This window comes from Actinomycetota bacterium, from assembly GCA_030684515.1.
GTDB lineage: Bacteria > Actinomycetota > Actinomycetes > S36-B12 > S36-B12 > UBA11398.
Genome location: JAUXVJ010000024.1, coordinates 1 through 57,320 on the forward strand (window position 1 = coordinate 1; position 57,320 = coordinate 57,320).

The 57,320-nt window shown below is 58.5% G+C and carries 60 protein-coding genes, 1 pseudogene and 1 riboswitch (1 of these 62 running past the window's edge); of the genes and pseudogenes, 42 read left to right on the forward strand and 19 right to left on the reverse strand.

What is annotated here, in order from left to right; genetic code table 11:
- Positions 1-43 precede the first annotated feature (43 nt).
- A complete protein-coding gene (locus tag Q8M73_08715; protein ID MDP2288628.1) occupies positions 44-694 on the reverse strand; it encodes an MBL fold metallo-hydrolase in 651 nt (216 codons plus the stop codon).
- A 61-nt stretch (positions 695-755) separates the two neighbouring features.
- Between Q8M73_08715 and uvrA the strand changes: the two genes are divergently transcribed.
- The 11 genes from uvrA to Q8M73_08770 all read left to right on the forward strand — a co-directional run bounded on the left by uvrA (position 756) and on the right by Q8M73_08770 (position 12,614).
- A complete protein-coding gene (gene uvrA / locus Q8M73_08720; protein MDP2288629.1) occupies positions 756-3,626 on the forward strand; it encodes an excinuclease ABC subunit UvrA in 2,871 nt (956 codons plus the stop codon).
- A gap of 22 nt (positions 3,627-3,648) precedes the next feature.
- Complete coding sequence (locus Q8M73_08725; GenBank protein MDP2288630.1) at positions 3,649-4,098, forward strand: Rieske (2Fe-2S) protein; 450 nt, start codon at positions 3,649-3,651, stop codon at positions 4,096-4,098.
- Positions 4,099-4,106: 8 nt separating this feature from the next.
- Positions 4,107-5,981, forward strand: a complete 1,875-nt coding sequence (gene uvrC, locus Q8M73_08730; protein MDP2288631.1) for an excinuclease ABC subunit UvrC — start codon at positions 4,107-4,109, stop codon at positions 5,979-5,981.
- Positions 5,978-6,847, forward strand: a complete 870-nt coding sequence (gene rapZ, locus Q8M73_08735) for an RNase adapter RapZ (GenBank protein MDP2288632.1) — start codon at positions 5,978-5,980, stop codon at positions 6,845-6,847. Before uvrC ends, rapZ begins: the two co-directional genes overlap by 4 nt.
- Positions 6,844-7,830, forward strand: coding sequence for a uridine diphosphate-N-acetylglucosamine-binding protein YvcK (gene yvcK, locus Q8M73_08740; protein MDP2288633.1), 987 nt, complete (start codon positions 6,844-6,846; stop codon positions 7,828-7,830). The genes rapZ and yvcK overlap by 4 nt, the downstream gene beginning before the upstream one ends.
- Before the next feature lie 40 nt (positions 7,831-7,870).
- Positions 7,871-8,848, forward strand: a complete 978-nt coding sequence (gene whiA, locus Q8M73_08745) for a DNA-binding protein WhiA (GenBank protein ID MDP2288634.1) — start codon at positions 7,871-7,873, stop codon at positions 8,846-8,848.
- Between the two features lie 81 nt (positions 8,849-8,929).
- The gene (gap, locus tag Q8M73_08750; protein MDP2288635.1) at positions 8,930-9,934 is read left to right on the forward strand and encodes a type I glyceraldehyde-3-phosphate dehydrogenase; all 1,005 of its coding nucleotides are present in this window, start codon (positions 8,930-8,932) and stop codon (positions 9,932-9,934) included.
- Positions 9,935-9,942: 8 nt separating this feature from the next.
- Positions 9,943-11,157, forward strand: coding sequence for a phosphoglycerate kinase (locus tag Q8M73_08755; GenBank protein ID MDP2288636.1), 1,215 nt, complete (start codon positions 9,943-9,945; stop codon positions 11,155-11,157).
- Between the two features lies 1 nt (position 11,158).
- Positions 11,159-11,959, forward strand: coding sequence for a triose-phosphate isomerase (tpiA, locus tag Q8M73_08760; GenBank protein ID MDP2288637.1), 801 nt, complete (start codon positions 11,159-11,161; stop codon positions 11,957-11,959).
- 37 nt (positions 11,960-11,996) lie between these two features.
- On the forward strand, positions 11,997-12,245 hold the full coding sequence (gene secG, locus Q8M73_08765; GenBank protein ID MDP2288638.1) for a preprotein translocase subunit SecG: 249 nt from the start codon (positions 11,997-11,999) through the stop codon (positions 12,243-12,245).
- Between the two features lie 30 nt (positions 12,246-12,275).
- Entirely contained in the window at positions 12,276-12,614 is a 339-nt protein-coding gene (locus Q8M73_08770; GenBank protein ID MDP2288639.1) for an RNA polymerase-binding protein RbpA, read from the forward strand.
- Here the strand turns inward: Q8M73_08770 and pgl are convergent.
- Genes pgl through tkt form a run of 5 tightly spaced genes read right to left on the reverse strand, consistent with a single transcriptional unit; the run spans position 12,611 to position 18,990 of the window.
- Positions 12,611-13,372 (reverse strand): 6-phosphogluconolactonase, encoded by a 762-nt coding sequence (gene pgl, locus Q8M73_08775; protein MDP2288640.1) that lies wholly within the window; start codon positions 13,370-13,372, stop codon positions 12,611-12,613. The genes Q8M73_08770 and pgl overlap by 4 nt on opposite strands.
- Entirely contained in the window at positions 13,369-14,268 is a 900-nt protein-coding gene (locus tag Q8M73_08780; GenBank protein MDP2288641.1) for a glucose-6-phosphate dehydrogenase assembly protein OpcA, read from the reverse strand. Before Q8M73_08780 ends, pgl begins: the two co-directional genes overlap by 4 nt.
- Positions 14,265-15,785, reverse strand: a complete 1,521-nt coding sequence (gene zwf / locus Q8M73_08785) for a glucose-6-phosphate dehydrogenase (protein ID MDP2288642.1) — start codon at positions 15,783-15,785, stop codon at positions 14,265-14,267. The genes Q8M73_08780 and zwf overlap by 4 nt, the downstream gene beginning before the upstream one ends.
- Before the next feature lie 17 nt (positions 15,786-15,802).
- Positions 15,803-16,915: a transaldolase gene (gene tal, locus Q8M73_08790; protein ID MDP2288643.1), complete on the reverse strand. Its 1,113-nt coding sequence runs from the start codon at positions 16,913-16,915 to the stop codon at positions 15,803-15,805.
- Between the two features lie 20 nt (positions 16,916-16,935).
- Entirely contained in the window at positions 16,936-18,990 is a 2,055-nt protein-coding gene (gene tkt / locus Q8M73_08795; GenBank protein ID MDP2288644.1) for a transketolase, read from the reverse strand.
- Between the two features lie 69 nt (positions 18,991-19,059).
- On the opposite strand from tkt, the gene Q8M73_08800 reads away from it, so the two are divergent.
- Positions 19,060-19,968, forward strand: a complete 909-nt coding sequence (locus Q8M73_08800; protein MDP2288645.1) for a heme o synthase — start codon at positions 19,060-19,062, stop codon at positions 19,966-19,968.
- On the opposite strand, the gene Q8M73_08805 is transcribed toward Q8M73_08800, so the two are convergent.
- The 3 genes from Q8M73_08805 to Q8M73_08815 are packed head-to-tail and all read right to left on the reverse strand — an operon-like array spanning position 19,965 to position 22,533.
- Positions 19,965-20,906, reverse strand: coding sequence for a COX15/CtaA family protein (locus Q8M73_08805; protein MDP2288646.1), 942 nt, complete (start codon positions 20,904-20,906; stop codon positions 19,965-19,967). The two genes, Q8M73_08800 and Q8M73_08805, sit on opposite strands and share 4 nt — an antisense overlap.
- Positions 20,903-21,634, reverse strand: coding sequence for an ABC transporter permease (locus tag Q8M73_08810; GenBank protein ID MDP2288647.1), 732 nt, complete (start codon positions 21,632-21,634; stop codon positions 20,903-20,905). The genes Q8M73_08805 and Q8M73_08810 overlap by 4 nt, the downstream gene beginning before the upstream one ends.
- Positions 21,631-22,533 (reverse strand): ABC transporter ATP-binding protein, encoded by a 903-nt coding sequence (locus Q8M73_08815; protein ID MDP2288648.1) that lies wholly within the window; start codon positions 22,531-22,533, stop codon positions 21,631-21,633. Before Q8M73_08815 ends, Q8M73_08810 begins: the two co-directional genes overlap by 4 nt.
- Positions 22,534-22,611: 78 nt before the next feature.
- On the opposite strand from Q8M73_08815, the gene Q8M73_08820 reads away from it, so the two are divergent.
- The 10 genes from Q8M73_08820 to Q8M73_08865 are packed head-to-tail and all read left to right on the forward strand — an operon-like array spanning position 22,612 to position 32,460.
- Positions 22,612-23,274: a transcriptional regulator gene (locus tag Q8M73_08820; GenBank protein MDP2288649.1), complete on the forward strand. Its 663-nt coding sequence runs from the start codon at positions 22,612-22,614 to the stop codon at positions 23,272-23,274.
- Positions 23,271-24,683 (forward strand): Fe-S cluster assembly protein SufB, encoded by a 1,413-nt coding sequence (gene sufB, locus Q8M73_08825; protein ID MDP2288650.1) that lies wholly within the window; start codon positions 23,271-23,273, stop codon positions 24,681-24,683. Before Q8M73_08820 ends, sufB begins: the two co-directional genes overlap by 4 nt.
- Positions 24,680-25,816, forward strand: coding sequence for a SufD family Fe-S cluster assembly protein (locus Q8M73_08830; protein ID MDP2288651.1), 1,137 nt, complete (start codon positions 24,680-24,682; stop codon positions 25,814-25,816). Before sufB ends, Q8M73_08830 begins: the two co-directional genes overlap by 4 nt.
- Entirely contained in the window at positions 25,809-26,168 is a 360-nt protein-coding gene (locus tag Q8M73_08835) for a non-heme iron oxygenase ferredoxin subunit (protein ID MDP2288652.1), read from the forward strand. Before Q8M73_08830 ends, Q8M73_08835 begins: the two co-directional genes overlap by 8 nt.
- Positions 26,165-26,929 (forward strand): Fe-S cluster assembly ATPase SufC, encoded by a 765-nt coding sequence (sufC, locus tag Q8M73_08840; protein MDP2288653.1) that lies wholly within the window; start codon positions 26,165-26,167, stop codon positions 26,927-26,929. The genes Q8M73_08835 and sufC overlap by 4 nt, the downstream gene beginning before the upstream one ends.
- Entirely contained in the window at positions 26,889-28,208 is a 1,320-nt protein-coding gene (locus tag Q8M73_08845; protein MDP2288654.1) for a cysteine desulfurase, read from the forward strand. The genes sufC and Q8M73_08845 overlap by 41 nt, the downstream gene beginning before the upstream one ends.
- Complete coding sequence (locus Q8M73_08850) at positions 28,208-28,663, forward strand: SUF system NifU family Fe-S cluster assembly protein (protein ID MDP2288655.1); 456 nt, start codon at positions 28,208-28,210, stop codon at positions 28,661-28,663. The genes Q8M73_08845 and Q8M73_08850 overlap by 1 nt, the downstream gene beginning before the upstream one ends.
- Complete coding sequence (locus Q8M73_08855) at positions 28,660-28,974, forward strand: metal-sulfur cluster assembly factor (protein MDP2288656.1); 315 nt, start codon at positions 28,660-28,662, stop codon at positions 28,972-28,974. Before Q8M73_08850 ends, Q8M73_08855 begins: the two co-directional genes overlap by 4 nt.
- Before the next feature lie 4 nt (positions 28,975-28,978).
- On the forward strand, positions 28,979-30,577 hold the full coding sequence (locus Q8M73_08860) for an ABC-F family ATP-binding cassette domain-containing protein (protein ID MDP2288657.1): 1,599 nt from the start codon (positions 28,979-28,981) through the stop codon (positions 30,575-30,577).
- Between the two features lie 35 nt (positions 30,578-30,612).
- Positions 30,613-32,460, forward strand: a complete 1,848-nt coding sequence (locus Q8M73_08865; protein ID MDP2288658.1) for an ABC transporter ATP-binding protein — start codon at positions 30,613-30,615, stop codon at positions 32,458-32,460.
- Here Q8M73_08865 and Q8M73_08870 read toward each other — a convergent pair.
- Positions 32,444-33,175 (reverse strand): SURF1 family protein, encoded by a 732-nt coding sequence (locus tag Q8M73_08870; GenBank protein ID MDP2288659.1) that lies wholly within the window; start codon positions 33,173-33,175, stop codon positions 32,444-32,446. The two genes, Q8M73_08865 and Q8M73_08870, sit on opposite strands and share 17 nt — an antisense overlap.
- 6 nt (positions 33,176-33,181) lie before the next feature.
- A complete protein-coding gene (locus tag Q8M73_08875; protein ID MDP2288660.1) occupies positions 33,182-33,544 on the reverse strand; it encodes a DUF3099 domain-containing protein in 363 nt (120 codons plus the stop codon).
- A gap of 46 nt (positions 33,545-33,590) precedes the next feature.
- Between Q8M73_08875 and Q8M73_08880 the strand changes: the two genes are divergently transcribed.
- From Q8M73_08880 to Q8M73_08895, 4 genes are read left to right on the forward strand one after another with little or no spacing between them, the layout of a single operon-like run.
- Entirely contained in the window at positions 33,591-33,809 is a 219-nt protein-coding gene (locus tag Q8M73_08880; GenBank protein MDP2288661.1) for a dodecin family protein, read from the forward strand.
- Between the two features lie 18 nt (positions 33,810-33,827).
- Positions 33,828-34,532: a 3-oxoacyl-ACP reductase FabG gene (gene fabG, locus Q8M73_08885; protein MDP2288662.1), complete on the forward strand. Its 705-nt coding sequence runs from the start codon at positions 33,828-33,830 to the stop codon at positions 34,530-34,532.
- A gap of 20 nt (positions 34,533-34,552) precedes the next feature.
- The gene (gene fabI, locus Q8M73_08890) at positions 34,553-35,320 is read left to right on the forward strand and encodes an enoyl-ACP reductase FabI (protein ID MDP2288663.1); all 768 of its coding nucleotides are present in this window, start codon (positions 34,553-34,555) and stop codon (positions 35,318-35,320) included.
- Between the two features lie 26 nt (positions 35,321-35,346).
- On the forward strand, positions 35,347-35,835 hold the full coding sequence (locus Q8M73_08895; GenBank protein MDP2288664.1) for a histidine phosphatase family protein: 489 nt from the start codon (positions 35,347-35,349) through the stop codon (positions 35,833-35,835).
- Here the strand turns inward: Q8M73_08895 and serB are convergent.
- A complete protein-coding gene (serB, locus tag Q8M73_08900; GenBank protein ID MDP2288665.1) occupies positions 35,832-37,040 on the reverse strand; it encodes a phosphoserine phosphatase SerB in 1,209 nt (402 codons plus the stop codon). The genes Q8M73_08895 and serB overlap by 4 nt on opposite strands.
- Before the next feature lie 58 nt (positions 37,041-37,098).
- Here serB and Q8M73_08905 point away from each other — a divergent pair, with 58 nt between their 5' ends.
- The 11 genes and pseudogenes from Q8M73_08905 to Q8M73_08955 all read left to right on the forward strand — a co-directional run bounded on the left by Q8M73_08905 (position 37,099) and on the right by Q8M73_08955 (position 46,373).
- Positions 37,099-37,884: an ABC transporter ATP-binding protein gene (locus tag Q8M73_08905; GenBank protein ID MDP2288666.1), complete on the forward strand. Its 786-nt coding sequence runs from the start codon at positions 37,099-37,101 to the stop codon at positions 37,882-37,884.
- Positions 37,877-38,401 (forward strand): annotated as a pseudogene (locus Q8M73_08910) (CDP-alcohol phosphatidyltransferase family protein). The gene Q8M73_08905 and the pseudogene Q8M73_08910 overlap by 8 nt, the downstream one beginning before the upstream one ends.
- Before the next feature lie 87 nt (positions 38,402-38,488).
- A complete protein-coding gene (gene gcvH, locus Q8M73_08915) occupies positions 38,489-38,863 on the forward strand; it encodes a glycine cleavage system protein GcvH (GenBank protein MDP2288667.1) in 375 nt (124 codons plus the stop codon).
- Positions 38,864-38,898: 35 nt separating this feature from the next.
- Positions 38,899-39,399: an FHA domain-containing protein gene (locus Q8M73_08920; protein ID MDP2288668.1), complete on the forward strand. Its 501-nt coding sequence runs from the start codon at positions 38,899-38,901 to the stop codon at positions 39,397-39,399.
- Entirely contained in the window at positions 39,396-40,094 is a 699-nt protein-coding gene (locus tag Q8M73_08925; GenBank protein MDP2288669.1) for a MerR family transcriptional regulator, read from the forward strand. Before Q8M73_08920 ends, Q8M73_08925 begins: the two co-directional genes overlap by 4 nt.
- A gap of 15 nt (positions 40,095-40,109) precedes the next feature.
- Positions 40,110-40,580 (forward strand): bifunctional nuclease family protein, encoded by a 471-nt coding sequence (locus Q8M73_08930; protein ID MDP2288670.1) that lies wholly within the window; start codon positions 40,110-40,112, stop codon positions 40,578-40,580.
- Between the two features lie 133 nt (positions 40,581-40,713).
- Positions 40,714-41,280 carry a MerR family transcriptional regulator gene (locus tag Q8M73_08935; GenBank protein ID MDP2288671.1) on the forward strand — a complete coding sequence of 189 codons (567 nt, stop codon included), beginning with the start codon at positions 40,714-40,716 and terminating at the stop codon, positions 41,278-41,280.
- Positions 41,281-41,310: 30 nt separating this feature from the next.
- Positions 41,311-41,412, forward strand: a riboswitch (glycine riboswitch).
- Between the two features lie 137 nt (positions 41,413-41,549).
- Positions 41,550-44,420 (forward strand): aminomethyl-transferring glycine dehydrogenase, encoded by a 2,871-nt coding sequence (gcvP, locus tag Q8M73_08940; protein MDP2288672.1) that lies wholly within the window; start codon positions 41,550-41,552, stop codon positions 44,418-44,420.
- Positions 44,417-44,719 carry a hypothetical protein gene (locus tag Q8M73_08945; GenBank protein MDP2288673.1) on the forward strand — a complete coding sequence of 101 codons (303 nt, stop codon included), beginning with the start codon at positions 44,417-44,419 and terminating at the stop codon, positions 44,717-44,719. Before gcvP ends, Q8M73_08945 begins: the two co-directional genes overlap by 4 nt.
- Positions 44,720-44,787: 68 nt before the next feature.
- Positions 44,788-45,570 (forward strand): hypothetical protein, encoded by a 783-nt coding sequence (locus Q8M73_08950; GenBank protein ID MDP2288674.1) that lies wholly within the window; start codon positions 44,788-44,790, stop codon positions 45,568-45,570.
- A complete protein-coding gene (locus Q8M73_08955) occupies positions 45,567-46,373 on the forward strand; it encodes a maleylpyruvate isomerase family mycothiol-dependent enzyme (GenBank protein MDP2288675.1) in 807 nt (268 codons plus the stop codon). The genes Q8M73_08950 and Q8M73_08955 overlap by 4 nt, the downstream gene beginning before the upstream one ends.
- Positions 46,374-46,458: 85 nt before the next feature.
- Here the strand turns inward: Q8M73_08955 and Q8M73_08960 are convergent, their stop codons facing one another.
- A complete protein-coding gene (locus tag Q8M73_08960) occupies positions 46,459-47,355 on the reverse strand; it encodes a hypothetical protein (GenBank protein MDP2288676.1) in 897 nt (298 codons plus the stop codon).
- Between the two features lie 165 nt (positions 47,356-47,520).
- On the opposite strand from Q8M73_08960, the gene Q8M73_08965 reads away from it, so the two are divergent.
- The 4 genes from Q8M73_08965 to Q8M73_08980 all read left to right on the forward strand — a co-directional run bounded on the left by Q8M73_08965 (position 47,521) and on the right by Q8M73_08980 (position 51,772).
- A complete protein-coding gene (locus Q8M73_08965) occupies positions 47,521-48,162 on the forward strand; it encodes a TetR/AcrR family transcriptional regulator (protein MDP2288677.1) in 642 nt (213 codons plus the stop codon).
- Positions 48,159-49,775 carry an MDR family MFS transporter gene (locus Q8M73_08970; protein MDP2288678.1) on the forward strand — a complete coding sequence of 539 codons (1,617 nt, stop codon included), beginning with the start codon at positions 48,159-48,161 and terminating at the stop codon, positions 49,773-49,775. Before Q8M73_08965 ends, Q8M73_08970 begins: the two co-directional genes overlap by 4 nt.
- The gene (locus Q8M73_08975; protein MDP2288679.1) at positions 49,772-50,365 is read left to right on the forward strand and encodes a TetR family transcriptional regulator; all 594 of its coding nucleotides are present in this window, start codon (positions 49,772-49,774) and stop codon (positions 50,363-50,365) included. Before Q8M73_08970 ends, Q8M73_08975 begins: the two co-directional genes overlap by 4 nt.
- A 165-nt stretch (positions 50,366-50,530) precedes the next feature.
- Positions 50,531-51,772, forward strand: a complete 1,242-nt coding sequence (locus Q8M73_08980) for an MFS transporter (protein MDP2288680.1) — start codon at positions 50,531-50,533, stop codon at positions 51,770-51,772.
- Between the two features lie 717 nt (positions 51,773-52,489).
- On the opposite strand, the gene Q8M73_08985 is transcribed toward Q8M73_08980, so the two are convergent.
- The 4 genes from Q8M73_08985 to Q8M73_09000 all read right to left on the reverse strand — a co-directional run bounded on the left by Q8M73_08985 (position 52,490) and on the right by Q8M73_09000 (position 54,253).
- Positions 52,490-52,957, reverse strand: coding sequence for a hypothetical protein (locus Q8M73_08985; GenBank protein ID MDP2288681.1), 468 nt, complete (start codon positions 52,955-52,957; stop codon positions 52,490-52,492).
- 35 nt (positions 52,958-52,992) lie between these two features.
- A complete protein-coding gene (locus Q8M73_08990) occupies positions 52,993-53,223 on the reverse strand; it encodes a DUF2188 domain-containing protein (protein ID MDP2288682.1) in 231 nt (76 codons plus the stop codon).
- Between the two features lie 91 nt (positions 53,224-53,314).
- Positions 53,315-53,785, reverse strand: a complete 471-nt coding sequence (locus Q8M73_08995) for a hypothetical protein (protein MDP2288683.1) — start codon at positions 53,783-53,785, stop codon at positions 53,315-53,317.
- Positions 53,786-53,848: 63 nt separating this feature from the next.
- On the reverse strand, positions 53,849-54,253 hold the full coding sequence (locus Q8M73_09000) for a zinc ribbon domain-containing protein (protein MDP2288684.1): 405 nt from the start codon (positions 54,251-54,253) through the stop codon (positions 53,849-53,851).
- Positions 54,254-54,376: 123 nt separating this feature from the next.
- Between Q8M73_09000 and Q8M73_09005 the strand changes: the two genes are divergently transcribed.
- Complete coding sequence (locus Q8M73_09005) at positions 54,377-54,565, forward strand: helix-turn-helix transcriptional regulator (GenBank protein MDP2288685.1); 189 nt, start codon at positions 54,377-54,379, stop codon at positions 54,563-54,565.
- Between the two features lie 1,093 nt (positions 54,566-55,658).
- On the opposite strand, the gene Q8M73_09010 is transcribed toward Q8M73_09005, so the two are convergent.
- Complete coding sequence (locus tag Q8M73_09010; GenBank protein ID MDP2288686.1) at positions 55,659-56,111, reverse strand: nucleotide-binding protein; 453 nt, start codon at positions 56,109-56,111, stop codon at positions 55,659-55,661.
- Positions 56,112-56,924: 813 nt separating this feature from the next.
- Positions 56,925-57,320 carry the 3' end of a DUF4097 family beta strand repeat-containing protein gene (locus Q8M73_09015; protein MDP2288687.1) on the reverse strand. It continues 459 nt past the right edge of the window, so 396 of the gene's 855 nt are visible here — the last part of the coding sequence; the start codon falls outside the window, past its right edge; the stop codon is at positions 56,925-56,927.

Below are 57,320 nucleotides of genomic sequence, written 5' to 3' on the forward strand. Positions count from 1 at the left end.
TCACGACGACTAGCTCACGAAGGCCGACGAGCCCTTCACCAGTTCACCACTGACGCGCGCGCCATTCGGCCAGATGTGGTCGTTCGGTGCCCAAGGTTGTGTCATGCCCGTGTCCCGGGTAGACCCACGTCTCATCGGGCAGTTCGCCGAACAGTTTGCTCTCTACTCCATCAAGCAGGCTCTGGAAGCGCGCCGGGTCTCCCCAGGTGTTGCCCACGCCACCGGGGAAGAGGCAGTCGCCGGTGAACAGGTGTGGGGGGCCTTCGGGATCGTCGTAGACGAAGGCGATCGAACCGTCAGTGTGCCCAATCAGGTGGATCACCCGCAGGCGCACTTTGCCGACCTGAAGCACGCTTCCCTCTTCAAGCATCACGTCGGTGGGAACAGGAATGCCGGGAGCGTCGATCGGATGAGCCATCGTGGTGGCTCCGGTGGCGGCCACTACTTCGGCAAGAGCATTCCAGTGGTCCTGGTGCTGGTGCGTGGTGATCACAGTCTGGAGAGATTCGCCAGTCAGTGCGATGAGCCGATCAGGCTCGGCGGCAGCATCGATCAGGGCCTGCTCACCGGTGTCCCGGCAGCGCAGGAGATAGGCGTTGTTGTCGTAGTCGCCCACCGCCAGTTTGCTGATGATCAACTGCGGCAGTTCGCGGACATCACCCGGACCGCCCACTGTCACAGAGCCGGTATACATTGACTCGATCCTCCTGCTGGTCGGGATTGAGGGACAAAACGCCCAAGTGAAATGAGGTTCCGTGGCAGACCGATTGGTCGTTCGCGGCGCCCGCGAGCACAACCTTAAGGATGTCTCGCTGGATTTGCCTCGTGATGCGCTGATCGTGTTCACCGGGCTCTCCGGCTCCGGCAAGTCCAGTCTGGCCTTCGACACGATCTTCGCTGAAGGTCAGCGCCGCTATGTCGAGAGCCTGTCGGCCTATGCCCGGCAGTTCCTTGGTCAGATGGACAAGCCCGATGTGGACTTCATTGAGGGCCTTTCTCCTGCTGTCTCCATCGACCAGAAATCGACCTCGCGCAACCCTCGATCAACGGTCGGCACGATCACCGAGGTGTACGACTACTTGCGACTGCTGTACGCCCGCATTGGCAAGCCTCATTGCCCAGTCTGTGGCAAGGACATCGCCAGGCAGAGCCCCCAGCAGATCGTCGATCAGGTCCTTGAGCTTGCTCCCGACTCTCGCTTCCAGGTACTGGCACCTGTGATCCGTGAGCGCAAGGGCGAATATCAGGACCTGTTTCGCCAACTGCAGACCCAGGGCTATTCACGCATTCGCGTCGATGGGGTGGTCTACGGCGTAGATGAACTCCCCACCCTGAAGAAGCAGGAGAAGCACACCATCGAAGTTGTGGTGGATCGCCTCACGGTGAAGACCGAATCACGCCGACGACTGACGGATTCTGTCGAAACAGCCCTCAAGCTGGCCAGCGGACTTGTCGTGCTGGACTTTGTGGATCTTCCTGAGAATGACCCGCATCGCGAGCGCATCTTCAGTGAGCACCTGGCATGTGTCACGGACGGGCTTTCCTTCGAAGAGCTGGAGCCTCGTTCCTTCTCTTTCAACTCTCCTTTTGGGGCCTGCCCTGAGTGCACGGGTCTGGGCACTCGTCGTGAAGTTGACCCTGACCTTGTCGTGCCAGATGGTTCGGCAACTCTGAACGAGGGTGCCATTGCGCCGTGGGCAGGGGGGATGGTCTCTGACTATTTCCGGCGCTTGCTCGATGCGCTGTGCCTTGAACTCGGCATCGACATGGATACGCCGTGGGACAAGCTGTCGGCGAAGGCCCGCAAGGCCATCCTGTACGGACATGAAGCTGAAGTGAATGTCAGGTACAAGAACCGCTACGGACGCACGCGCTCCTACACCACTGGCTTTGAGGGTGCCATTCCGTATGTGACGCGGCGACATTCCGAAACTGAAAGCGATACGGCACGCGAGCGCTTTGAAGGCTTCATGCGCGAAGTCCCATGCCATGCCTGCAATGGGGCCCGACTCAAGCCCTTGTCCTTGGCCGTCACTATTGCTGGACATTCGATCGCTGAGATCGCAGCGCTGCCCATCGGAGAAGCAGCCAAGATGCTCACGGGTCTTGAATTGTCCGCCCGCGATATGACCATCGCTGTTCGAGTGCTCAAAGAGGTCAACGAGCGACTGCAGTTTCTCGTCGATGTCGGCCTGCACTACCTCACTCTTGATCGGGCGGCGGGGACCCTGGCCGGTGGTGAGGCGCAGCGCATTCGACTTGCCACTCAGATCGGTTCAGGCCTTGTTGGCGTGCTCTATGTCCTGGACGAGCCAAGCATCGGCCTGCATCAGCGAGACAACCGCCGATTGATCGAAACCCTGGTCAGACTTCGCGACCTTGGCAACACCCTGATTGTCGTAGAGCACGACGAAGACACCATTCGCACGGCCGATTGGGTTGTCGACATCGGACCTGGCGCAGGTGAGCACGGCGGCGAGATCGTGGTCAGCGGCTCGGTCCAGGATCTTCTTGACAGTCCACGGTCAATCACGGGCCAGTACCTGTCTGGCAAGCGCAAGATCGAGATCCCTGAGATTCGGCGTCCCCGATCTGATCGGCAGATCACCGTCCAAGGTGCCAGTGAGCACAATCTGCGTGATGTCACCGTTGAATTTCCCTTGGGCTGCCTAGTGGCAGTGACCGGCGTCAGCGGGTCCGGCAAATCCACCTTGGTCAACGATGTCCTCTACAACGTCTTGGCGCGCGACCTCAATGGGGCCAGGCATGTTCCCGGCCGACACAGGCGTGTAGTCGGGCTTGAGCATGTCGACAAGGTCGTGCATGTGGATCAAAGTCCGATCGGTCGCACTCCACGAAGCAATCCGGCCACGTACACCGGAGTCTTCGATCACGTGCGCAAGCTGTTCGCCGACACGCCTGAGGCAAAGGTTCGCGGTTATCTTCAGGGCCGCTTCTCGTTCAATGTCAAAGGTGGTCGCTGTGAGTCCTGCTCAGGTGACGGCACGATCAAGATCGAGATGAATTTCCTGCCAGATGTGTACGTCCCTTGCGAAGTCTGCAACGGAGCCCGATACAACCGCGAGACCCTTGAGGTGCACTTCAAGGGCAAGAGCATTGCCGATGTCCTGGACATGCCCATCGAGGAAGCCAGTGAATTCTTCGCCGCAGTACCGGCGATCTCCAGACATCTTGCAACTCTGGTTGAAGTGGGACTGGGCTACGTGCGACTCGGGCAGTCAGCCCCCACGCTGTCCGGTGGTGAGGCACAACGTGTCAAGCTCGCCTCAGAACTGCAGAAGCGATCAACGGGCCGCACCATCTACGTTCTTGACGAACCCACCACGGGCCTGCATTTTGAAGATATTCGCAAACTCCTGGGCGTGCTGCACTCTCTCGTCGACAAGGGCAACACCGTTGTTGTCATTGAGCACAATCTCGATGTGGTGAAAACCGCAGACTGGGTGATCGATATGGGGCCCGAAGGCGGATCAGGCGGAGGCAAAGTTGTCGCAGTCGGGACTCCAGAACAGGTCGCAACTGTTGGCGCCAGTCATACCGGCAACTTCTTGGCCAGCCTGCTTCCCGCCGCGCCAAGTGCCCGCCGCAAGCGTGCTTTGACGTAGCCTGTGCGCAGGAGGATGACAGATGACTGAAGCTATGCAACGTCGTACCGTGCTCGCCGGAAGTGGAATGGTCCTGGCAAGTTTGGCGGTGGCTGCCTGTTCGACAAGTGATGGTTCAGCCGATGCAAGTGCGTCCACATCAACTGCCCCAGAGCCAAGCACCTCTTCAGATTCTTCTGGCGGAGGTCAAGTGCTCGCAGCTACTTCGGCCGTGGCCATTGGTGGGGGAGTGGTGGTCAGTTCACCTCCGATCGTCATCACTCAGCCTTCGGCTGGGCAGTTCAATGGCTTCACCGCTATTTGTCCTCATCAGGGATGCCTGGTTTCGCGCGTTGAGGACAACGAGATCATCTGCCCTTGCCACGGTTCTCGATTCTCAGCGAGTGATGGCTCCGTGATCAATGGGCCAGCCGAAGTAGGACTCCAGACTGCAGATGTTGCTGTTGAGGGCTCCAACGTCGTCCTGGCGTAATCGCTGCCATGGCTGAACCTTCGGCGCTGCGTCCGCCAACAGGCACTATCCCGACAGATCCCGGCGTTTATCGCTTTCGCGATGGACACGGGCGCGTCATCTATGTAGGCAAGGCCAGCAATCTACGTTCTCGATTGTCCAGCTACTTCCAAGATCAATCGGCCTTGCATCCGCGTACCCAGTCGATGATGGCTGCTGCCCATGACGTCGACTGGGTTGTGGTCGGTACCGAGGTTGAAGCGCTGACTCTGGAGTATTCCTGGATCAAGGAGTATGACCCCCGTTTCAATGTGAAATATCGCGATGACAAGTCCTACCCCTACCTGTCATTCAGCTTGGCCGATGAGTACCCGCGTGTCGCGGTCGTGCGAGAAGCCAAGAAGGTCGGTACCCGCTATTTCGGTCCCTATGCCCATGCCTGGGCCGTGCGCGCAACAGTCGATGAGCTGCTGCGGGTGTTCCCGATGCGATCGTGTCGCGAAGGAGTCTTTCGACGAGCCAGGCAAGTGGGCCGGCCATGTCTGCTGGGCTATCTCGACAAATGCAGCGCCCCGTGCGTAGGTCGCGTCTCAGCCGAGGAGCACCGCGACATTGTCATGGACTTCTGCACGTTCTTCGCTGGCAACGGCGAGGGCTTCATCAGGCAACTGGAAGATCAGATGCGTGAGGCCGCCACGGAGGAACGCTACGAGGATGCGGGCAGGCTGAGAGATCGAGTTGAAGCGCTTCGAAGGGCGACTGAGCAGAACGCTGTCGCCTTCAACGAGGCCACGGACGCTGACGTCATTGCGGTCAAGGAGGATCCGCTGGAGGCTGGCGTCCAGGTATTCCATGTGCGCGGTGGACGCATTCGAGGGGAACGTGGTTTCGTCATAGAGAAGGCCGAAGAACTCAGCCCGGGCGAGGTTGTGCAGCGGGCGATCCAACGGGTGTATTCAGATCCGGGAGTCAGTGACATTCCGCGCGATCTCCTGGTCTCAACAGATCTCGGCGACGCACATGCATTGCAGACCTGGCTGACAGGTATGCGTCAGGGCGCCATCAACATCCTGGTACCAGCCCGTGGAGACAAGCGGGCACTCATGGACACTGCATTGAAGAATGCTGAGAACACCCTGCAGTCCCATCGGCTGCGTCGTTCCAGTGATCTCACCACCCGCAGCGTGGCGCTTGAGGAGCTCCGCGAGGCCCTTGGCCTGGCTGAGGCGCCGCTGCGCATTGAGTGCATCGACATCTCCACCTTGCTCGGACAGAACACGGTTGCATCCCTGGTCGTCTTTGAAGATGGTCTGCCGCGCAAATCCGACTACCGCAGTTTCATCATTCGCACGCCCAATGCTGACGACACGGTCTCAGTTGCCGAAGTCGTCAGTCGCCGATTCGCACACGTTGAGTCGGCAGAGTCAGAGGGCACCGAAGCCAAACGCAGATTTGCCTACCCACCGGGACTGCTGGTCATTGACGGTGGTCAACCACAGGTCAGAGCTGCGCAGGATGCTCTGATGCTGGCAGGAATAACCGATGTCCCAGTGGTGGGACTAGCCAAACGTCTTGAAGAAGTCTGGCTGCCGGACGACAGCGACCCAGTGATCCTGCCGAGGTCCAGCGAAGCGCTGTACCTTCTGCAGAGAGTGCGCGATGAGGCACACCGTTCGGCCATCACCTTGCACCGCAAGCGCCGAGGAAAGTCAATGTCATCTAGCGTGCTCGATTCCATAAACGGATTAGGTGAAGTGCGGGCGCGCGCGCTGATGAAGCATTTCGGCTCGATGAAGGCCCTCAAGGCCGCAACAATTGTCGACCTGGAGGCAGTATCCGGTGTAGGCCCTGCGCTGGCTGAGAGGATCCACTCAGGACTTCATAAAGGAGAGGCTGCTCCGTGACCGATACGCGACCGCTTGAGATCGCACTTGTCACCGGGATGTCGGGCGCGGGTCGCTCGACAGCGGCCCGTGCACTTGAAGATGTTGGTTGGTTTGTGATGGACAACTTGCCACCGGCGCTGCTCTCACAGGCAATCGAACTGGCCATTCGCACGGAGGAGGTCAATCGCATCGCCGTTGTGGTGGATGTGCGCAGTGGTTCGATGTTCAATGCCCTCGAAGCAGCCGTCGCAGAATTGAAATCACGAGACATCCTTGTGCGCACGCTATTTCTGGAAGCGTCAGATGAAGCTCTAGTGCGCCGATTCGAGAGTTCGCGCCGTCCGCATCCTTTGCAAGGCCAGAGGCGAATCACCGATGGGCTGCAAGCTGAGCGCGTCCTCCTTGGAGATCTACGTGCCGAAGCTGACGTGGTCATCGACACGTCAGCGATCAATGTCCATGATCTGCGGCGCAAGGTCGAAGCGGCCTTTGCCGACGAGACGCCCGACGGCTTGCGGGCTACTGTCCTTTCCTTCGGATTCAAGTACGGCATCCCGGTTGATGCCGACCTCGTGGCAGACATGCGCTTCTTGGAGAATCCACATTGGGACGAGCGGCTGCGTCCAATGTCGGGTCTGGATCAACCCGTCTCGGAAATTGTTGTCAACGGCGCCGAGGCGCAACGTGTCTATGCCCTGTATGTCGAACTACTCGAGGTCATGCGCCCCGGATATCTCACTGAGGGCAAGCGCTACGTGACGATCGCCGTGGGGTGCACTGGTGGCAAGCATCGAAGTGTCGCCTCTGCTGAGGAGTTGGCACGTCGACTGCGGCAGGTGGGCATAGCGACTCTTGTCGTTCATCGAGATCTGGGCCGCGAGTGAAGCGGGTGCCAGGCTCACTTGGCGCAAACCAAGACTCCGGTCCGGCTGTTGTTGCGCTCGGCGGTGGGCACGGGCTGGCATCGACTCTCAAAGCACTGCGACGGCTCACGGATCAGATCACTGCAGTGGTTGGCGTAGCTGACGATGGCGGTTCCAGTGGACGGCTGCGCAAGGAGTTCGGCATCCTGCCTCCCGGTGATCTGCGGATGGCACTTGCTGCGCTCTGCGGCGACGACACCTGGGGCCGAACATGGCAGCGGGTCATTCAGCACCGGTTCGGTGGCGTAGGTGAGCTGGGCGGGCACTCGCTGGGCAATCTGCTGATCACCGCGCTCTGGGAGGAGTCTGGTGATCCTGTTGCCGGATTGGCCTGGGTAGGAGTCCTCCTGGAAGCCCAGGGACGAGTGCTGCCGTGCAGTCTTCAACCGCTGGAAGTCATAGCCCAGGTACGAGGGGTCAATCCCTACTCACCTGATGTTGTCACTGAAGTGCGCGGCCAAGTCGAAGTCGCAACGACTCCCGGTGAAGTGGTCAGCATCGCGATTGAACCCAGTCGCCCGCAAGCCTGCCCGGAAGCGATCCAGGCAATTCAGGCGGCAGATGTCGTCATCCTTGGCCCGGGCTCCTGGTTCACCTCAGTGCTGCCGCACCTGCTGATCCCTGATCTTTCGCGTGCCATTGTTGAAGCCGAGGCCAAGCGTTTCCTGGTGATGAACCTGGCGCCAGATCAAGACGCCGAAACCTCCGGGATTCCGCTGGCCAATCACCTTGAGTTTCTGCGCGCAGCAGCCCCCGCTATTCAATTGGATGCGGTCCTGGCCGATCCTCGACATGTCGAGGATCAGGTCCGATTGGCACAGGCCTGTGCGTCGGTCGGAGCCGAGTTGTTCTTGATGGATCTGGCGCACGACAACGGGCGGATGCCCGGCGTTCATGATCCAGATCGCCTGGCAGTGGCCATTCGCACCGCCCTGAACGGGTGACACGTACCTGCCATCGGGATTCATGGCAGGATGCCTCCCCATGGCTATGACTGCCGCGGTCAAGGACGAACTCAGCCGCGTAGAAATCACGAAGACCTGCTGCCGCAAGGCAGAGGTCTCAACGATGCTGCGTTTTGGCGGCGGACTGCACATCGTTTCCGGACAGATCGTCATTGAAGCCGAACTTGACGCTGGGGCAACTGCTCGCCGGCTGCGCAAGGACATTCTTGAAATCTACGGTCACGACAGCGAGATCGCGGTCGTGCAAGCCAGTGGCCTTCGCAAGGGCACCCGGTACGTCGTGCGGGTGGTCCAAGGCGGTGAGGCGCTGGCGCGCCAGACGGGCATGGTCGATGGCAGCGGTCGTCCGGTTCGTGGTCTGCCACCGGCAATCGTGGCCGGCGCCTTGTGTGACTGTGAGGCTGCTTGGCGAGGCGCTTTCCTTGCCCATGGATCGTTGACGGAGCCTGGGCGTTCGTCTTCTCTGGAGATCACCTGCCCGGGCCCAGAGGCCGCGTTGGCGCTTGTCGGAGCTGCTCGTCGGCTCAGCATCGCCGCGAAGTCACGTGAGGTGCGTGGTGTCGATCGGGTTGTCATCCGTGATGGGGACGCTATTGGTGCAATGCTCACCCGGCTGGGTGCTCATGAGTCAGTCATGGCATGGGAAGAGCGACGAATGCGCCGTGAAGTGCGCGCCACTGCCAACCGCCTGGCCAACTTTGATGATGCCAATCTGAGGCGATCGGCTCGTGCGGCTGTGGCGGCCGGAGCCCGTGTCCAGCGGGCGATGGAGATCCTTGGCGATGAAGTGCCAGATCACCTGGTAGTTGCGGGTCGACTTCGACTTGAGCACAGTCAAGCCAGTCTTGAAGAACTTGGCGCACTTGCGGATCCTCCAATGACCAAGGATGCGATCGCCGGACGAATTCGCCGACTGCTGGCGCTGGCTGACAAGCGCGCCCAGGATTTGGGAATCCCTGATACTGAATCAGCACTTGGTCCAGAGTTTCTGGGCTGACACCACACGGTGTTCGACCTCTCTCAGGTTCGCTAGGCTCAGACCACTGCATTTTTCGTCTGATCGGCTTAGGAGCATGACGTGACAGTCAAGGTGGGCATCAATGGCTTTGGCCGCATCGGCCGAAATTTCTTCCGCGCTCTACTGGATCACAGTGCCGAGATTGAGATCGTGGGCATCAACGACCTCACCGACACCAAAACACTGGCGCACCTGCTGAAGTACGACAGCGTGCTGGGTCGTATCGGCATTCCAGTGGTCGCGGGTGATGGTGAGATCACCGTCGATGGCAGGTCCATCCCGATCTTCAGTGAGCGCGACCCGGCTGACCTGCCGTGGGCCAAGGTCGGCGCAGACATCGTCATTGAGTCCACCGGCTTCTTCACTGACGCTGAATCAGCCAGCAAGCACCTGACTGCTGGTGCAAAGAAGGTCATCATCTCGGCACCCGCCAAGGGTGAGGACATCACGATCGTGATGGGCGTCAATGACAATCTGTATGACCCGGCGACGCATAACATCATCTCCAATGCTTCCTGCACCACCAATTGTCTTGCTCCGATGGCCAAGGTCATCGACGATGCCTTTGGCATTGAGCGCGGCATGATGACCACAATCCACGCTTACACGAATGATCAGAAGATCCTGGACTTCCCGCACAGCGATCTGCGCCGTGCCCGTGCGGCCGCACTCAACATGATCCCCACGAGCACCGGTGCCGCCAAGGCCATTGGCCTGGTCATGCCCCACCTGCTCGGCAAGCTCGATGGCTTCTCGATGCGCGTGCCTGTGCCGACAGGTTCAGCAACGGACTTGGTTGTCGAAGTCAAGAAGACAGCAACGCGCGATGAGATCAACGCGGCCATCAAGGCTGCTGCAGACGGTCCTATGAAGGGCATCCTGGAGTACACCGAGGATCCGATCGTCTCTACTGACATCGTCAATGACCCGGCCTCGTGCATCTTCGATTCTCTGATGACCAACGTCAACGGCAACATGGTCAAGGTCCTTGGCTGGTATGACAACGAGTGGGGCTACAGCAATCGCCTGATTGACCTCACAGCACTCGTCGGTTCGAAGCTCTAGGCATTCTGATGCGCTCCCTCGACGACCTGTCGGTCGCCGGGCAAACCGTTCTGGTTCGCGCGGATTTCAATGTCCCCTTGGCTGATGGCCCAGATGGGGATGGCGATACCAAAGTCATCACCGACGATGGTCGTATCACTGCAGCTCTGCCGACTTTGAACTTTCTGCGTTCTGCTGGCGCGAAGATCGTGCTGGTCGCCCACCTCGGACGTCCCAAGAACGGTCCAAGCCAAGCACTGAGTCTGCAACCCGTTGCTGATCGCCTCAGTGAGCTTCTTGACGCCGATGTCGAGATCGCTGATGACATCACCGGACCGCGCGCGCAAGCCATGGTTGCAGCACTTGAGCCTGGTGATGTGATGCTGCTGGAGAACATCAGGTTTGATCCCCGCGAGACAAGCAAGGACCCTGCCGAGCGCGCCGCCCTCGCCGGTGAACTGGCTGCCCTTGCTGATCTGTACGTCTCCGATGGCTTCGGCGTCGTGCATCGCGAGCAGGCATCAGTGACCGATGTCGCCCGACTCCTGCCGAACGCCGCAGGTCGTCTTGTGCACAAGGAAGCCACGATCTTCAGCGCACTGCTGGCTGAGCCGGCACGGCCCTATGTCGTGGTGCTGGGCGGATCGAAGGTCAGTGACAAGTTGGGTGTGATCGGCAATCTTCTTGGCCGCGTTGACCGATTGCTGATCGGTGGCGGCATGGCCTTCACCTTCCTTGCAGCGAAAGGTCTGCCGATCGGCGACTCACTGCTGGAGGCTGATCAGATTCCAACTGTGCAGGGCTTCATAGAACAGGCCGTGCGCGATGGTGTCGAACTCTTGATCCCCATTGATGTGGTGATTGCCGATGACTTCTCCGCCGATGCCAATACCCAGATTGTGGCCGCTTCTGAGATTCCAGATGGCTGGAAGGGCTTGGACATCGGCCCGGCGACCACCGCCTTGTTTGCCGAGCAGATTGCCGACGCTGGCACTGTTGTCTGGAACGGACCTATGGGAGTGTTCGAACTGGCTCCATTCGCGGCAGGCACCAGGGGAGTGGCCAAGGCGATGATCGCCAGTGACGCCATGACTGTCGTCGGCGGCGGCGATTCAGCGGCAGCTATTCGGGTCTTGGGCCTTGACGAATCTGCCTTCTCGCACATCAGCACCGGTGGTGGAGCAAGCCTTGAATTCCTGGAGGGTAAAGAACTCCCCGGTCTGAGCGTCCTGGAAGGACACTGACATGACAGCCAAGACTCGTCACCCGCTCATCGCAGGCAACTGGAAGATGAACCTCAATCACTTTGAGGCTCTTGCACTTGTGCAGAAATTGGCATTTGCGTTGAACGATGAGGATCTCTCGGCAGCTGAAGTCGTCGTATTGCCACCTTTCACTGATCTTCGTTCAGTGCAAACCTTGATCGAGGGAGACAAGTACGACATCGGCTACGGCGCCCAGGATGTCTCGCAGCATGCGTCAGGGGCATTCACCGGTGAGATCTCTGCGAGCATGCTCGCCAAGCTTGGCTGCGGTTTTGTCGCGGTGGGGCATAGCGAGCGGCGGCAATACCACGCCGAAAGCGACGCGATCGTCTATGCCAAGGCCCGCGCCGCTGTTGGGGCCGGCATCACGCCGATCGTGTGCGTTGGAGAAGGACTGGACATTCGCCAGGCCGGCAACCACGTGCCGCACGTGCTTGCGCAATTGGATGGATCGCTGGGCGAGTTCACTGCCGAGGAAGTGGCGGAGCTTGTAATTGCCTATGAGCCAGTCTGGGCGATCGGCACTGGTGAGGTCGCCACGCCCGATGATGCCCAAGAGGTCTGCCGGGCAATCCGGATCCGGGTGGGCGAGCAATGGGGCCTGGCGGCTGCAGAGGCAGTCCGGATCCTCTACGGCGGCTCGGTGAAGAGCAGCAATATTGCCGGCATCATGGCTCGCATCGATGTGGATGGCGTGCTGGTCGGCGGAGCCAGTCTGGACCCTGATGATTTCGTGGGAATCGTTCGCTATCGCCTGCACCCAGCCGAACTCGCTGACTGATCTATACTGATGCCCTTACGTCGATTCGGAGTTTGATTTGATCACCATCGTCACGATTGCACTGGCTGTCGTGCTCATCATCACCAGCATCCTGCTGATCGTGCTGATCCTGCTTCATCGTGGCAAGGGTGGCGGTCTTTCAGATCTTTTCGGTGGTGGCGTGAGTTCGTCAATCGGTGGTTCATCGGTTGCAGAGCGCAATCTTGACCGTATTACCGTGGCCTTGGGCTTGATCTGGGCTGCGTCAATCGTTGGTGTTGGCCTGCTGGTTCGCACAGGCGTCTGACCACAACTCGATCATTCGCAGGAGGATTTCATGGCAGGTGGAAGTGCAATTCGCGGTAGTCGCGTCGGAGCTGGCCCAATGGGTGAAGCCGAGCGTGGCGAAGCCGCCCCACGTATCTGGATCTCCTTCTGGTGCTCGCGCAAGCACGAGTCGCGCCCGAGTTTTGCCTCTGACGCCGCAATTCCTGACGAGTGGGACTGCCCTCGATGCGGTCTGCCTGCAGGGCCAGACAAGGAAAACCCACCTGCGCCGCCCAAGATCGAGCCCTACAAGACTCACTTGGCATATGTGAAGGAGCGTCGCTCCGACGTCGATGGCGCTGCCATCTTGGACGAGGCTCTCAACAAGCTCCGCGGTACTGCTTCTTAAGCGTCCGACTGGCCCACGTTTGGCGGCAACTCGGCGGCGGCTGCCTCGTCGACGAGAAATAGCGTTTGCTGCGAACCGCTGATGCCGCTTGCAGGCACGGCTGTTGCTGTTGCCTGCTCATCAAATGACCAGAGCACTGCATCTTGCTTGCTTGCTCCTGATGCCAGAACCCAGGACTGACGGGCTCGATTGAGTGTCGGCAGGCTCATACTGACTCGTAGTGGAGGGGGCTTTGGCGAATCATGGACAGCCACAACTTCACCGGTCTCACGCCAGGCCGGATGCTCAGGGAAGAGCGAAGCCACATGTGCGTCTGGCCCGATGCCAAGCAGCAACACATCGAACTCGGGAACTGACCCTTCGCCGACCTCGTTCAACAGATCTGCGTAGGACGCTGCGGATTCCTCCACCGAGGCAGCACGATCTGGTCCAGCCATTGCATGTACCCGCCCGGGCGGAATGGGGATGTGATCGATGAGTGCCGCCCGTGCTCCCGTCTCATTTCGCTCTGGATCACCTTCCGGGACATATCGCTCATCGCCCCACCACAGATGAATCCGCTGCCAATCGATCTGGGCGGTGTCCGGGTTCGCGGCCAGTGCAACGAGAACAGCTGTTCCGATCCCGCCGCCAGTCAGCACGACATGGGCGACTCCACGCTGAGCCTGCGCTAGGACAACGCTGGCGACCAATCGGCGTGCGACAGCTGCTGCAAGCGCCTCAGCATCCGGGTGTCGTATCAGTTCGCGTGGACTCATATCTCCAGATTCGTGATGACCTGACCGTACATATCGTCGGGGTCAAGGCGCCGCAGATCCTCTGCGAGCAAAGCGGACACTGAACGACGCGGAAGACTCAGGTGTGCGTCAGTGCGCCCAGGACGAATGACCGTGACCGTCTTGTCATCGTCGTTGCGACTGATCGTCAGCGGGTTGTCGTCCATATCGAGGCGCACAGATCGGATGCCAATCCTGTCACTCCACAAGGTTTCCACCGAGCATCCGAAGGATTGCCCCAGCCAGGCTCCGAGCAGCACGACACTGGGATTGTCTGTCTCGCCTTCGACTGTGACGTGATGCACCGGGCTCATCGGCTGATCAAAGCTTGACGCGAGCACCGATCGCCACTGAGTCAGCCGAGCCCAAGCCAGATCAGTATCGCCAGGCACATAGCCGCTCTTGCGAATGGCAAGTGCGGCTAGTGGGTCACGGACATTCGAAGAGTCGGTGATCCTGCGCTGCGCGTGCCGACCGATCTTGCTGTCTGCCATGCTCTCCGGCGCAATGCCGGGCCAGTACGCCACCACTGGGGTGTCGGGCAGCAGCAACGGCACGGCCACCGAGTTGGCGTACTCGGAGAGTTCGCCGCGAAGACGCAGTACCGCGACTTCACCCGGGCCATCGTCGCCACCCACGCTTATCTCTGCGTCGAGCTGGGTATGGCGTGCATCGGGACGGGGGATCAAAGTGATGATGCGCATCGGGTGCTGGCGGGCTGTGGCAACAGCGGCAGCGGTCGCATCGGCCTGCGACTCCTCGTCAGCCAAGATCAGCAAGGTCAAGACCATGCCGGTTGCCGGCGAACCCAGTCGATGACGCTCGGCAGTGATCGCAGCAGAGACTTCTCCGCCACTTGTGTTCTCCAAGCGGATCATGGGCGCCTCCAGGTCCGGCCGTCGCGTTCGGTGATGTCGTACTGACTGTGCGGTCCCCAACCACCGGAGACGTACTGATCTGGTTTTCCTTGCTCTGCCCAGAAGGCCAGCACCGGATCCAGAATGTTCCAGCCGAGTTCGACTTCGGTGGACCGGGGGAACAGTGGGGGATCTCCGATGAGGACATCCAGGATCAGACGTTCGTAGGCCTCAGGGCTGGATTCAACAAAGGTCTCGCCGTACTCAAAATCCATGGTGACGTCACGGACTTCCATGGACGAGGTATCGGGAACCTTGGAACCAAAACGAACGGTGATGCCTTCATCAGGCTGAATGCGAAAGACCAACGCGTTATTGCCAAGCTCCTGCACAGCATCAGCGACAAAAGGCAGGTGCGGAGCGCGCTTGAACACCACGGCTACCTCAGTGACTCTGCGGCCCAGTCGCTTTCCGGTTCGCAGGTAGAACGGCACACCGGCCCAACGGCGATTGTCCACATCGACCCGCATGGCGGCGAAAGTCTCGGTGGCCGAGTCAGGATTGATGCCCTCCTCCTGGAGGTATCCAGGAACCTGAATTCCCCCTTGCCAACCGGGGGCGTACTGGCCACGCGCGGTGTATGCGCCAAGATCCTTGGGCAGACGAATTGCCGAAAGCACTTTCTCCTTCTCAGCGCGCACTTGCGCTGCCTCGAAAGTTCCCGGCTCCTCCATTGCCGTCAATGCCAGCAGTTGGAGCAAGTGATTCTGAATGACGTCGCGGGCAGCACCGATGCCGTCGTAGTAGCTCGCGCGACCGCCAATGCCGATGTCTTCCGCCATCGTTATTTGCACGTTGTCGACGTAGTTGCTGTTCCAGATCGGTTCGAACATCGCATTGGCGAAACGCACCGCCAGGATGTTCTGCACCGTCTCCTTGCCCAGGTAGTGATCGATGCGGAACACCGAGCCGGTTTGGAACACCTCGCCGACAAGGGTGTTGAGTGCCTGGGCTGATGCAAGATCGTGACCAAAGGGCTTCTCGATGACCACGCGCCGCCAGGCATCTGGCTTGTCCTCGGCCAGCCCGGCTGCCTTCAGGTGCTCAAGCACGACCGGAAACAGACCTGGGGGGATGGACAGGTAGAAGGCGTGGTTGCCACCAGTGCCACGGGACTCGTCGAGTTCGGCCACGGTCTTGGCCAGTTCAAGATATGCGTTCGCGTCTGCGAGGTCGCCTTGAACAAAGCGAATACCCTCACACAATTGCTGCCAGGTGTCCTCGCGAAAGGGGGTCCGGGCATGTTCGCGGACTGCGTCGTGGACGACTTGTGCGAAGTCCTCATCGACCCAGTCGCGACGGGCAAATCCCACCAGACTGAAACCCGGTGGCAGGAAGCCGCGATTGGCCAAATCGTAGATTGCAGGCATCACCTTCTTGCGAGACAGATCTCCAGTGACACCGAACAAGACCATGCCGCAAGGGCCAGCAATTCGAGGCAGGCGCTGGTCCTTGGGATTGCGCAGTGGGTTCGTCATTTTGTCCTCTGGGTTGACTAGGAGATCAGGTCCATGGCGGATTGCACGGTGGACCGCAATTCCTCCCAGGCGTCGATGAACTTCTTGACTCCATCGATCTCAAGATGCGAGCAGACGTCTGCCTGTTCGATACCCAGCGCGCTGAGCGCCGACCACACAGCTGCTGACTCTGCAGCGGTACCCGTGACGGTGTCGCCCTTGAACTGGCCGTGATCATCGACGGCATCCAAGGTGGCTTCGGGCATGGTGTTGACGCAGTTGCGTACTGCCAGATCGATGACGTATCGGGTGTCGTCGTATGCCGGATCTTTGACACCGGTCGATGCCCACAGTGGACGCTGTGCGTGTGCACCCAGGGCTGCCAGTGCTGCCCATTCATCATTGGCTGTGCGCTGTTCGAATGCTGCCCATGCGAGTCGGGCATTGGCCAGGGCTGCCTTGCCGCGCAAGGCCTTGGCCTCGTCGGTGCCCAATGCGTCCAGCCGATGATCGACTTCGGTGTCGACCCGACTCACGAAGAAGGAGGCAACTGAGTGAATGCTGGCCAGATCGATGCCCTTGGCGGCCGCCAGCTTCAGGCCTTGCTCGTAGGCGGCGACGACTGCCTGGTATCGATCGACGGCGAAGATGAGCGTCACATTGACGCTGATGCCGTTCGCGATGGTGGCGGTGATCGCCGGCAGGCCCTCCAGAGTGGCCGGAATCTTGATGAGCAGATTCGGCTGATCAATGAGTTCCCACAGTTCGCGCGCCTGCTCGATGGTTGCCTCAGTGTCATGAGCCAGCCGAGGGTCCACCTCGATGGACACGCGTCCGTCGACACCACCACTTGCCTGGTAGACGGGCAGCATGACCTCACATGCATTGCGCACGTCATCGGTGGTCAGGCGCTGGATGACCAGGTCGACGTCCAGGCCTTGCTTGGCGAGGTCCTTCAGGTCTGCTGCATAGTCAGCCGCGCCCTTGGAGATCGCTGACTCGAAGATCGATGGATTCGACGTCACGCCGCGTACGCACTTGTCGCGCACCAGGCCCGCCAGGCTGCCGGTGGTCAGTCGTGAACGGCTGAGGTCATCCAGCCAGATCGACACACCTGCATCGGTCAGTTCTTGAAGCGCGGGTGTTGACATGGGCGTCTCCCTCTGGATTGTCAGGCAGGATCGTGCAATGAAGCCTTCGCGGCCGTCACCACCGCATCAACGGTGATCCCGAATTCGGCGAAGAGCACCTGTTCAGGTGCACTGGCACCAAAGTGGTCAAGACCGATGACGCGCCCGCGATCGCCAACGTACTTCCACCAACCAAGAGTTGCTCCGGCTTCGATGGCAACGCGTGCGCGAACACTTGGCAACAAGACGGAGTCGCGATATGCCGAATCCTGCTCGTCGAACCACTCGGTGCACGGCATCGAGATGACACGACTGGCGATTCCCTCGGCCAGGAGTGCTTCATGCGCCCGCACTGCCAACTGCAGTTCTGAACCTGTGCCGATCAGAAGGATCTTCGGGTCCGGTGCGTCGGCCACGACGTACCCACCTCGGCGCACTCCAAGCATGGCGTCAGGCGCCAAGACCAGGGTGGGCACATTCTGGCGCGTGAGCACCAGGCCAACGGGACGACGCTGAGTCAGAATGGAATGCCAGGCGGCTGCCGTCTCATTGGCATCTGCAGGTCGAACCATTGACAGCCCTGGCAATGCCCGCAGGCTCCAGAGCTGCTCCACAGGCTGGTGCGTTGGACCATCTTCACCAAGTCCGATGGAGTCGTGGCTCCAGACAAAGGTCACGGGAGTCTGCATCACGGCCGCCAGTCGAACAGCCCCACGCATGTAGTCACTGAAGATCAGGAAAGTGCCACCGAATGGGCGATTGAGTCCACTGAGCGACATACCGTTCAAGGCCGCGCCCATCGCGTGCTCGCGAATACCGAAATGCAGGATCCGACCGTAAGGCGAGGCATCAGGCATCGTGGTGGAAGCTGGCAGGAAACTGAGGCCACCCTCGATCGTGGTGTTGTTCGACTCTGCGAGGTCCGCAGACCCACCCCAGAACTCGGGCATCACCTCGGCGATTGCGTTGATGACCTCGCCTGAGGCTTTGCGTGTCGAAGAAGACGAGCCAAGCTCAAATGAAGGGAACACGGCGTCGAAACCAACGGGAAGCTCCCCAGCTCGGATTCGATCAAGCAGGGCTGCCCTCGCACTTTCGCGTGCACGCCAGTCGGCGAAGGAGGACTCCCATGCCGTTCGTTCAGTCGCGACCCGTGCTTGCAAGGAGCCGCGTACATCGGCAAGCACTTGCTCATCGAAGGCGAAGGACTCTTCGGGATTCAGACCAAGCTCGACCTTGGTTGCGGCGATCTCTTGTGCGCCCAGGGCCGAACCGTGCGCTTTCGCAGTGTTACGAGCATGTGGTGCTGGCCAGGCGATGGTCGAGCGCATGGCGATGAAGGTCGGTCTGCCCTTCTCAGCCTTGGCAGCTGCGATGGCTTTGGCCATCGCAGGTAGATCCACATTGCCATCAGGGAGAAAATCAACGTAGTGCGTCGCGAAGCCGTAGGCCGCGTACCGCGCTACGACATCCTCGGTGAAGGAGACCGCAGTATTGCCCTCGATCGAAATGTGATTGTCATCCCAGATCACCGTGAGGTTGTCCAGAGCCTGGGTTCCGGCAAGTGATGATGCCTCGCCGGACACACCTTCTTCAAGGTCACCGTCAGAAGCGATGACCCAGACATGGTGGTCAAAGGGGCTGGTGCCCGCGGGCGCCTCGGGATCAAAGAGACCACGCTCGAATCGAGCGCCCATTGCCATGCCGACCGCAGTAGCCAGTCCATTGCCCAAGGGCCCAGTGGTGGTCTCTACCCCGTTGGTGTGGCCGTGCTCAGGATGCCCAGGTGTTCGCGAACCTGAGGAGCGGAACTGCTCAAGATCTGCCATCGTCAGGCCGTATCCACTCAGGAAGAGCTGGCTGTAGAGAGTCAGACTCGAGTGTCCACAACTCAGTACAAACCTGTCTCGTCCGATCCAGTGTGGATCTGAGGGGTCGTGTCGCATCACCCGCTGAAACAGTAGATAGGCCAGTGGTGCCAAAGCCATGGCTGTTCCTGGGTGGCCATTGCCGGCCCTTTGGACTGCATCCATTGCCAGCGCGCGAAGGTAGGCAGTGGCGCGATCATCTGTGGTGGACCACTCAAGGGCTTTCACAGGCGAAACCCTAGTGCGATCGGCACCTCAGTTGTACGAGGAGTCCACGGGTAGGCTGAGCGTGTGAGTATGGGTCTGCAGCTGCCAGGGACGAGTCCCCGGGAGCGTCTGATGGCGCATGTTGCATTGACCAAGCCGCGCATCGTTGAACTCTTGTTGGTCACTGCCGTCCCCACAATGTTTCTCGCGGCCAATGGTCTGCCGACCCTTCAGGCGACCGTTGCCGTACTTGTCGGCGGGGCACTGGCCGGCATGGGTGCCAATACCTTGAACAGCGTCTACGACCGTGACATCGATGCGTTGATGCACCGCACGGACAAGCGTCCAGCAGCCATGGGAATCGTGAGTGTGCGCGCTGGTCTGTTTCAGGGTTTCGTGCTCAGCATCGCCAGCGCATTCTTCTTGGCCTGGTGGACCAATCTGCTGGCCGCCGTGCTCGCGTTGCTTGCGATTGCTGCCTATGCCGTGGGTTACACGATGATCCTGAAACGACGTACTGCTCAGAACATCGTGTGGGGTGGGGCAGCGGGATGCATGCCGGTATTGATTGCCTGGTCGGCCGTGACGGGCTCCCTGACGTGGACGCCCGTGGTGCTGTTTCTCATCGTCTTCTTCTGGACCCCACCGCATTACTGGCCTCTGGCCATGAAATACAAGGACGACTACGAACGCGCTGGCGTTCCAATGCTTCCCGTTCTGAAGTCTGCTGAGTTCGTCTGCGTCAGCATTGTTCGATACAGCTGGGTGATGGTCCTGGTGTCCTTGCTGCTGATCCCGGTGGCACCGATGGGGCCCGAGTACGCAGTGTCCGCCGTTGTCCTGGGCGCTGTCTTTCTCTACCAGAGTTACCGGCTCCTGGGCGCGGCGCGGCGCAAGGAAGATGAGATCAATATCGTCGCCATGCGCTTGTTTCACTACTCAATTTCTTACCTGGCACTGCTGTTTCTGGCAGTTGCAATTGATCCGTTCGTGTTCTAGTCAGCAACTTCCTGGCCGCGCGTGCGCTCGCTGGCCAGCACGAACAAGATCGCAATCCACAGCAGGACTGCGCCTGTGACATGCAGCAGTACCAGTGCTGTGGGCAAGTTGGTGAAGTATTGGATGTAGCCGATAGCGGCCTGTGCCAAAGAAATAGCCACGACTGTCCAGGTGGTCTTGATAACGCGGCGTGGCGCGCGCGTGAGGTAAAGGGCGAGCAGCAGACCGGCAAGCAGTCCGATGAACAGCAGTACGACATCAGCATGGATCCACGAGATTGTGCGTGGGTCAAAACTGAAGCGATTCTCAGCATTGGCGTCTCCGCTGTGCGGACCACTACCGGTCACCAGAGTGCCCAGTACAACAACGATGCCGGTCACGCCGACAAGCAGCCAGGTGAGGGCACGAACCTCGCGGCGTACCAGCATCACAAGTGGGCGATCACCAACATCGCCTGAGCGGACAACAAGAGCGATAACGCCGGCGACCAAGCCCATGGAAATCAGGAAGTGCAGCGAGACGGTGATCGGATGAAGTCCCGTCAGGACGGTGATTCCGCCAAGAATCGCCTGGGCCAAGGTGCCAATGAGCGGAATTGCAGCAAGCAGGAGAAGCAATCCACGACGTTGACCCCCGCGTGCTACCCGCGAACGCTGGTCGATGAACGCCGCAACAAGTGCTGCGATCGCCAGCAGAACCAGCACGAAAGTGAGCGAGCGATTGCCGAACTCAATGTACTTGTGCCATCCCTGCTCTTGATGAGATACCGGCACGTAGGAACCCTCAACGCACTGTGGCCAAGTCGGACATCCAAGGCCTGAGCCGGTAAGACGAACCGTCGCGCCAGTGACGATGATGGCGGCCTGCGCCACAAGGTTGGCGATGTAGATCGCGCGGGCAGGCTTGCCTGCTCGACCAAGGGTGGCGGGCGCGGTCACGGTTCCCACCGGAAACTACGACGTGCCAACAGCACGCCGAGCACTGTCCACGCTGCAAGCACGCCAATTGACAGGGCCGGGAAGGTGCCGGATTCCAGAGACTGCCGCAGTCCGTTAGCAAGCGCGGCGCTGGGCAGCAGGTCAATCACTGCCCCAACGGCGCCGGGCATCTGCGAAGTTGCGATGGCCACGCCCCCGAAGGCGATGAAGAGCAGGAAGAGCCCGTTGGCTATCGCAAGTACTGCCTCTGCTCGAAATACGCCTGCCAGCACCATGGCCCAGGAGACCCACGCGGCGGCGGCCAGCAGGCCCACGAGAAGCGCAGGTAGGACACCGCGAAGAACGGGCTGCCAGGAAAGAAAGAACCCAAGAACAATGACGACCACTGCGGAAATCGCAGTCAGTGCCGCCGTCGCAAGAAACTTGCCGGCGATCAGATCAAGGCGAGTCAGTGGCGTTGTCCCCAAGTACCGAAGCGCACCTGAACGACGTTCGAATCCAGTACCGATAGCCAGGGAAGTAAAGCAGGTGGCCATGATGCTGACGGCCAGCACGGTAGGGACAGCCGAGTTGATGCTCTTGGTCGCCAAGCCCGACAGTCCCAGGGCGAAAAGCAGGAGCACAGGAACGATGAACATCAGCAGAAGCTGCTCCCCATTGCGCAGGAGAAGGCGAAGCTCCCAGCGCGCGTGGGCGCGGGTGCGGGCTGTCGATGACGTCTGGCTCATCTGATTTCCGCCGCTGATGTGTCGATCAATAGTTCTTCAAGGGTGCGGTCGCCAATGCCCAAATCGGTCACCATCACTCCTTGCATCGCGCCCCAGGCGGTGATGCGAGACATGATTTCAGGGGTCGGCGCGCCGGAAACCACGTACTTGCCGGGTTGGGTCTCATCCACGGAATACCCAGAGGGCAGCATCGCTGCCAGCTGATGGCGATCCAGGCCAGCTGGCCCGCCAAAGGACAGCGCATTGCGCGTGCCAGTGAGTTCGGCGAGGGTTCCGCGCATCGCAACCTTCCCCTGAGACATCACAGTGATCGAATCCGCCAGATCCTCGACATCAGGGAGCATGTGAGTCGTCAGGACAATCGCCACGCCTGCATTGCGTCGGTCTTTCAGTAGATCCAGGAGGTTGCGCCGAGCAAGGGCATCCAGACCGGCAGTGGGTTCGTCCAAGAAGAGCAACTCAGGGCGCCCGAGCAGAGCCGCCGCAAGCTTGACTCGCTGCTGCTCGCCGCCGGAAAGCCGACGAGTCTGGGTGCGGTTGCTCGGATCGATGCCCACGGCCGAGAGCAAAGTGCCGGGATCGTCGTGCTGCGGGTAGAGCTTGGCTAGGTATTGCAGCCATTCCAGTGGCCGAGCAGTGGGGTACAGGCCGCCGATCTGCAGCATCACGCCCATTCGCGATCGAACCTGCGCAGACGCGGGAGGAAGGCCAAAGAGGCTGACAGTGCCGGCATCAGGGGCTCGCAAGTTGCAGGCGACCTCGATCGTGCTGGATTTACCCGCCCCATTTGGACCGAGAATTGCGGTAATTTGTCCGTACTCGGCAGAAAAGCTGACTCCGTCCACGGCCCGAAGATCACCGTATTTCACGACGAGATCAGAGATTTCCACCACAGCCACCCCATGAGCATAGGCAGACCGGGCAGCCAACTGACCCCCGGGTTTTGCGCCGAGTAGCAATTACGCAACAATGGAGTTGTGAAATTCCCCGGAGAGGCCGCAGAGCGAGTAGCGCGCAGTCTGCTGGACCAAGGTCCGGGCACCCCCACGCAATTGGCGAAGCGACTGACGTTGACCTCCGCCGCCGTGCGCAAGTCGCTCGCTGCGCTCACGGCCGATGGGCTCGTAAGTGGAGCTGACCGCGCACCCTATGGACCCGCGCCGGCCCGACGCCGTGGTCGCCCGAGTCAGGTGTTCAGCCTTACCGCCAAGGGACACGCTGCATTGAGCCAGGAATACGACGATCTTGCCATTGAAGCGCTGCGATTTGTTGCGCAAGAACAGGGTCGAGCCGGCGTCGCTCGTTTTGCTCGTGCGCGCGCGGACAAGTTGATGGTTGACATCCAACCTTGCGGGCAGGCTCCGGTGGCTGCTCTTGATCAACTCGCGAAGATCTTGACTGATGCTGGCTACGCCGCGTCGATCGAGCACACCAGTGACGGCGGCCCGTCGGTGCAGCTGTGTCAGCACCACTGTCCGGTCGTCGATGCGGCTGCCGAATTTCCCGAGCTTTGCCAAGCAGAAACCCAGGCCTTGAGCGATGCCCTTGGCTTGCACGTCACCCGGCTGGCCACCTTGGCCAAGGGCGATGGCGTGTGCACAACAGTGATTCCACTCGTCCAGCGAAAGGCACTCGCATGAGTACAGAACAAGCAGCGACCATCGACGAGTTGGGGCGCTATGACTTCGGCTGGCACGACCCGGACTCTGCAGGCACCAATGCCCGTCGCGGGCTGAGTGAAGAAGTCGTTCGCGATATCAGTGCCAAGAAGAATGAACCGGAGTGGATGCTGGAGATGCGACTGAAGGGTCTGCGCCTGTTCGATCGCAAGCCCATGCCAACCTGGGGCTCGGACCTCAGCGGCATCGACTTCCAGAACATCAAGTACTTCGTGCGCTCCACTGAGAAGCAGGCCACCAGCTGGGAAGACCTGCCCGATGACATCAAGAACACCTATGACCGCCTTGGCATCCCCGAAGCAGAGAAGCAGCGACTCGTTGCTGGCGTAGCTGCGCAGTACGAGTCAGAGGTGGTGTACCACAAGATTCGCGAGGATCTTGAGGAGCAGGGTGTGCTGTTCCTGGACACCGACACAGCTCTGCGCGAGCAGCCCGAGATGTTCAGGGAGTACTTCGGCACTGTCATTCCTGTAGGTGACAACAAGTTTGCTGCACTGAATACGGCTGTCTGGTCTGGAGGATCCTTCATCTACGTACCCAAGGGCGTGCACGTTGAAATCCCTCTGCAGGCCTACTTCCGTATCAACACCGAGAACATGGGTCAGTTCGAGCGGACGCTGATGATCATTGATGAGGGTGCCTACGTGCACTATGTCGAAGGTTGCACCGCTCCGATCTACTCCTCAGACTCCTTGCACTCTGCCGTTGTGGAAATCATCGTGAAGAAGGGTGCTCGCTGCCGTTATACGACGATTCAGAATTGGTCCAACAACGTCTACAACCTGGTGACCAAGCGTGCCGTGGCGCATGAGGGTGCGACCATGGAATGGGTCGATGGCAACCTTGGCTCCAAAGTCACCATGAAATACCCAGCTGTGTGGCTCATGGGCGAGCGTGCTCATGGCGAGACTCTTTCGATTGCGTTTGCGGGCGCCGGCCAGCATCAGGACGCTGGCTCCAAGATGGTGCACGCTGCGCCGAACACGACTTCCACCATCGTCTCCAAATCCGTCGCGCGCGGGGGCGGTCGCACTTCATACCGCGGGCTCGTGCAGATCAACGAGGGCTGTCATGGTTCGCGTGCCACGGTGAAGTGCGACGCATTGCTCGTTGACGACGAATCGCGTTCGGACACCTACCCCTACATCGATGTTCGTGAAGACGATGTGTCGATGGGCCACGAAGCGACCGTGTCAAAGATCAGCGACACCCAGTTGTTCTATTTGATGTCTCGCGGAATGACCGAGGACGAGGCCATGGCCATGATCGTCCGCGGCTTCATCGAGCCGATCGCCCGCGAACTGCCGATGGAGTATGCCTTGGAGCTCAACCGACTGATCGAAATGCAGATGGAGGGCGCGGTCGGATGAGCACGGTCACCACTCCACCCCTGGATCTGTCTCCTCGGGTGCACTCCTTCAATGCCCTCGATTTCGACGCGCCCACAGGGCGCGAAGAAGAATGGCGCTTTTCACCGGTCGAGGGCTTGCGCAAATTCTTCGTGCTTGACGAACAGGCAGGCAGCGTCATTGGCACGGCCGTCGGATCTGGTTCACAGTTGCTGACAGTGATCCCTCACGCTGAAATCCCCACCCGATCCATTCCCTCGGACCTGCCTTCGGCGGTTGCGCGCGCTGGTGTGCGCCAGGGCAATCTCATCGCGATTCCGGCAGAAGCGCAGTTGGTCGAGCCGATCGTCGTTGATCTGGTCTCAACCACCCCACAGTCCTACCAGCATGTGGAGATCGTTGCCGGGGCCTTCAGCACTGCAACGGTCGTGCTTCGCCAGCAGCTGTCTGGCGATGTCAACGGCACGATCTCAGCGACAGTGGGCGATGGAGCCCAACTCACGGTGATCACTGTGCTCGAAGGTGAACTCACGCCCGCATATGCGATGCACATGCCGGTGTTTGTCGGCCGCGATGCAGCATATGTCGGCGCGCTGGCTGCACTTGCTGGTGGCGCAGTGCGCATCAACGCAACCGTGGAGTACCTGTCCACTGGTGGAAAGGCTGAACTCCTTGGTGCCTTCCTCGCCGAGACCGGGCAGCACATAGAGCAGCGAGTGTTCGTCGAGCACGTGCAGCCGCATTGCATCAGCGATGTTCTGTACAAGGGCGCATTGATGAGCCCTGGTGCGCGTAGCGCATGGATCGGTGACGTACTTGTGCGCAAGACAGCCCTTGGCACTGACACCCATCAGGTCAACCGCAACTTGCTGCTGTCTGAGGGTGCGCGTGCCGACTCAGTGCCAAATCTCGAACTGGAGACTGGCGAGATTGTTCGCGCCGGTCACGCCAGTGCTACGGGTCGATTCGATGACGAGCAGTTGTTCTACTTGCAGTCACGCGGACTGCCGCTTGACGTGGCGCGTCAGCTCGTAGTGCGGGGCTTTTTCGCAGAAGTGCTCAGCCGCATGGGTAACGCTGCATGGAGCGACATTCTTCTTGCGCAGATTTCCGAGCGACTGGGCATCACGGTTTCGGATGACAACGATGAGTGAATTCGTCCGGGTAGCAGATCTCGCAGACATTCCCGAGGGATCTGCGCTCAAGGTGCTCGTGGGTAACAAGGCAGTAGCGGTGGTGAATACCAGAGAAGGCGTATTCGCAGTCTCCGATATCTGCTCGCACGCAGATGTCTCATTGGCTGAGGGTGAGGTTGACGGCTGCACTCTTGAATGCTGGCTGCACGGTTCGCAATTCGATCTGCGCACCGGCCTGCCGCTCAGCCCGCCAGCCATCGCTCGCGTTGACACCTACCAAGTCCGGCTCGTAGATGACGGTGCCAGCACCCAAGTCGAAGTCGCCACTGAACCAGAACCCTGGAACCCTGAAGAAAGGCCCTCAGCATGAGCTCACTCGTGATCAGCAATCTCCACGCACAGGTGGAGACCGATCTTGGACCCAAGGACATCCTTCGCGGAGTGGATCTGACCGTTGACTCCGGCCGCACTCACGCCGTCATGGGTCCCAACGGCTCAGGCAAGTCCACCTTGGCTTATGTCATAGCCGGTCATCCGCGCTACATCGTCACCCAGGGCTCGATCACTCTGGACGGTGAGGACGTGCTGTCGATGACGGTAGACCAACGCGCTCGCGCAGGCTTGTTTCTGGCGATGCAGTATCCAGTCGAGGTTCCTGGCGTCTCGGTTGCCAACTTCCTGCGCACTTCTGTGACTGCGGTACGAGGCGAGGCTCCCAAGCTGCGCACCTGGATCAAGGAATTGAAGGATGCCATGGCCGCCATCTCGATGGATTCCTCCTTCGCCGAACGCAATCTGAATGAAGGCTTCTCAGGTGGCGAAAAGAAGCGACTGGAAATCCTTCAGCTGAGCATGCTTCGTCCAAAGATCGCCATCTTGGATGAGACGGACTCCGGACTCGATGTCGATGCTCTGCGCGTTGTCTCCGAAGGTGTCAATCGCTTCCGCGAAGAGACCGGCGCTGGCACTTTGCTCATCACGCACTACACCCGCATTCTGCGCTATATCGCAGCCGACGTCGTGCACGTCTTCGCAGACGGACGCATCGTGGAAACCGGTGGACCTGAACTTGCAGACGTGCTTGAAGCCGATGGCTACGAGCGATTCACGTCCATCACAAGGAGTGCCTAAGCAAGTGTTCGATGTGCAGGCCGTCAAGGCTGACTTTCCAATCCTGGCAACCACAGTTCATGGTGGCCAGAGATTGGTGTACCTCGACAGTGGTGCTACCTCGCAGAAGCCGAGCTACGTGCTTGATGCTGAACGCTCGTACTACGAGCAGTCCAACGCCGCGGTGCATCGCGGAGCTCACGCTCTTGCCGAGGCTGCGACTGAGGCCTTTGAACAGGCGCGCGCAACGATCGCCGGATTCGTGGGCGCTCAGGCGCACGACCTCATCTTCACCAAGAACGCGACCGAGGGATTGAACCTCGCGGCCTACGCATTCTCCAATGCCACAGCCATTGCTCAATGGGACAGTGCAGCGACCGATCCGCGTTTCGTCTTGAAGCCCGGCGACTCAATTGTCGTCACCGAGATGGAGCATCACTCCAACCTGGTGCCATGGCAGGAGGTCTGTCGCAAGACAGGCGCCACCCTCAGGTGGATCCCATTGACCGACGACGGTCGACTGGATCTCAGCCACCTTGATTCGATCATCGACGAGACCACGCGCGTGGTTAGCGTTGTGCACCAATCCAACATTCTGGGCACCATCAATCCGGTTCGACTCATCATGGATCGCGCGCATGCAGTGGGGGCCATTGGCGTGGTCGACGCCTGCCAGTCCATTCCGCACATGCCGGTCAACGTCAATGAAGTCGGCGCTGACCTCATCGCGTGGAGTGGCCACAAGATGCTCGGACCAACGGGTATCGGTTGCCTCTGGGGCACCGCCGATGTGCTGACATCGATGCCGCCGTTCCTGTCGGGTGGATCAATGATCGAACTGGTCCAGATGGAATCTGCGACTTTCGCGGCACCACCGCAGCGCTTCGAAGCCGGTACGCCCGTCGTAGCTCAGGCGGTGGCACTCGGGGCGGCTGTGCAGTACCTGGACAAGCTCGGCATGGTCAATGTTGCCGCGCACGAACTCGACCTGACTGCCTACGCACTTGAGGGCTTGAACAAGCTCGATGGCGTGCGCGTCATTGGTCCAAACAGCACTATCGATCGCGGCAGTGCTATTTCCTTCGTAGTCGATGGGCTGCATCCGCACGATGTGGGACAGGTTCTGGACAGCAGGGGAGTGGCAGTGCGCGTTGGACACCATTGCGCATGGCCCACCTGCCGTCGATTCGGCGTACCGTCGACCACTCGCATGTCCCCATACATCTACAACGATGAGGCAGACATCGATGCTGCGTTGCTCGGCATCGTGGCTGCCCAGGAATTCTTCGGAGTGAAGTGATGGAATTGGACTCGCTGTATCAAGAAATCATTCTTGATCACTACAAGCATCCGCGAGGTCGGGGACTGCTTGAACAGCCCCTTGGAAGCGCTCATCACATCAATCCCACCTGCGGTGACGAGATCACTGTGCAGGTCTCACGCAATGCCGAAGGCGGACTTGAGATTGGCTATGAAGGTCAAGGCTGTTCGATTTCGCAGGCAAGTGCGAGCGTTCTCACCGAACTGCTGACTGGCCATTCGGTTGCCGATAGCCAGAAGGCTCGCGAGGCCTTCATGGCCTTGATGCATGCTCAAGGCCAAAGTGAACCTGATGAAGAGGTTCTGGGGGACGCTGTGGCATTTGCCGGAGTTGCGAAGTTTCCCGCGAGGGTGAAGTGTGCGCTGTTGGCCTGGATGGCCCTTCAAGACGCGGAAATCAAAGCTGGTTTGCTGAGCAAGGGAGATGGTTCATGAATGTTGCCACTGAGGACGATGTCCTGGAGGCCATGCGTGACGTGGTGGATCCTGAGTTGGGCATCAACGTTGTTGATCTCGGCCTTATCTACGGCGTGAGCGTGGACGATTCCAATATTGCAACTGTGGACATGACTCTGACTTCGGCTGCCTGCCCGCTCACCGATGTCATTGAGGATCAGACCCGAGCTGCATTGACTCCAGTCGTGGCTGATTTCCGCATCAATTGGGTCTGGATGCCACCGTGGGGACCCGACAAGATCACCGACGACGGGCGCGACATGCTGCGCTCACTCGGATTTAACGTGTGAACGAATGATTGTTGCTACTGACATTGAATTGCGCGCAGGCGCTCAGCTTCTCCTAGGTCCCGCTAGTTTCCGCATCGGTCGTGGTGACCGAGTAGGTCTCGTTGGTCGTAATGGTGCTGGAAAGACCACACTGACTCGTGCACTGGCTGGTGAGACTCTGCCTTCGCAGGGCTCGGTGAATGCCACCGGCAGCGTGGGCTATCTGCCGCAGGATCCACGATCCGGTGATCCTCTTGAACTTGCTCGTGATCGAATCTTGAGCGCTCGAGGTTTGCAGGACGTCATGCGTCGAATGCAGGAGACCTCCATGCAGATGGACACCACCGATCCCGATGAACGTGACCGCATAGTTGCCCGATATGCCCGCGCCGAAGCAGAGTTTGAAGCGCTCGGCGGCTATGCGGTGGAATCTCAGGCCGCCACCATCGCTGCCTCTGTGGGACTCGACGATCGCGTTCTGGGCCAGCCGCTGGGTACCTTGTCCGGTGGGCAGCGAAGACGAGTTGAGTTGGCGCGCATCTTGTTCAGCGGCGCCGAAGTGCTCCTGCTCGACGAACCGACCAACCACCTCGACGCGGACTCCATTCGCTGGCTGCGCAAATTCTTGCTCAATTATGACGGCGGATTCATTGTCATCAGCCATGACACTGACTTGCTTGCAGACACGGTGAACAAGGTCTGGCACCTGGATGCCAATCGTCGGGAGATCGACATCTACGCGATGGGCTGGGCTGCCTACCAGACTGCGCGGGAGACAGATGAGCGACGCCGCAAGCGCGAGCGACGCAATGCCGAGCAGCAGGCCGATGTCCTGCGCTTTCAGGCCAACAAGATGCGAGCCAAGGCATCCAAGGCCACTGCTGCCCAGAACATGCTGAAGCGTGCAGATGCCCTGATGGAAGGCCTGGATGACACTCGGATGGCTGACAAGGTCGCGAAGCTTCGCTTTCCCACACCTAAGCCCTGCGGCAAGGTGCCACTGACGGCAGAGGGCCTCTCGCGGTCATACGGATCCCTTGAGGTCTTCACCGATGTTGATCTGGCCATCGACCGCGGATCGCGCGTGGTCATCCTGGGTCTCAATGGCGCAGGAAAGACCACGCTTCTTCGCATCCTGGCTCAGGTCGACACTCCGAATACTGGCGAAGTGAAGCCAGGACACGGAGCGGTTGTCGGGTACTACGCCCAGGAGCACGAGACCCTGGATCCCACAGCCACTGTGCTGGAGATGATGAAACGCAATTCGCCGGATCTTGATGACACCAGGCAGCGCACGGTGCTCGGCTCCTTCCTCTTCAGCGGCGACGACGTCGACAAGCCCACAGCAGTGCTGTCAGGCGGGGAGAAAACCCGGCTGGCCTTGGCCTGCCTCGTCGTCTCTGGAGCCAATGTTCTGCTGCTAGATGAACCCACGAACAACCTTGATCCAGCAAGTCGGGAAGAAGTGCTGACTGCATTACGTTCATTCGAAGGGGCAGTCGTACTCGTCACCCACGATCCAGGTGCAGTGTTCGCACTTGATCCCGAGCGAGTGCTCTTGCTGCCTGATGGTGATGAGGACCACTGGAATGCCGACTACGCGGACCTCGTCGAACTGGCTTAGAGGATTGAGGCTCGATGAGTAACCACAGTGTGTGGATGACGATGCGATCGATGTCCAGTGATCGCGATGTGCTGAAACAGCAATTGCGGAAGGGCTTGCTGCGACGAATCCTTCGCTACGCAAGCCCATACCGCGGCACGGTCATCCTGCTGCTCGTCACGCTCGTCCTTGCCTCTTTGCTGACAGTCGCGCAACCCCTGCTGTTCCGTCGGATCATCGACGACGGCGTTACGGTGGGGGACTCAACAGTGGTCACCGTCACGGCCTGCATCATCGCCCTGTTGGCAATCCTTGATGCTGGGATTGGGCTCGTATCACGGTGGTTCTCGGCACGAATTGGTGAAGGTCTGATCTTTCACTTGCGCACTGAGGTCTTCGATCACGTGCAACGACAGTCGATTGCCTTCTTTACTCGTGCGCAGACTGGCGCGCTCATCTCCCGGCTGAACAGCGATGTCATCGGTGCACAGCAGGCTTTCACGTCAACCTTGAGTGGTGTCGTCGGCAATCTGATCGCCCTCACCATCGTTCTGGTGACGATGTTTCTGCTGTCCTGGCAGGTCACCATCTCGGCTTTGATCCTGGTTCCGATCTTTCTGCTCCCCGCCCGCTGGATGGGACGCAAGCTTCAGCAGTTGACCCGCGAACAAATGCGTTTGAACGCTGACATGGCCAACCAGATGTCTGAGCGCTTCAATGTGGCTGGCGCACTGCTCGTGAAGCTCTTCGGGCGACCTGATGAAGAGGCAGACAGCTTCTCGGGTAAGTCAGCTCGGGTTCGCGATATCGGCATCAAGATGGCAATGGCCAACCGCTGGTTCTTCTCAGCACTTTCGCTTACAGCCGCCTTGGCCACTGCCGTTGCCTATGGTCTGGGCGGCAACTTGGTCATCAGCGGGGTCCTGACACTTGGCACTCTGCTGGCGCTGGTGGGCTTGCTCGCCCAGCTCTATGGACCGCTGACCGCACTGTCAAATGTACGGGTGGACATCATGACGGCGCTGGTGTCATTTGAGCGGGTCTTTGAGGTGCTGGATCTGCGTCCCTCGGTGCAGGACCCTGCACACCCGACAGCATTGCCGGAAGGTCCACTTTCCCTGACCTTCGACGATGTCTCCTTCACCTATCCCACAGCCAGACAGGTCTCACTAGCCTCACTTGAATCTGTTGCGCGCAAGGAGGAGTTCTTTGAGAATGAACCGGTACTGACTGACGTCTCGTTCGTGGTTCCCGCCGGGTCACTCACTGCGGTCGTTGGTCCCTCTGGTGCAGGGAAGAGCACCCTGAGCTCTTTGATCACTCGGCTCTACGACGTCAGCTCTGGAACAATTCTTGTCGGCGGTGTGGATGTGCGTGACGTGCGCCAAGCCGACCTCCAGGCCGGACTTGGCGTAGTAACGCAAGATGCGCATCTGTTCCACGACACGATCGGCGCAAACCTTCGCTATGCCCTCCCGCATGCCACTGACGAGGAGCTATGGGCTGCCTGCGAGTCAGCGCAGATCTCGGATCTCATCGGTTCCTTACCCAATGGCTTCAACACGGTCGTTGGTGATCGCGGACATCGGCTATCCGGTGGCGAGAAGCAGCGCATTGCTTTGGCACGAGTGCTGCTCAAGAGCCCACGACTACTCATTTTGGACGAAGCCACGGCTCACCTGGATAGCGAGAGCGAAGCTGCAGTGCAACGAGCGCTGGATAGTGCCCTGGTGGGACGAACCTCTGTCGTGATTGCTCATCGACTTTCCACAATTCGAAATGCCGACCAGATACTTGTGGTTGCAGATGGCCGCATCGTGGAACGGGGCACTCACGAGGAACTGCTGTTGAGTGACGGCCTGTACTCGGATCTGTACCGAACACAGTTCACTGTGACGGCGTAACGGGTTCTTTCTGGCGTGCGTCGTCAAGTGCCTCACGACGAAGGAAGATGAACCATCCGACTATTGCCACGATGGCGAACAGCAGCCACTGGACGGCGTAGGAGATGTTCTGTCCTTCATCGATTTCAGGGGCGGGAAGCACAGTCAATGCAGTCTGGGCCGGCGAGACGAGTTGCAGGTAACCAGGCGCCGATTGTGCGATCGGCAGCACTTCAGGCGCCACCACGGGAATCATTCCGACCGGCAGGCCCTCAAGATCCGAAGGTGATGCGGATTCGAAGATGCGCCAGTCACCCACGATCGACTGCATGCCAAGGGGCGCGGGAGGAATTGGCGGCATTGCTGTCGCCACACCCTTGGCAGGGAACCAACCGCGATTGACCCAGATTGTCGAACCATTCTTGGCGCTGAAAGGTGTCATCACCCAAAAGCCGTTGGTGCCATTGAGTGGGCGTTTACGTACGACCACTTGGTTGGAGCTATCGAACTCCCCGGTCGCGGTGTAGCGACTCCATTCAGCGGCATCGCGCAACTGAGCATTGTTCGGCAGGGGACTGGGATTGGCGATTACTGCTGATTCGAGCGTGATGCGTTCCTGTTTCTTGACCTCAGCTCGGCTCCACTGCCAGCGACTGAGCAGCCCGAAAGCCGCGATGGCCACGATCACCAGTGCCGTGAAACTGATCCACCGACGAGTTCGAAGAAGTGCCAGCACAGTGCGCTAACGATGCTCGGCTGTCGGAGGTGCTTGCACTGCGCCGACAATCAGATTGGCACTGCTCGGTTCAATTTGTGGCAATGCAATCTGCCCAACTCCAAGTTCACCGATCTTGTCGCTCTCTCGGCCACCGTTTGCGATGACGACTGCCAGATACGGCAGTGCCACGGCCGCAGCGATGAGCACCCAGCGGGGCCAGCCGGGCACGAAAATGGCGGCGATCACGCACGCCGTGCGAATCCCCATGGATACCAGATAGCGACGAGTGCGACCTGTCTGCTCGTTGCTCAGGGCGCGTTGGGCTGCGGTGATGTTGAAGACGTCGCCAGTGACCGGATTGCCCCCAGGTGCCGGTTCTGTGCTCATAGGGAGAGCCTATGCCTGCCTCAAATGACCGGTGTACGGTCCGAGCATGAATCGCACTTATGGCATTACTGAGGTCGTTGGCACGTCCAATGAGGGAATTGACGAGGCGATCCGCAACGCGGTGAGCAGAACCTCCAAGACCGTTCGCCACATTGACTGGTTTGAGGTGTCACAGGTTCGTGGCTATGTGCGTGACGGCGAGGTTGATCATTTCCAGGTCTCTCTCAAGATTGGATACCGTCTTGAAGATGAAAGCGGCATCTGAAGCTCGGAGAGGACATTCATGTCTCGCGTGGCCCTAGTAACAGGCGGCAATAGAGGAATTGGGCTCAGCATTGCCCTGTCCTTGCGTACTGCGGGATACACAGTCGTGGTGGGTACCCGATCTGGGACCGCGCCAGATGGCCTCGAGGCAGTGAGAATGGATGTCTCCGATTCCGCCTCTATTGATGCAGGTTTTGACGCGATCGAGGCGAAGTTTGGTCCGGTAGAGATTCTTATCGCCAACGCAGGGATGACGCGCGACACATTGTTGATGAGGATGAGCGACGAGGACATCGACACAGTTCTGCAGACAAATCTGGGTGGTTCGATTCGCCTCGCTCGTCGGGCTCTGCGCAATATGTTGAAGGCTCGCTACGGCCGCATCATCTTCATGTCATCTGTAGTTGGCATCATCGGTTCGGCCGGACAAGTGAACTACTCGGCCGCCAAGTCTGGATTGATCGGTGCGGCCCGATCACTCGTACGCGAAGTCGGAGGCCGCGGGATCACCGTCAATGTGTTGACACCTGGATTCGTGAATACCGATATGACAGCGCAACTGCCCGAGGAGCGACGTGCCGAGATCGTCAGCATTGTGCCCCTCGGTCGTTATGCTGAACCGGAAGAAATCGCCACAGTCGTGGAATTCCTCGTAGGTGATGGTGCGGCGTACATCACCGGCGCAGTAATCCCTATCGATGGTGGACTCGGCATGGGCGACTAGCGCCCCAAGAGAGGAAAGTCGTGGGAATTCTGGAAGGCAAGAACCTGGTGATCACCGGAGTTCTCACAGACCAGTCGATCGCTTTTTCGGCGGCCAAGCTCGCTCAGGAGCAGGGCGCCACGGTGGTGTTGACGGGATTTGGCCGCAGTCTTTCCCTGACGAGGCGAGCAGCTGGACGTCTGCCCAACGAGGCGGCAGTTATCGAACTCGATGTGGTGAACCAGGAACACTTGGACGGGCTCGCGGAGAATCTGCGTGCACATGTGTCCTCCGTAGACGGAGTGCTGCACTCCATCGGATTCGCGCCCCAGGAGGCTTTGGGCGGCAATTTTCTGAATACGACTTGGGCTGATGTTGCAACGGCCATTGAAGTCTCAGCTTTCTCCTTCAAGTCTCTTGCGATGTCAGTCCTGCCGCTCATGGGTCCGGGAGGATCGGTTGTGGGCCTGGACTTCGACTCCTCACTCGCGTGGCCAAAGTATGACTGGATGGGCGTGGCCAAGGCCGCGCTTGAGAGCACCTGCCGTTACCTCGCCCGCGATCTTGGACCCCAGGGCATTCGCGTGAACCTGGTGGCTGCCGGGCCTATTCGCACCATGGCGGCCAAGGGAATTCCAGGTTTCGACAGCTTTGAGCAGGTGTGGGCAACCCGTTCGCCAATCGGCTGGGACCTTGATGATCCAGAGCCAGCCGGCAAGGCCTGCGTGGCGCTGATGTCTGACTGGTTCCCATCGACTACAGGCGAGATCCTGCACGTTGATGGGGGAGTGCACTCACAGGGCGCATAATGGCCAGGCGCGGACGCTTGGTTCTGATGCGTCATGCCAAATCGGCTTACCCGCTCGGCGTTGCTGACCACGATCGACCCCTCAGTGGTCGCGGCCTGCGTGACGCCAGCGCGGCACAGCTGTGGTTCTCCGATCATGGTGCTGAGATTCTGAGTCAGGATCCATGCGTGTTGGTGTCCACTGCGCTTCGAACCCAGCAAACGTGGCAGGCAATCCAATCCGGCCTGCCGACCGCAACCGTGCAGCACGAGCCAAGAATTTACGAGGCGGCGGTTTCGACCCTCATCGATGTCTGTGCCCCATCGGTGTCTGCTGGCAAGGACACTCTCCTGATCGGACACAATCCCGGAGTCGAGGGTCTTGCTGATTTTCTGGCGGATCCGACAACTCGGCCTGACGTGTGGGCACAACGCGAGAAATGTCCAACGGCAGCCATCGTCGTCCTGGAGATTCTCGATGATTCCTGGGCAGGCGCCTCAGCGATCATCAGCGACTTCATCGTTCCGCGGGGCTAGGCAACAGGAGGGGCTGGCGTGATGAAGCCGGCCCGCTCATCGGCGACTTCAATGTCTTCTCGGGTGATTCCCAGGAGGTACAGGACAGAATCCAAATAGGGCACATTGACCGCCGTGTCAGCAGCAGCACGGGCTGCGGCCTTGGCATTGAAGGCAACTCCCAAGCCTGCAGCCTCGAGCATGTCGATGTCATTGGCGCCGTCGCCGATTGCGATGGTGCGCCGCATCGGAATCCCGAATTCATCGGCAAACTCCTCAAGCGCCTGTCTCTTTCCGAGCCGATCGACAATCGGACCCGTCACCTGACCGGTGAGCACCCCGTCGCGAATCTCCAGAGAATTTGCGCGTACGCGATCCACCGCCAGTTCTGCAGCCAGTGGTGCGATGACTTCAATGAACCCGCCAGAGACCAAGCAGACGCGGTACCCCAAGGTATTCAAGGTGCGGCACAGCGTTCTTGCCCCAGGTGTCAGCACGATCCTTGCTTGCACTGCGGCAATTGCTGTTACCGGCAGTCCTTGCAGGAGCGCGACTCGTTCGCGAAGGGACTCGGCGAAATCCAGCTCACCGGCCATCGCCCGCTCAGTAATGGCCGCCACTTCCTGGAGTACGCCAGCCTCTTGCGCGAGCAGGTCGATCACCTCGTTTTGAATGACCGTCGAATCGACATCCATCACCACAAGATGCTGGCCGCGTCTGTCCAGTCCGGCGTCCTGCACTGCGATATCGGCGCCAGTCTTGTTGGCTGCCACAGTGAGGGCTCGGCGGGTATCTGCCGAAGAGGCTCCTGATACCTCGAACAGCAAAGCGGTGACGGGGTAGCTGGCAATACGACGAATGCGATCGATGTTGCCGCCTTGGGCTGCCAGAGCAGAGGTGACGTCGGCGATTGCCTGCGGCTGCAATGGAGCCCCAAGCAAGGTGACATGAATGCGCTGGCGCTTGGTCGGCCGCAGTTCGATCATCTGTGGCTCGATTGCCAGTTCCAGCCCGAGTGCTGCTGCCAGATCTGTGACGGTGTGCATTGTCTTGCTCACGGTCAGGGTGGGCACTTCAAGAAGCACGGCCAACACCAATCGATCCCGCACGACCAATTGCTCGATATCGCGAATCACCACCCTTGAGTCAAGGCTGGCGAAGAGTTGATTCGTGACTCCCGGGCGATCGCGACCCGACAGGGTGATCAGCATGGTCTGAGTGGTCATGACAATCCAACGCTAGTCGTTGCGGTCCTGGGAGACGTTGTCCGGCTAAGGTCGGTGCGTGCCCGCAGTGTTGAGTTGTGCGGATGTCGTCGTCCGCAGGGGCCGCAAGCTTTTGGTCAATCAGGTCAATTGGCGTATTGAATCCGGCGAGCGGTGGGTGATTCTGGGACCCAACGGGGCTGGCAAGACAACATTGATGCTGGTCGCCTCGGGACGGATGTTTCCCACTTCGGGCGAAGTTGAGATTCTCGGCGAGCGCCTGGGAAATGTCGACATGGCCGAGTTGCGCCCCTTGATCGGTTGGGCCAGCAGCGCAATGATCGGCGATATCCCGCCCGGCGAGCGAGTCGCAGACGTCGTACTGACAGGCGCATATGCAGTGTCAGGCCGTTGGCGGGAGCGCTATGAAGGCCAGGACCTCATGCGCACTGCTCAGTTGCTGTTCGCCTGGGGAATTGACCAGTTGGCCAATCGAACCTTTGCCACGCTTTCTGAAGGAGAGCGCAAGCGAACGTTGATTGCGCGGGCGCTGATGTCCAATCCAGAGCTCCTGATGCTTGATGAACCGGGTGCGGGCTTGGATTTGGGTGGGCGAGAGGACCTTGTCTCGCGCATGGCGACCCTGGCTGCTGACCCAATGGCCCCGACGCAGATCCTGGTGACCCACCATGTTGAGGAGATCCCGCCAGGCTTCACGCATGCGCTGCTGTTGAAGGACGGAGCAGTAGTGACGTCGGGACCGATAGTTGACGTGATCACGGGAGACTGGCTGAGCTACACCTTTGGCTTGCCAGTGCGGGTAACGCACTCCGATGGGCGATTCTCAGCGGTTCGCCATGGCTAGTACGCGCATTTGGACCATCCCCAATGCCTTGAGCTTTCTGCGCCTGCTTGGCGTGCCACTGTTTCTCTGGCTCGTTCTCGTTCCAGAAGCTGATGCCTGGGCAGTGCTGGTGCTCATTGTTGCTGGCGTCACCGACTGGCTTGATGGTGCTCTCGCGCGGGCGCTGAATCAGGGAAGCAAGCTGGGGGAGTACCTCGATCCGGCTGCAGATCGCCTGTACATCGCCGCAACAATCGTCGGCCTGGCCATTCGAGGCATCATCCCATGGTGGCTGGTGGCGGTACTCGTAGCGCGCGAACTCGTGCTGCTGTGCATCCTGCCGATGCTTCGCCGCGCTGGTCTGGTCGCGCTTCCGGTGACCGTTATCGGCAAGGCCGCGACCTTCTGTTTGCTTTGGGGATTCCCGGCGCTTCTCCTGAGTACCTATGACACCTGGTGGGGCGCGGTGGCATCGGCTGCTGGTTGGGCGTTTGCTCTGTGGGGGACAGCCTTGTACTGGTGGGCGGGCTTGGACTACGTACGCCAAGCTCGAGCGCTCTCTGCTGCAAATGCCAATTGAAGGCATGGCATAGTTTCGGCACAGGCGCTTGGAAGGATGACAGTGATGCACGAGGAACTTCAATACACGGCAGAGCACGAGTGGGTCCGTCTTGACGGTGATCTGGCCGAAGTAGGCATCACTGACTACGCACAGGAAGCACTCGGCGACATCGTGTACGTCAGCCTCCCCAATGTGGGCGATGTGGTGGACGCTGGGCAGCCTTGTGGCGAAGTTGAGTCGACGAAGAGCGTCAGCGACATCTATGCGCCGCTCTCTGGGACCGTGGTGGAAATCAATGAGGCGCTTGACGGTGCACCGCAGTCCATCAATGAGGCCCCATATGCCACGGGTTGGCTGTTCAAGGTTCGCATCAGCGATCCAATTCAGGCCGCTGGGCTCCTGAGCTCCGCGCAATACGAGGAGCAGACGCGCGCCTAGGCATGCGGCTTCAACCTGCACGGTAGATTGAGGCCATGCGTCAATGCCCCTCTTGCGGCAAGTTGGTACCTGAAGGTGCGCATTTCTGCCCGGAATGCGGCACCAATCTGGAATCCAATCTGGATTACACCGGTGCCATCACCAATGTCATTCCACTTTCAGGCTCCGGCACATCTGGGTCCATTGCTGCAGTGGGCGCCGAAAAGCAACCGGGCCTTGGCCCAGGTGCTGCGATGCTCGTCGTGCACCGCGGCCCGGGCGAAGGCACTGAATTCCCTCTCGACGTGAACAAGGATCTTGTGACTATCGGACGGGCTCCTGAGGCAGATCTGTTCTTTGACGACGTCACGGTGAGTCGCCGACATGCAGAGATACGTCGGGGAGCCGAAGGTTGGAGCATCCGCGATGTCGGCAGTCTCAATGGCACGTATGTGAATCGCAAACGCGTTGATGATCGACGCCTTTCCGGTGGTGATGAGCTGCAGATTGGTCGCTTCCGCTTTGTGTTCCTCGTGGGAGTCGAACCAGGCACATGAGTGAGGCGCAGCGTCCGATCATGGGCACTATCAGCATTGGCGAAGTGCTGACCTTGCTCAAGCGCGAGTTTCCCGATGTGTCGATCAGCAAGATCCGATTCCTGGAAACCGAAGGCCTGGTTACACCGGAGAGAACTGCCTCGGGCTATCGGCGCTTCTCCGAGCGCGATATCGAGCAGCTGCGTGCGGTGCTCACCCTGCAACGCGATCAGTACCTGCCTTTGAAGGTCATTCGCGAGCATCTGGATTCAGAGACCGAGGATGCGCCCATTGCAGTGGCGGGCTCAGGACTGCGACCCGATGATTTCCGATCTGGTGCTGGCCGAGTCCGGCTGACAAGAGTTGAACTTGCCGAACAGGTCGGACTCACAGACGCGGTGATCGCCCAATTGGAATCAGTTGGGCTGGTGGTCTGCACGGCTGGCGGTCATTACGACGAAGATGCTCTGGCTATCGCTTCGGTGGTCGCCCGGCTGTCCGAATTCGGCGTCGAGCCCCGCCACCTGCGCGGATTCCGCGTGACAGCCGACCGCGACAGCGGCTTGCTCGATCAGATTGCCACCCCATTCACCCGCCCTCGTGATCAGGAAGCACGCTCACGCGCCCAGGAAACCATCCGAGAGCTGGCGGCCCTGTTCGTTCAGTTGCATGCAGCATTGCTACGCGCCGAGTTGGTCCGCGGCGGGAAGGTCTAGCACTACTCTGGATCTGTGCACGCAGTTGAGTTCATCGGCGTCCGGATGGAGATGCCATCGAATACTCCGATCGTGCTGCTCAAGGAAACCGAAGGCACCCGGGTTATTCCCATTTGGATTGGTGCCGTTGAGGCAACTGCCATCGCATATGCACAGCAAGGCGTTGTTCCGCCTCGACCACTGACTCACGACCTCATGAAGGACATCCTGCTGGCCGTGGGTGCAGAACTGCGTGAGGTCCAGATCTCGGCATTGACTGATGGAGTGTTCTACGCCTCCCTGCTGTTCGCCAATGGCGTGCAGGTGAGCGCACGACCTTCCGATGCGGTGGCACTGGCTCTGCGCTTGCAGGTTCCGATCACTGCCGCGGAGGAGGTGCTCGAAGAAGCAGGGGTCGAAATGCCTGAAGATGACGAGCCCGAGGACGAGGTCGAGCAGTTCCGGGCCTTCCTGGACCAGATCTCACCCGAGGATTTTCAGGAGTGAACCCTCACGTGATGGTTCAGACTTCGCCCAGTCGGACACCCGTGTGTCGCATTGACCATGATGGGGCCTTGTTCATAGCGTCAGCACTGCCCACTTCCCCAGTGGTGCGTCCGGGCTGTGCAGGAGGCAATACGTGAACGTTGAGAGTCCTAAGACAGATGGTCAAGGCTCCTTGTTTGACGATGCCGATCTGCGCCCGCTGCCTGCTGACATCGGCTACCGCGGACCCATCGCCTGCTCTGCTGCCGGCATCACCTACCGCCAGCTCGACTACTGGGCACGCACTGAACTCGTGCAGCCATCGGTTCGTGGAGCAGCAGGTTCAGGAACTCAGCGTCTGTACAGTTTTCGCGACATCCTGGTGCTGCGCATCGTCAAGCGATTGATTGACACCGGCGTCTCGCTTCCGAATATCCGCGCAGCAGTTGACCACCTGGCTTTGCGCTCCCATGAGGATCTGGCTCGCATGACGCTGATGAGTGACGGCGCCACCATCTATGAGTGCCGAAGTGCTGACGAGGTCGTGGATCTGGTGCGCGGCGGCCAAGGAGTCTTCGGGATCGCTGTCGGCAGCGTCTGGCGTGAGGTCGAAGGCACTCTTGCCGCGCTGCCCGGAGAACGCCCCGACGGTGAAGCCGTCAATCCACCCAGTGCCAGTGATGAGCTTGCCGCCCGTCGCGCGCGCCGGGTCGCCGGCTGAACTGCTCAGCTATAGGCTGTGCTTGCTGATTGACCCCACGCGGGAGAGTCTGGCGTTCATTTCGGTGAACGGCAGCGCCGAAGGAGCAAATCTCCCCGACAACCTCTCAGGCAAACGGACCGCATGGGGAAGGCACCTCTGGAAGGCGGGCTTGCGCCCCACCGACGGTGAAACTGATGCGCGAGCATCGGGAAACTCTCAGGTCGCGATCCAATCGCGGGCAACAGAGGGGGAGAAGGCACAACCGTGCCCTCGACCCGGGGAGAGTCATGTCCGAACGCGAATTCAGCTTTGTCGATCGCCACATTGGTCCAGATGAGCCTGCTGTCGAGCACATGCTTGCCACCCTTGGCTACGCCAACCTCGATGCGTTCACCTCTGCTGTAGTCCCCGAAGTCATCGCCTGGACTGATGCGCTCGAACTACCAGCGGCCGTGGATGAGTTCGCGGTGCTGGCAGAACTGCGCGCGATTGCAGCGCGCAACTCAGTGAAGACCAGCATGATCGGACTGGGCTATTCCGATACCCATACGCCAGCAGTGATCAGGCGCAATGTCCTTGAGAATCCCGCTTGGTACACGGCCTATACGCCATACCAGCCTGAGATCAGTCAAGGTCGGCTCGAGGCACTCCTGAACTTCCAGACGATGATCGAGGATCTCACGGCTCTGCCAGTCGCTGGATCCTCGCTCTTGGACGAACCCACTGCAGCTGCCGAGGCGATGGCGCTCAGTGTTCGTCAGGGACCCAAAGGAGTGCAGCGCTTTCTCGTGGATGCGGACACGCATCCGCAGACTCTTGCGGTGCTCAACACGCGTGCAGAGCCTATGGATATCGAGTTGATCCAAGCCGATCTCAGTCAGGAGTGGCCAAGCGGACCGTGGTCGGGCGTGCTGATCAGCTACCCCGGATCGTCCGGAATCGTCCCCGACTTAGGCGCACTGATTGCCAGGGCTCATGATGCCGGAGCGCTTGCAGTTGTTGCTGCCGATCTGCTGGCGTTGTGTGTGTTCACACCTCCAGGTGAGCTGGGAGCCGACATTGTGATCGGCTCTGCACAGCGTTTTGGCGTGCCGATGGGCTTCGGTGGACCGCACGCCGGCTATATGTCGGTTCGCGCAGGCCTTGAGCGCTCGCTGCCTGGTCGACTCGTCGGCGTGAGTCTTGATGCTGATGGCAACCCTGCATATCGACTGGCGTTGCAAACTCGTGAGCAGCACATTCGCCGAGAGAAGGCCACAAGCAATATCTGCACTGCACAGGTGCTGTTGGCGATCATCTCGGCGATGTATGCCAGCTACCACGGCCCAAGCGGGCTCACGGCCATTGCGCAACGTGTGCATCGAAGCGCCTTGGTGCTGCGCACCGGCTTGCAGCGTTTGGGGGCCACGACTTCGGAGGCGCCGATTTTCGACACAGTGCAGTGGCAGGTGCCCGGCAAGGCGGATGAGATCTGTGCAGCAATCGCAGACAATGGAGTCAACATTCGCGTCGTGGATGCGGACACCTTGTCGGCGTCAACCGACGAACTGACACAGGCTGAGCATGTGCAGATCATTTGGGATGCAACCGCTCAGGCTCTTGGTCTGAACAGCACTGCAGATCTGACCACTCTTGAGAATGAAGTCGTGAGTTTTGCTACGCGCACCTCATCCTTCCTGCAGCATCCGGTCTTCAATACACATCACAGCGAGACGTCGATGATGCGCTACCTGCGCAAACTTGCCGATCGCGACATCGCCCTCGATCGAGCCATGATCCCGCTGGGTTCATGCACGATGAAGCTGAACGCGGCAACGGAGATGGAGTCCATCACCTGGCCAGAATTTGCCGGATTGCATCCCTTTGCTCCGACCGGCGATGCAGCGGGATCCATTGACTTGATTCAATCCCTAGAACGGTACCTCGCAGAGATCACTGGTTACGACTACGTCAGCGTGCAGCCCAACGCCGGGTCTCAAGGCGAGTTCGCAGGACTGCTCGCCATCCGTGCCTATCACCACTCAAATGGTGAGCACGCCCGAAATGTCTGCCTGATTCCCAGCAGCGCTCACGGCACCAATGCCGCAAGTGCAGTGATGGTCGGCATGCGCGTGGTCGTCGTGAAGTGCGATGAGTACGGAAATGTCGATCTCGATGATCTCAACTTGCGGATAGCCGAACATGGCCCCCAACTCAGCGCCTTGATGATCACCTATCCATCCACACATGGCGTGTTCGAGACTGCAGTAGCCGACATCTGCGCGCTGGTGCACGACGCGGGTGGCCAGGTCTACGTCGATGGCGCAAATCTCAATGCCCTGGTCGGGCTAGCCAAGCCCGGGCGATTTGGGGCTGACGTATCGCATCTGAACCTCCACAAGACTTTCTGCATTCCGCATGGAGGCGGTGGTCCAGGTGTTGGACCTGTTGCAGTGCGTGAGCACTTGGCGCCATTCCTGCCCTCGCATCCCTTGCGACCAGAAGCCGGACCCTTGGGTCGAGGCCATCGCGATGGTGGAGTAGGTCCGGTCAGCGGCGCGCCTTGGGGGAGTGCAGGCATTCTGCCAATTCCTTGGGCCTATATCCGAATGATGGGTGCCGAGGGTTTGAAGCGCGCAACTCAAGTGGCCATATTGTCGGCGAACTACATCGCCAGGCGACTCAACGATCACTATCCCGTCCTGTATACAGGCAGCACCGGACTTGTGGCGCACGAATGCATTCTGGACGTCCGCCCGATCACTTCGGCGACTGGTGTCACGGTGGACGACATCGCCAAACGACTGATGGATTACGGCTTTCACTCGCCGACAATGTCTTTCCCGGTGGCAGGAACTCTGATGATTGAACCCACGGAGTCCGAAGATCTGCTCGAAATTGATCGCTTCATTGACGCGATGATCTCCATCAAGACGGAAGTCGATGAAGTTGCGGCCGGAATCTGGCCACTTGAGGACAGTCCTTTGCGCAATGCCCCGCATACAGCCGATTGCGTCATCGGGGATTGGGACCACAGTTACCCGGCCAGGCTTGGCGCCTTTCCCGCTGGAATTGCCCAGGCTGATAAATACTGGCCGCCTGTCCGGCGTATCGATGGCGCATATGGCGATCGCAATCTCGTGTGCAGCTGCCCAAGCCCCGCTGAACTCGCAACGTGAGCGAAGCATTCTCTTTGACCTTGTGCGTGCAGTTGTGGCCACAGCCCGGGCAAGAGGCAGCCTTGATTCAATTTGAGGACCAGGTGTTGGCACTGATACCGCGACATGGCGGAACGGTGCTGCAACGCGTGCGACGTGTAGACGATGGCGAGGAGGCCTTCGAGACACATGTCATCACCTTTCCCGATCAATCGGCATTCGAGTCATACATGCATGATCCTGAACGCCTCGCCTTGCTTGCTGTGCGCGAAATTGCTATCGCCAGAACTGTCAGCACGCCTGTAGTGCTGGTGAGGTAGATAGTTCCATTCATTTGTCACTGTCATCCCGATAGATTGTCGACACAGACGATCTTGGGGGAGCAGCAATGACCAACACGGGTGTTCGACGAACCTCCTTCTTTGCAGGTGTTGCAGCGTTTGCGTTGCTGACATTGAGCGGTTGCATCAACGTGACATACACGATCAACGTCAACCCAGATGCGTCGTTGTCGGGCACGGTGCAACTCGCAGTAACGAAGCAGGCCGCCTCAATTCTGGGTATCACTGACGCCGACGACTTGAACGAGAAGTTGAAGTCGGGCCAATTGAGCGAAGAGATGCCCACCAAGGCTGTGGACAATTGCACAGCAAGCGAGGACGCGACGAATCTGATCTTGAATTGCAAGCTTGAGAACGCACAAGCATCGGACTTGAACGAAGCCTGGACGATGACTGTCAATGGCGACACCGCTACCTTCCGTGCTGTTCTCGGCGACAGTTCGAGTGCAGAGGCCGCGGGACTTCCCGGATTCTCAACCGGTGAATACGACCTCACACTCACCTACCCAGGTCCCATATCGTCAGTCACAGGAGATCGCGCGGTGAAGACAGGGCCGAACACCGTCACGGTGAAAGGCACCTTGGACGAGGCCCTGGACCTCACGGTTGTCGGCTCCTTGAACAGCGGCAGTTCGTCGATGCTGTGGATCTATGTCTTGCTGGGCGCGCTGGCAGTGGGCGCTATTGCATTGCTGGTGTTCGTCCTGCGGGCTGGGTCTGGCGGTCCGAAGGCTGACGCGCAGCCAGCGATCGACAGCGAAAGCCAGGTTCCAGCGATTGAGGCAACGCCTGAGACACCAGAAGGCAAAGAGTCCGGCGACCAGCAATGAGCACTCTGGCCGACAGAACCATCGAGGCGCTCCGGGCCAATCGCGATGACCTCGCCGACCAGGTACTGCAGTTCTCTGCCGCCGATCTGGATCGCACCTCGGGATCCAGCCAATGGGATGTTGCGCAGGTCCTCAGTCATCTGGGCAGCGGAGCTGAGATCGGTCTTGAGGGATTGCGGCGGGCACTCACCGGGCAGGTGAGCCCGCCACAGGACTTCAACCAGATCGTGTGGGATCGATGGAATGCCATGTCGCAGCAGGAGAAGTCCGATGGATTCCTGGAGTCAACCGAACTGCTGCTGTCGACTTACGAGGCCATCGATGCCCAAACGCGCATTGATCTGCGCTTCAATCTCGGCTTTCTCCCGGCGCCAGTAGACCTGGCAGTAGTGACCGGCATGCGACTGAACGAAGCGCTGTTGCATGCCTGGGATGTTCGCGTGGCATTTGATCCTCAGGCCAGCATCCCCGGAGCCCTTGCGGCAGTACTGCTCGAGCAGTTCTCCGGGCCGGTCAGCTTCTTCATGGGATTCCTGGGACGCACGGCCGGGTTGCATGGCGAGCGATTCACCCTGCAGGTCAACACCACAGACCCAAGTGGGAGCCTGGGGCTTTCTTTCGCAGAGTCCGTCAGCATCACTGAAGCTCCTGCCTTCCCTGACGCAGTGCTGTCCATTCCGACCGAGGCACTCATGCGGCTGTGGAGTGGTCGGTTGTCGGCAGCTCACACGCCGGAAGGAGTTGAGCTCATCGGTACGAGTCTGACCCTGGACGATCTGCGCGGAGTCTTTCCTGGTCTGTGATGCAACAAATACCACGAGCCGTGATCTGCCTAAGGCATCAAATGCCCGCGACTGATCACGGCTCGTGAACACTTCTGATGGAAAGTTAGCCGCGTGGATCTCCAGGAATGGCAATGTCCGTGAATCGCATGGGCGCCCCGAAGGTGTCGTCAGGGTCGGCGATCAGGGTGTGCTCGTCCCGTCCGATGATGCGAATGCCCTTGGACTCCAAGAATGTGGAGGCCCGATCCAGATCCAGCACCTGCCAAGTGACTGCATGGCACATGTCACCGTTCTTCTCCAGATCGCGTGCGGCAATCGAATCATCAGTAGTGGGGCGGGAAAGCTCAACGATGGTGTTCTCACCTACCGACACGTAGAGATTGTGCGTGCCGGTCAGTTCAGACATGTTCTCGTGAATCAAATCGCCGCCAAGTACCTTGGTGAAGAGCTCCTGCGCCTTGTTCAAGTCGGCAACAACGACAGTTGCATAGGCCATCCGCTTGAGCCCAAGCGGATACTTCTCCCAAGCCAGGGCATCAAAATCAGCGTTGTACCGGGGATCAACAGGCATCACATGCGGGTAGAACTCCAACTGCGTATGGGTGTCCCGAGGATGGGTGAACAGCGATCCGTCTTCTGGTCGAGTCGGGAGCGCTACACCGCCATCGGTCACTACTCGCACACCGAGTTGAGTCATGGTGTCCCATGCGTCCCCTACATCGTCGATATACCAGGCAAGCGAATGCCAGTGACGTCCGAAACGGTTGTAGAAGCGACCAACCGGCATGAGTTCAGAGCCTTCGATGTCGCTTTCGGCCATGGGCTCAATGATCGCGTCGCCAATCACAATGAGCGATGCGTCGCGCTTCTCAATGGGGGAGTACCCAGCATCCATCAGCCCGCGAGTCGGATTGAAGACATCGTCATACCAAGCATCAAGCTCAGCGAGATCGTCCGAGATATGAATGATGTGAAAGAGCTTGCCGATGGTGAAGGACATGTCACTCCTCGAGGGATTGGTGGAGCTGCCATGAGGCAGCACAGTGCAGTTCAGGGTGTGTGCGCACAGTAGGGCTCCTGCAGTCAGCTGGGTGCAGGATTGGGAAATCTGCCGTTTCTGCTCTTTGCATTTGTGCAAACTTGCAGTGTGTGCAAATATTAATCCATGACAACCCCGACATTGCGGACTCCGAGCCTCCGGGATCGCAAACGCGCCCAGACTCGGGCTCGAATTGAGGACGCAGCTGTCGAACTCGTGCTGCGTGATGGTCTGGAGCACACCACTGTTCATGCCATCAGCGAGTTGGCCGAAGTCTCGCCTAGAACTTTCTTCAACTACTTCGACAGCAAGGACGGAGCAATTCTTGGCATCCGCAATGCCGCAATGGTGGAAGAACGCGTAGCTGAATTTCTGGCTCACCCCTTGTACCCGCAGCCAGTTGATGCAGTCGTCGCACTCCTGCTATCGATCTTTGACTTTCCCAGTACGCGGCTGAAGATTCGAGAGGAGCGGATGGAGCTTGTCCGGCGCTATCCCGAACTCATGACGAGTCAGTTTGAGCAATTGACGGCAACGCATGGTCAATTGGCTGGAATTGTCGCAGACATCTTGACGCGCACGTCAAATGCCAAAGCTGCTCACACTCCCGAACTCACTGGTCTGGCGACTATCACCTTGGCGATGTGTGGCACCGCGATTCGCGTTGCGATGAGTGAACTTGCTGAGCAGCACACGCATGCCGATTCCGAACGAATTCAAGCGCGGGCCGTAGAGCTCATCCGATCAACGATGGAAAGAATCTCATGAGTCAGGGCTCCATCGCGTCAATCGAGGTCACCAATCCCGATCGCAAGCACATCCTTCTGGTATTCGCCGGCCTCATGGTCGCCATGCTGCTGGCGTCTTTGGATCAGATGATCTTCAGTACGGCACTGCCCACAATTGTCGGTGATCTCAATGGTGTCGATCACATGCTGTGGGTGACCACGTCGTACATCCTGGCTTCCACCATCATGCTCCCGGTCTACGGCAAACTCGGTGACCAAATCGGTCGCAAGGGACTGTTCATCTTTGCCATCGCTGTGTTCATCCTTGGGTCGATCATTGGTGGGCTTTCAGGTGACATGACTTGGTTGATCATTGGCCGCACCGTTCAGGGTCTTGGTGGCGGCGGACTCATGATCTTGGCCCAAGCCATCATTGCCGACGTTGTTCCTGCTCGTGAACGTGGCAAGTACATGGGCATCATGGGTGGAGTGTTCGCGCTGGCCACGGTGGCCGGACCATTGCTCGGTGGCTGGTTCACCGAGGGCATCGGCTGGCGTTGGGCCTTCTGGATGAACATCCCACTCGGTCTGCTTGCGATTGCCTCGGCAATGTTCTTCTTGGATCTCCCCAAGCCTGCCAAGCGCAAGATCGATTTGGATATTGCAGGCATGGTGCTCATTGGTGTGGCATCGACATGTCTGGTGCTGACCACTAGCTGGGCCGGGAACACCTACGCCTGGAATTCGCCCGTGATCATTGGGCTCATCGCCGCAAGTGCGATTGCGATCGTCTCCTTCTTCTTGGTTGAGCGACGAGCTGCTGAGCCCATCATGCCGGTGCAGTTGTTCAAGGAACGCAATTTCAATCTGACCACCAGTGCGGGTTTGATCATTGGCATAGCAATGTTCGGTGCGATGGCCTACATGCCGACCTACCTGCAGATGGTTACCGGCGCTAACGCCACGCAGTCGGGTCTGCTGATGATTCCGATGATGGCGGGGCTTCTTGTGACATCAATTGGCGCAGGCCAGTTGGTCAGCAAGACCGGGCGATACAAGTGGCTGCCCATCACAGGCACAACCATTGTCGCGGGAAGCCTGTACCTGCTTTCGACCATGACGCCCGATACGCCCGTGCCAGTGCTGTGCGGATATCTCGCCATCATGGGCATTGGGCTCGGCATGGGCATGCAGTTGCTGGTGCTGATCGTGCAGGACACATTTCCAGCAGCAATGGTCGGAACGGCAACAGCAGCAAACAACTACTTCCGCCAGATCGGAGCTGCACTTGGATCCGCCATTGTGGGTTCGCTCTTCGTGTCACGACTTAGCGCTTCGCTCACCGAAACCTTGTCAGCTTCAGATGGCGCAGGTTCGAGCAACTCCTTCACGCCGAGCTTGGTGCAGTCACTGCCGCCGGACGTTCAAGCCATCATTGTCAATGCCTACAACGAAGCGTTGACACCTATCTTTCTCCTGCTGGTGCCAATCGTGATTGTCGCTGTCCTACTGCTGTGCTTCGTCCACGAGAAGCCGCTTTCGACCTCGATTCAACGAGACATCCTGCCTGAGTCACTTGAAATCGATGGGCGTAGCAGTGTGCTTCTGGATGACAGGCTTGACGACACTGACAACTCACGGGCCACGACATGACCGCCGAATTGGGTGTGCGTGCTGCGCGCAAGCAACTGACCAGTCAAGAACTGATTCTCGCGGCCTTTGCGTTGTTTGGTCGGCAGGGATATGACGAGACCACCGTCGAGCAGATTGCCGATCAGGTCGGCATCTCAAAGCGGACCTTCTTTCGATATTTCGCTAACAAGGAGGATTTGGTTCTTGGCAATCTCGAGCACACCGCAGCACTGCTTGGATCGGCAATGGGGGAGCGGCCGCCGACTGAGACTCCGTGGTTGTCATTGCGCCGTAGTTTTGACTTCTTCGTAGACGCGACGACGAATGAACCGGAGCGTGTCAGCAACAACATTCGCGTGGTGCGAACTTCGCCCGCTCTCAAGGCCACTCAGTTGGGCAAACTGCAGCTATGGCAGGCAGCGCTCATGCCCGAATTGACGCGACGTTTGGCGATTGGTCATTCAGACCCGGATTTGCGCGCGGCTGCGATGGCAGGGGCGGCTTTGGCATGCCTGGACGCGTCTTTGAATGCCTGGTATCTGCAATCACAGGAACGCAACCTTGGCACGATGCTGGACACGGCAATGGAAAGCGTGGCGCCGCTTGGCTAGCCAGCGTGTTCGATGTGGGCCGGACAAGTTCGGGTCTGGGCCAACAGCAGACAGTGGTGTGCAAATGTTCGTCATTTCCCGATCTGAACGCCACTTCCCCTACGCTGAGAACACAACTCTGGACTGGCCGATATGCAGCCGGAAGCCGACCACTGGGAGGGCCCGATGACATTGGCTCCCGTGCGTGCGGATGCGGCATCAAGCGTGCGCAGCAAGGGCGCCTGGGCGATCGTTGGCGCCACGTTCATCATGCTGGCGTTCAACACCGGATTTGGCTTCTATGCCCTGGGAGCCTTCAACCGCGGCTACATCGACAGCGTTGGGATGAGCGTCTCTGCCACATCTGCCGGAGCCACCATCTTCTTGCTCGCCGGCGGAATATCCGGTTTGTTTGTCGCTCGCCTCATGAAACAGGTGGGCATTCGATGGCTCCTACTGGCCGGCACCGTCGGCTCGGCCGCGTGTCTGGCCATGCTCGGAGCTGTCACCCAGGTGTGGCAGATGTGGGCCGTCTTCCTGATCTTCGGTCTGGTTTCGGCTGGCTTCTCGATGATTCCCACTTCAGCAATGGTGCTTGGAGAATTCGCCGAGGAGTCCGTCGCCCGACCCATGGCAGTGATGGCCACCGGCTTCTCGGTTGGTGGAGCGGTGCTCGCGCCGATCATCACCGCAGTTGTGCTGAGTTTCGGCATCGCCACTGCAGGCATAGCCATGGCCTTGACCTTGCTCGTCGTGATGATTCCGCTTTCGATCGCAGCCACTGGCCATGAACCGCGCATTGGCAGCGCCACATATGTTGCGACCAAGGTTGAAAAGGCGACTGGCAAGGAACAGCACGGCAGTGGTGGATGGCCGTTCTTTGGGGTCTGCATCGCCTACAGCCTGCTACTCATCACTCAGGTCTCGGTCGTCATCCATTTGCTCACTTTGGCCACCGAGCGGGGGATTGGCGGCGCCGCCATCACCTTGTCCCTGTTTGCCAGCATGGCCTTTGTTGGTCGGCTCATCGGGCTGGCGATCATGCCCCGCTTCACTCTCCGATCACTGAGTGTGGTGATGGCCGGCCTACAGGTGCTCGCGCTCTGCATCCTGGCCTTCTCCGCCGACCTCATGTGGTTGGCGATCGGAGCCGCCCTCATGGGATTGCCATCGGGCAACAATCAAGTGTTCATGCCCCTGTGGCTGCTGAATCTGTTCGGTGCGGCTCGCTACCCGACAGTCTTTGCTCGTTCGAACCTCATCACCGGATTCAGCGTTGCCCTCGGCCCGCTCTATGTCGGCGTCGTGCATGAGTCCGCTGGAAACTACCAACTGCCATTCCTGGTGCTGGCTGCCAGTGCCGTCTGCGCGGGGGTGATCATCGCGACTCTGCCGCACAAGGGAGCGACAGATCACGAAATGTCATAATGTGCATTATCGGCGTTAGAACCAACTACAGCATTAGTAATGTCATTCGCGTGGTTATCGGCTAACTATCACTTCTGTCACATCAGTCACAACGTGGCAAAGGCAACTACATAGCCCATGACCGTCATATTACCTTGAGAAAGCAGATTCAGGCGTCTATAGCCTCAGGTAGAAACCTCAGGTATGAGAAGTGCTACGGGGTACTTGAAGCGCTACGAGGACCACAAATGGCTGAAATGGACTTCACTTTCCCATTCAACTCAGTAGCACTTTGTGACGATAGATAAATCTCCTCCGATGGAATCACCTGCACATTGGAGAGTTCTCTGACTACCGCCTTCAAATCCTCATTCTGAATACTGGGCCAAACCGCAGACATTCCTATGACCATGCGCTGAGCATTGGCAAGATCATCATCTTGGGCATATTGACCAGTACCCAGTTTCGTGTCATGAGCGCCTATCTCATCCCAAGCAGTCCTGATCTGAATGCAGTCTGAACTCACTGTGTCACTGCTACACGCAGTCAGAGATAGAATCAATCCAATGCCTACGAACGAACCTAGGTTGCCAATCCTCATGGAAGAACGCTAGTCCACCATAGTGTGACTTCCTTTGAACTGCGGCTTGTCCATTGCCCTAAATGCATGCTCTTCGCGCAACGATCATCGCAAGCGAGATCAAGTACACACGGTCCAATAGAAGTGTTGATCGTCATTCACAACTCTTCCTTGTGGTCCTCAAGGTCTTCACATACACCCACTCCACGTCGCCATCTATGACCCCAGACATCAGTGAAATAGAACTCGATGGGGCCAATGGGACAGTCGGGATGTTGTGGATGTACTGGGCTGCTGGCCGCAAAGTAGTCTGAAATTGTCTGCTTAGGAACGACAGTTGAAAGCGTCTTGCAGTCAACATTCGCTTCCGCTAGGTAGACATTGACATCGTCAATTGGATAATCACCAAAGTTGGTGATCTGGAATTTGAATCGCCAGACACCGCCAGTCAGGGCTTCATGATCTATCTGAAGCGCTACGGAGCGAGCCATGGCAAGGCGCTGATCCTTTTCAGATTGGCCCTTATCTCGCTTCCAAAGGAAGACTGTGACTACCACTGCAATGAGGGCCACGAGTGTCCCTAAGGCCTGCACCCATGCCGCCGCTACCAACGCAGCATCAGACACATCGATGTGGATACCAATGTCGGGCAACCTCGGCCCTAGCCCTTGGACGACTTTGGATCTCGGCTCTTTGGATAGGTATTGCGCTCACCAATGGTGCCGTCCATCTTCTTGATGACGTGCTCCACACCGCGCTCCTGCGCCATTTCACGACCTCTTGCTTGTGCATCAGCCTTAGTTTGGGCGGTATTTGATGCCCGTTCGTTCCCTTGCGGGCGGTTCTTCCATTGACCGTCTTCGTGGTAAGTCTCGATGTCACCCTTTGCCATGACTCCCCCTAGGAATGTTGGAACATTGACTTTTTAAGGTTAGTCGAACGTGTGTTCGAAGTGGAGGCGACACGCCAGTTGGACTGAGAAATCAGTCGTCCTCACGAAATTCATGCTCCTGAACGATCCTCAGGATTTCGCCCAAGTCATCATGCAGGTAGGAATTTTCAGATATGGCGACATTCTCCCAAGACATCTCATCCTCCAGCGTGCGCAAATCCTTGAGGGTCGGCAGTGCAGGCATTCCCTTATTTGTGAAGAAGTGCGGTTCTGACCCTCCGATTCGCTCGTGAGGTGGAGCATTGAAGAGTTCCGTTAGCGACTCAAACTCCGTATCGCAATCTATGTCGAGTAAGCAGAGAAGGTCTTTCCAAGTCAGCCCAAGTGTGGTCTCGCCTTTGTCCGTTAATACCGCAAAGCGTTCAGAACTCACGTAAGCCAAGGGAAGTCCGAAGTCGTAAACCCTGAAGAATTCTGCCCAATTTGGGTCCGTCGTCTCCTTGTAGGTGGACCACAGGTTGCCAAGAATATGGTTGCTGACTTTCTTGCGCGTTGCCGTCATCTAGTGGCCCTTGCCTTTTGACTGACCAAGACTTCTGAGAATTGGAATAGCCAATTCAACCTCTCAAGTCGCAGGAGTCTCGACTTCAAGAAATTCGCCACAATGCTTGCATTTCTTGGCTACCGCCAGAATTTGTTCGCCGCAAAATGGGCATTTTTTGTCAGGACTGTTCAGAACCAATGAAGGCAACTGATTTGGGGCAAGAGTTGCCAGTCGAGGATCAGGAAGATTGGTGGCTACTTGAGCGGTGTGGACTCCTGCATTGGTATTGCCCTGCGGCCCCATGATTGCTACTACAACTGCGGCCGGAATGATGAAGAAGAATGCGATCCAGAACCAAGCTCGGTAACTCCTCCCCTTCTTCTCCGCTGCCCTGGCCACCATCTGTATCAGTTTGATGTAGCCCCAAATTAGAAGCACTGTGATGACAATTCCGATGACAATGCCTATGAAACCTGCTGCGTTCACGTCTCCCCCAATGCAACCATTTCAAAGCAGTGTAGGAACGTTACTACAGACTTTTCGTAGGAGTGTTCCTACCTTGCATGTGTGTCATATGAGCCGACAGATGCCGCCATCGCGGGGCGTGCTGTGCTTGGCTCAAGGTTGCGATCGCATCGTGAATCAAAAGGTATGACTCAAGAACGATTAGCCCTAGACGCTGGCCTTGATCGCTCATTTCTCGTTGACGTTGAGGCTGGTCATCACTCTCTGATGCTTGATCGAGTATTTGACTTGGCACACGCACTAGGTGTCAGTGCTGCCGATCTCGTTAAGTAACCCCTACGGCATCAAAGTTTAGAAATTTTCAGGGAGTATTCATACGTATTCCTAGCCATATCAGGCTCCTAGATAGTGCGGCCTTTATTTTGTGAACGGATTTACGGGGATCACAATTAGTCAGATCTGACGTTTCCCAAAGCCATCACAGTCACATTTACGCCTACCCGGGATGCAGGTAGGAAGTGATCTCAAGGGGGATTATGTGGAAGTGGCTTATACGACCGTTGTCTTTAAGTACCCCCGCCTTTGGCGGGATGCTCACTGCGTTCGCATTAATGAAGGATTTTCCTAGTCAGAAGGAAGGGGGCCCTTTTCTCTGATCATCAAAGAATCAAATTCTGCCGACCGTAGGGAGGCTCACCATGAGCGTCAGCGAATGGTGACTTGCTACATATAAGTAGAAAAATTGTAGGTACTAGATGCAGTTGTTGGAAAAGACCTAGTACCTACAAGACTGTAAAGGATTTAGACATAGTTTAGGTTTAGTCCAATGGAACAACACAATTTAAGACTTAGTCACAGAAGTGAATGGAAATCCCAAGATCATCGTTTGTACTCGACTTACGCAGACCCGTGGTGGCAACTTTCACTTGCGACCCGTACTCCTAGCCCCTTGCTTAAACATTCCAACAACTGCATGCGCATCGCAGCAAAACCATTGCTACTAAAGCCATTATACAGGAATTTGAGACAAAATGTCTGGGCCCAATTCTTGGTTCATGGCTGTCGCGGGGTACTCGAAAGCGTGTCTCTCAACTGCCTCAAGAATGGGTTCGCTTCTCATTAGTGCTTGCCATCTTGACTCGTGGATCTCTTCTTGAATTGCTAGGAATATTGCTTCCTCGTTTGAAATGGGCTTCATTCACATACCTGACTTCTATCCTTTAGGTCCCTTCCTAAAGCGACATAACCAAGGGAGACCACGATCTATTGCTGCTCGTAGATTGATTCTCTGAGGAGTGAGGCTACAACGCTCTGAACACTCAGATATCGGTCAATTCGCTAGTCGAATTATAGCAGAAATATTGTGCACTCACAATGCCCAGAACACAAGAAAGACCTTTGTTTGCAAGGACTTTCTCCGCCTTCATTACACAATCTTGCTTAGATCGACGTGGATGGTCGCGGCAGCCAATTCCTTCGCAAGTAGGAGTTTCCATACGCCTTCGGAGTCAAGCCCGACGTAGACGATTCCATCAACATCTGAGGGCTTTTCGATTCCATCATCAAGAAGCACGACAACTCTGGAACGTCCCAAAGCAGCGAAGAAGAAGCCCATTTCGAATACCACGTTCTGGCGACCGCGAAGCATGAGATCGGAGTCAGTTCCCTTGTGTCGGCCCTCGTCATCAGCAGTCAGAATCACGACTGCAAAGGCCGCTGATCCAGCATGATCTTCGAACTTCTCGATCAAAGTTCGACCACGATTGGGCTGTTCATGCAATATCACGACCTCGCGGCCTGTCGCTTGCTCCAGCATTCGAGCAACCTCGACCTTGCGCACATCGTCCGAGCCGTGCACTAGAAAGATGGAGCCATCCATCGGGCGCTCAATGGATGTATCCTGCGGTGGATCGAGGGATTCTTTCTCCCAAAGTGGGAGTCTGTCCGCAATCGACGTCAGTTGCCTGAGGTAGTCGTCAATTTCGCTCCGAAGATCATCGACTCGCTGATTGACCGTTAGTGGCTCTCCGAAACCCCCTATCGAGAAGTGGGTTCGATACAACTCTGCGCTATTGATGCCTAGCAACTTGGAGATCAATGCTCCATTGAATTCGTGCCATGTCTGGACTTCATTCTCCAAACGGTCGAGCACAACGCTATTCATCCTTGACGACAACTGACTCTTCAATTGCTCGCCCTTGAGTTTCTGGGCGTCAATTTTTGTCTTCGCGGATTCAAGCGATCCAATAAGAATGGGGCTCCTAGGTTCATCACTCTTTGAGACAGCCCTCTTAGCCATCCATGGATCTTGTCAGACCGGATGCACTGTCACAGATTTGGACGCCGTGTTGCGGCATGTCTATTTGGGGCTGCTCAATTCAATCGAGCCAGTCTCATGCAACCGATTTCATTCGCCTCTTGGCCATCTGTATCTTCTTGATGGCCTTTTCGACCTCATCAAGATCCTGACCAGATAGACGAATCTGTAAGTGGCTATCCCCACTTCCCAAATTGAGAATGACAAATAGGTCAGAGTCCGTGGTCACTCGGCATTGTGTCCAGTTTCGTGTTGCGGTTGCTATTTCTACGTGTGCCCTCATACGTCATTTCCCTTGGTATATAAGGCAAATGGTCCCTACTAATGTGCATTATCGGCGGTTAGTTATCAGCCATTCACGCATAGAGACACACCTCAGGCTGCCAAGGAACGGTGAATCACGATGTCGCCACCACCGGTGCGGGCACGAACTTCAATCTGGGGCTCGGCATTGCCGGGCTGGCTTGCGGACTCAAGGCTGTTGCGCACAAGGCCATAGTGGGCCAGGACGTCCAGCCAAGCGGCCGTACCTTCGCGAATACCGATATCCACAGAGCCGGCTGCTGTGCGGATATTCGCCGAACCGGCAGACAGTTCAGCGATCCGGATACTTCCGGCGGCCGAGCCCGCAGTGAGACTTCCATAGGACTGCCCAATTGCGACGTCACCTGACGCTGTGCGGATGTGGGCGCCCTGCTCCAGAACGCCCAAGTCGATTGGTCCATTGGAGTTCCGGATGACTGCCGAGCCCTTGATCCTGCCCAGACGAAT

Coding starts and splice junctions, on each gene's coding strand:
- Q8M73_08850 (MDP2288655.1), top strand. CDS start 28,208: ATGGAATTGGACTCGCTGTATCAAGAAATCATTCTTGATCACTACAAG.
- sufB (MDP2288650.1), top strand. CDS start 23,271: ATGAGTACAGAACAAGCAGCGACCATCGACGAGTTGGGGCGCTATGAC.
- Q8M73_08865 (MDP2288658.1), top strand. CDS start 30,613: ATGACGATGCGATCGATGTCCAGTGATCGCGATGTGCTGAAACAGCAA.
- whiA (MDP2288634.1), top strand. CDS start 7,871: ATGGCTATGACTGCCGCGGTCAAGGACGAACTCAGCCGCGTAGAAATC.
- Q8M73_08835 (MDP2288652.1), top strand. CDS start 25,809: ATGAGTGAATTCGTCCGGGTAGCAGATCTCGCAGACATTCCCGAGGGA.
- zwf (MDP2288642.1), bottom strand. CDS start 15,785: ATGACGAACCCACTGCGCAATCCCAAGGACCAGCGCCTGCCTCGAATT.
- serB (MDP2288665.1), bottom strand. CDS start 37,040: ATGACCACTCAGACCATGCTGATCACCCTGTCGGGTCGCGATCGCCCG.
- Q8M73_08995 (MDP2288683.1), bottom strand. CDS start 53,785: ATGACGGCAACGCGCAAGAAAGTCAGCAACCATATTCTTGGCAACCTG.
- Q8M73_08715 (MDP2288628.1), bottom strand. CDS start 694: ATGTATACCGGCTCTGTGACAGTGGGCGGTCCGGGTGATGTCCGCGAA.
- Q8M73_09010 (MDP2288686.1), bottom strand. CDS start 56,111: ATGGATGGCTCCATCTTTCTAGTGCACGGCTCGGACGATGTGCGCAAG.
- Q8M73_08800 (MDP2288645.1), top strand. CDS start 19,060: ATGGGTCTGCAGCTGCCAGGGACGAGTCCCCGGGAGCGTCTGATGGCG.
- Q8M73_08855 (MDP2288656.1), top strand. CDS start 28,660: ATGAATGTTGCCACTGAGGACGATGTCCTGGAGGCCATGCGTGACGTG.
- Q8M73_08960 (MDP2288676.1), bottom strand. CDS start 47,355: ATGTCCTTCACCATCGGCAAGCTCTTTCACATCATTCATATCTCGGAC.
- Q8M73_08980 (MDP2288680.1), top strand. CDS start 50,531: ATGACATTGGCTCCCGTGCGTGCGGATGCGGCATCAAGCGTGCGCAGC.
- Q8M73_08880 (MDP2288661.1), top strand. CDS start 33,591: ATGAATCGCACTTATGGCATTACTGAGGTCGTTGGCACGTCCAATGAG.
- tal (MDP2288643.1), bottom strand. CDS start 16,915: ATGTCAACACCCGCGCTTCAAGAACTGACCGATGCAGGTGTGTCGATC.
- fabG (MDP2288662.1), top strand. CDS start 33,828: ATGTCTCGCGTGGCCCTAGTAACAGGCGGCAATAGAGGAATTGGGCTC.
- Q8M73_08830 (MDP2288651.1), top strand. CDS start 24,680: ATGAGCACGGTCACCACTCCACCCCTGGATCTGTCTCCTCGGGTGCAC.
- Q8M73_08810 (MDP2288647.1), bottom strand. CDS start 21,634: ATGAGCCAGACGTCATCGACAGCCCGCACCCGCGCCCACGCGCGCTGG.
- Q8M73_08725 (MDP2288630.1), top strand. CDS start 3,649: ATGACTGAAGCTATGCAACGTCGTACCGTGCTCGCCGGAAGTGGAATG.
- Q8M73_08875 (MDP2288660.1), bottom strand. CDS start 33,544: ATGAGCACAGAACCGGCACCTGGGGGCAATCCGGTCACTGGCGACGTC.
- Q8M73_08845 (MDP2288654.1), top strand. CDS start 26,889: ATGGCTACGAGCGATTCACGTCCATCACAAGGAGTGCCTAAGCAAGTG.
- Q8M73_08975 (MDP2288679.1), top strand. CDS start 49,772: ATGACCGCCGAATTGGGTGTGCGTGCTGCGCGCAAGCAACTGACCAGT.
- gcvH (MDP2288667.1), top strand. CDS start 38,489: ATGCACGAGGAACTTCAATACACGGCAGAGCACGAGTGGGTCCGTCTT.
- Q8M73_08990 (MDP2288682.1), bottom strand. CDS start 53,223: ATGGCAAAGGGTGACATCGAGACTTACCACGAAGACGGTCAATGGAAG.
- Q8M73_08780 (MDP2288641.1), bottom strand. CDS start 14,268: ATGATCCGCTTGGAGAACACAAGTGGCGGAGAAGTCTCTGCTGCGATC.
- Q8M73_08965 (MDP2288677.1), top strand. CDS start 47,521: ATGACAACCCCGACATTGCGGACTCCGAGCCTCCGGGATCGCAAACGC.
- Q8M73_08860 (MDP2288657.1), top strand. CDS start 28,979: ATGATTGTTGCTACTGACATTGAATTGCGCGCAGGCGCTCAGCTTCTC.
- sufC (MDP2288653.1), top strand. CDS start 26,165: ATGAGCTCACTCGTGATCAGCAATCTCCACGCACAGGTGGAGACCGAT.
- Q8M73_08895 (MDP2288664.1), top strand. CDS start 35,347: ATGCGTCATGCCAAATCGGCTTACCCGCTCGGCGTTGCTGACCACGAT.
- pgl (MDP2288640.1), bottom strand. CDS start 13,372: ATGAGTCCACGCGAACTGATACGACACCCGGATGCTGAGGCGCTTGCA.
- Q8M73_08770 (MDP2288639.1), top strand. CDS start 12,276: ATGGCAGGTGGAAGTGCAATTCGCGGTAGTCGCGTCGGAGCTGGCCCA.
- Q8M73_08920 (MDP2288668.1), top strand. CDS start 38,899: ATGCGTCAATGCCCCTCTTGCGGCAAGTTGGTACCTGAAGGTGCGCAT.
- tpiA (MDP2288637.1), top strand. CDS start 11,159: ATGACAGCCAAGACTCGTCACCCGCTCATCGCAGGCAACTGGAAGATG.
- Q8M73_08950 (MDP2288674.1), top strand. CDS start 44,788: ATGACCAACACGGGTGTTCGACGAACCTCCTTCTTTGCAGGTGTTGCA.
- Q8M73_08755 (MDP2288636.1), top strand. CDS start 9,943: ATGCGCTCCCTCGACGACCTGTCGGTCGCCGGGCAAACCGTTCTGGTT.
- gcvP (MDP2288672.1), top strand. CDS start 41,550: ATGTCCGAACGCGAATTCAGCTTTGTCGATCGCCACATTGGTCCAGAT.
- Q8M73_08955 (MDP2288675.1), top strand. CDS start 45,567: ATGAGCACTCTGGCCGACAGAACCATCGAGGCGCTCCGGGCCAATCGC.
- Q8M73_08925 (MDP2288669.1), top strand. CDS start 39,396: ATGAGTGAGGCGCAGCGTCCGATCATGGGCACTATCAGCATTGGCGAA.
- Q8M73_08970 (MDP2288678.1), top strand. CDS start 48,159: ATGAGTCAGGGCTCCATCGCGTCAATCGAGGTCACCAATCCCGATCGC.
- uvrC (MDP2288631.1), top strand. CDS start 4,107: ATGGCTGAACCTTCGGCGCTGCGTCCGCCAACAGGCACTATCCCGACA.